A 57391-nucleotide genomic window follows, 5' to 3' on the forward strand; every position below is an offset into this window, starting at 1 on the left:
CGTCGGCGTCTACGGCGACCGGCACGGCGGCGACGCCCGCGCGGTGTTCCTGTTCCGCTCCGACCCGCTGGAGTACCACTACCGCGACACCGACCGCCAGAAGGCGCTGCTGCGGGCGGCCTTCGCGGGCATGGACCCCATGGTCGACGGCTGGCTCGGCGAACTCGACGCGGGCGGCGCCTTCTACTTCGACTCCATCACCCAACTGCGCATGGACACCTGGAGCCGCGGCCGCGTCACCCTCGTCGGCGACGCGGGCTACTGCCCCGGCCCCGCGGTCGGCGGCAGCACCAGCCTGGCCGTCCTCGGCGCCTACACCCTGGCGGGCGAGCTGGCCGCGGCGGGCGGCGACCCCGAGCGCGCCTTCCCCGCCTACGAGCGCGCCATGGCCGACCCGGTGCGGGCCAGCCGCGCCTTCGCCCGCGGCGCGGCCAGGAGCCTGGTGCCGACGTCCCGGTTCGGCGTGTGGGCGCTGGTCAACGGCTCCCGCCTGGTCGCCGCGCTGCCGACCCCGATCGCCAGGGCGCTGGCCAGGCTCAACACCAAGGGCGTGCGGCTGCACGACACGATGGAGGTCAAGGACTTCAGCGGCGTCTGAGCCTCAGAGCTCGGGCAGGTCCTGGGCCCGGCCGACGAGCGGGGCCAGCGGGTCCCCGGTCTCGCGCAGCCGGTCGACGACCGTGCGGATGGTCCAGCGGTCGGGGCGCAGGTCGGGGTCGTCGAGCTCGTCCCAGGTGATCGGGACCGAGACCGGCGCGTTCGGCCGCGGGCGGGCGCTGAACGGGGCGACGAGCGTCTTGTTGATCGCGTTCTGCGTGTAGTCGAGGCGGGCGAGGCCGCCGCGGCGGTCGCGGTACCACTGCCAGCTCACCAGCTCCGGGCGGACGCGCCCCACCACCCGGGACAGCTTGCCGACCCATTCGCGGGTGTCGTCGAAGGTGTAACCGGCGCGGATGGGGACCCAGATCTGGACGCCGCGCTGGCCGGTGACCTTCGGCATGCCGTCGACGCCCAGGTGCGCCAGCCCGGCCCGGTAGAGGCGGGCGAGGTCGAGGATGTCGGCGAAGGTGGTGCTCTCGCCCGGATCGATGTCGATCAGCGCCCAGGTCGGCTGGTGGACGTCGGGCAGCCGGGAGGTCCACGGGTGCAGCTCGATCGCGCCGAAGTTGGCCATCCAGACCAGGGCGGCGACGCTGTCGAGCACGGCGTAGCACTGGGTCTCGTCCGCGTCGGCCTCGGTGTTGTGCCAGCGGGTCAGCCAGTCCGGCGCGTGGTCGGGGACCTCCTTGTGCCAGAAGCCGGGCCGGTCGACGCCGTCGGGGTAGCGGTGGGTGTTGACCGGTCGGCCCTCCACATAGGGCAGCAGATAAGGGGCGACGACCGCGTGATAGCGGATGAAATCGCGCTTGGTGACCGGTGGATCGCCGGGGAACAACTGCTTGTCCAGGTTGGTCAGGCGCAGCCGCCGCCCGCCGACGGCCCACGTCCCGGTCGCGCCGAGCCGGTCGAGCGCGGCGAGTTCGTCCGCGTCGGCTTCCGACCAGGCCCTGACGCCGGTTCCCACGCAGGCGGGCTACCCGCCCGGGACCCCTCCGACACGCGGAACGGGGGGAAGGGCGGCTCGCCCTTCCCCCCGTTCACCGGCCGCTTAGGCCTGGCCGCGCCGCATGCGGGCCAGCCAGATGCCGCCGCCCGCGATGCCCGCGAGCAGGGCGAGCACGCCCAGCCACGGGAGCGCCGACGAGGACGGCGTCACGCCGCCGCCGGTCTCCGGCGCGCCGAGCGGGACGATGGACCCGTTGCCGTGGCCGTTCCCGCCGTTGCCGTTGCCCGGCGGGGTGGTGTCAGTGGTCGACGTGCCCGGGGTGGTGGTCCCCGGCGTGGTCGTGCCCGGCGTGGTCGTCCCGGGGGTGGTGGTGCCCGGGGTCGTGGTGCCGGGGGTGGTCGTGCCCGGCGTGGTGGTGCCGGGAGTGGTGGTTCCCGGGGTCGTGGTCCCCGGAGTCGTGGTCCCCGGCGTGGTGGTCGACGGCGTCGTCGTCGAGACCGTCGTGCTGGGGGTGGTGTGCGTCGTGCTGGGGGTGGTGTGGGTGGTGCTCGGGGTGGTGTGGGTGGTGCTGGGAGTGGTGTGCGTGGTCGTGCTGGGCGTCGTGGTGCCCGGCGTCGTGTGGGTCGTGCTGGGGGTGGTGTGCGTGGTGGTGCCCGGCGTGGTGTGGGTGGTGGTGCCGGGCGTCGTGTGCGTGGTGGTGCCCGGAGTCGTCGTTCCCGGCGTGGTGGTCCCCGGCGTGGTGTGCGTGGTGGGGGTGGTCGTCGTCGTGCACTGGCACGGCTGCGACGGGTTGGGCGGGTTCGACGGGGTCGGCTGGCACTCCCGGTCGCACGGGGAGGGGTTCTCGCACTGTCCCTCGCACGGCTCCGACGGCCCGTGCGGCCCGCACGGTCCCGAGCACTGTCCCGGCGGGTCGCCGGGCTCGCACGGCCCGGAGCACTGCCCCGGCGGGTCGCCGGGCTCGCACGGGCCCGAGCACTGCTGCGGCGGATCGCCCGCCTCGCACGGTCCGGAGCACTGCGATGGCGGGTCACACGGCCCCACGCCGCAGCCGGGCTCGGTGGCGGACGCGGGCAGTGTGCTGACCATGGCGAGCGCGGCCAGAACGCCGAGAGCGGCGAAAAGTCGGCGAGTTCTCACGTATCGCCTTTCGTGGATAGCGGATTCGGTCGGTCGCGTTCTGGACTTTGTCATCGTCAAGCGCAACGCGGACGTTCTACACCGGACAGTCGCCGCATGACACCTCGAAACGTTCGCCAGCGTGTCGGATTTCCCCGGTGGTCCGGCCGAGCAAGCCAACTGGCCGCCACGATTGGTTGATTTTCGATCTCGACACGGTGTTCAACGCCCGTTGTTGATCGCTCTGCGCAGGGATCGGCTCGGGGATCAACTCGACCGGGTGACGTTCTCACTCGATCGGCGATTGTGGACGGAGAAGCGCGGTCGGATTCGAGTAGGTTTCCCCATGCGGACCCCTCATGCGTCAACCGGTTCGCTGATGATCATCCATAGGCTAAGGAGCTGGAGCAGTGCTGAAGAAAGCTGGAATCGTCACGTCCGCTGTCGCGGGACTCATGATGATCGGCGGGACCGCGTTCGCCTGCCCGGGCATGTGCGACGACGACTGGGACGGCCCGAGCACCATCGACCGCGACGACAACATCGAGCAGGTCGGCCTGGTGAACGTCGACGACGTCGACATCCTGGAGAACGTCAACATCCCGATCTGCGCGACCAACAACAACATCGCGGTGGGCCTGGTCGCCGTCGCGGCGAACCTGCTGAACCCGACCGAGTTCGACCGCTGTGTCGAGGGCACGATCTGGACCGGTGACGAGGTCTCCGACTGACCGCCCGCCCGCTGCGGAAGCGGGTGAGCGCCCCCCGGGCTCGTGGCCACGCCGAGCCCGGGGGGCTTTTCCCTTTTCAGGGGACCAGAACCGCGTAGACGATCACATTGGACAGATAGCGGCCGTTCGCCGGGTCGAATGCCCCGCCGCAGGTGACCAGCCGCAGTTCCGGCCGTTTCGTCGGCCCGTACACGCGGGTGGACGGGAACCGGTCCTTCGCCACCGTCTCCACCTCGCGGACGACGAACCGCAGCGATTCGCGCTCCTCGGTCGTCACCACGATCTCGTCGCCGGGCCGCGCCTCGGCGAGCCGCAGGAACACCCCCGCCCGCCGGTAGGCGTTCACGTGCCCGAGGATCACCGCAGCGCCGACCTCGCCGGGCCGCGCGCCGAGGGCGTACCAGCCCGCCTGGCCCGGGGTCCGCAGCGGCGGCACCTCGACGTGGCCGTCCGGCTGCAGTCCAAGGTGGACGAGGGAGGAGCTGATCCCCAGGCGCGGGAAGCGGACCTCGGCGGGCACGGCGACCTCGGGGCGCGCCTTCACCGCGATGGCGGGCGCGGGCTCGGTCCACGGGACCGGCGCAGCCACCACCGGCTCCGGCCTCGGGGCGACGCCCGATGCCGTCGCGGCCACCAGCACGGCGATGACCGACGCTCCACAGCAGACTCGACGCGGCAGCACGGGAGCCAGGGTAAGGATCCGCTGGTCGACCGGCAAATCACCGCTACCATGGGCGCCCCGACCGAGTAGGCAGGAGGACCGAGGATGACCGGGCCGCGCCGGGTGGTCGACCACGAGCGCGTCGTCGTCGGCGCCTGCCGGTTCTTCCTGCGGAACGCGACCGTGGAGATGGACCGGCTGGCGGCGAGCCTGGCGATCAGCAGGGCCACCCTCTACCGGGTCGTGCACACCCGCGACGGCCTGCTCGGGGACGTGCTCTGGCGCCTCGGCGACCGGCTGCTGACCACGGCCCGCCGCTCCCGCCTGCGCGGCGGGGTCGACGGGGTCCTGGAGGTGACCCGGCTGTTCACCGCGCAGCTGCGCGCCGCGGGCCCCTTCCGGGCGTTCCTGCTGGCCGAGCCGGAGACCGCGGCGCGCGTGCTGTTCAACGCGGCGGGCGGGGTGCACGCGCGCGCCGTGGCCGCGCAGCGGGAGATCCTCGCCGAGGCGGGCGCGTGGCCCGCCGACCAGCTCGACCAGCTGGCCTTCCTCTACGTCCGGATCGTCGAGTCCGCGCTGTACGCGGAGCTGTTCGGCAGCCGCGGCGTGGACCCCGCGCTGGCCGAGCGCGCCGCGCGGGCCCTGCTGACACCCTGAGACGGCCGTCGCACGCTCGCGCCGGGTTCTGGTCCCCGCCCCGCGTCCGTCGCTACGTTCGGCGCACGTCGAACCAGGGAGACCCCATGACGCTGTGTCGACGGGCGGCCGCCGCGGTGTGCGCCCTTGTCCTGCTCCCGATCACCGCGACCGCCGCGGCGGCCGACCCGCCCGGGCTGAGCGGCCCCCTGCCCGGCGCGGTGCCCGGCGACCGGCTCGCCGACGACATCGCCGAGACGTATCCGTTCTTCTCCACGCCGTTCGACCTGCGGGCGGCGGGATACGTCGAGGAGGAGTTCCACCTCTCCGGGCTCGCCGACGGGTGGTCGACCGACGGCGCGCCGGTGGCCACCGACGTGCCCTTCACGACCCGGGTCATCGTGCGCAGGCCTGCGGACCCGCGCCGCTTCACCGGCACCGCGCTGGTCGAGTGGCAGAACGTCACCGCGGGGTACGACCTGGACGCGCTGTGGAACGCCGAGGCCGTCACCCGCGCCGGGCACGCCTGGGTCGGCGTGTCCGCCCAGCGCGTGGGCGTGGACCACCTGCGCGGCTGGAGCCCGGCCCGCTACGGCGGCCTCGACGTGACCGGCGGCGGCCGGTTCACCGGGGACGAGCTGTCCTACGACGTCTTCGCCCAGGCGGGCCGCGCGGTGGGCGACGCGCTGGGCGCGCGGACGCTGCTGGCCGTGGGCGCCTCCCAGTCCGCGTCCCGCATGACGGTCCTCTACGACAAGGTCCTCCCGCAGGTGGAGCCGGTCTTCGACGGGTACGCGTTCGTGGTCGGGCCCGCGCCGACGCGGCGGGGCGCCGAGCCGGTGTTCCAGGTGCTGTCGGAGACCGACGTCCGCTCGGCGCGCCGCCCGGCCGACACCGACCGGTTCCGCCGCTGGGAGGTGGCGGGCGCGGCGCACTCCGGCCACGAGGGGCAGGTCTACCGGGCGCCGATCTCCGAGCGCGACCTCGGCGGGGCGCCGACGTACGACTGCGACCGGCCGCCGTTCAGCCGCGTGCCCATGCACCACGTCACCGCCGCCGCGTACGACCACCTGCGGCGCTGGGTCGAGCGCGGCGTCCGGCCGCCGGTCGCCGCGCCGCTGGCGTTCGAGGCCGACGGGGTGACCAAGCGGCGCGACGCGCTCGGGCTGGCCGTGGGCGGCATCCGGCTGTCCCAGGTGGCGGCGCCGACGGCCTTGAACACCGGGGACAACAGCGGCGAGTCGTTCTGCTTCCTCTTCGGCTCGCACGAGCCCTTCGACGACGAGCTGCTGGCCCGCCTCTACCCGAGCCCCGGCCGCTACGCGGCGGCCGTCGTCGCCGCCGACCGGGCGAACATCCGGGCCGGGTACCTGCTGCCCGAGGACGCCTGGGCGAACCGGGAGGCTCCGGTGGTGTTCGTGCACGGGCAGCAGGGGTCGGCGCAGCAGTGGCAGTCCCAGGCCAAGCGGTTCGCCGTCAACGGCCACGACCCCGACCTGCTGTCCGCGTTCGAGTACGACACGACCGTCCCGACGAACGACCACGCCGTGTCCGGCCTGCGGGCGCACATCGCCGCCGTGCTCGCCCGGACCGGGGCGGAGAAGGTGGACGTCGTCGCCCACTCCCGGGGCACGACGGTCATGCACGCCTACCTCGCCGACCCTGCCCGCGCGGCGACCGTGCGCCGGTACGTCAACGTCGACGGCCGGTCGAGCGCGGCGCCGCCGGGCGGCGTCCCGACGCTGGCCCTGTGGGGCAACCTCCAGCCCGGCGGCTCGATCGGCGGTGCGGTCAACGTGCGCTTGACCCACCTCGGGCACACCGAGACAACGACGTCGGCGGAGAGCTTCGGGCACATCCACGCTTTCCTCGCCGGTCACGCGCCCGTCACCACCGCCGTGCTGCCCGAGCCGCCGGGACGGGTTGTGATCGCGGGCCGGGCGGTGTTGTTCCCGCAGAACAGCGGGGTCGCCGGGACGCTGGAGGTGTGGCGGGTCGACCCGCGCACCGGCGCGCGCGAGCACCGGCGCCACGCCGTCGCGCTGGCGGCGGACGGGTCGTTCGGGCCGCTGCGGGTCAACGGGCGCGAGCACTACGAGCTGGCGCTCGTGCGCCCGGGACTGCCGGTCCACCACTTCTACTTCGAGCCGTTCGAGCGCGACGACCGGTTCGTGCGGCTGCCGGTGTCCGGCCCCGGCGGGATCGGCGACCACGTGGACCGCTGCGCGGGCCACACCGCCGTCACCGTCACCCGCAACCGGGAGTGGTGGGCGGGCGCTGACCGGCTGCGGATCGGCGGGGTGGACGTGCTGACCCCTGCACATGCGCCGCCCGTGCGGCAGGTCATCGCGGCCTTCGCCTTCGACGACGGCTGCGACGGCGTCACCGACCTGGCGGCCCCGCCGCACCCGTTCGGCTCGCTGCCCTTCCTCACCGCCGCCGACCTGCACATCCCCGCGTCGCCGCAGGCCGACGGCACGGTCGCGGTCGCCCAGACCCCGCGCGGGGAGGCCCGGACGCGGACGGTGAACGTTCCCACCTGGCCGTCGGACGCCCACGGCGTCACCGTGCAGTTCAGCGACCACGCGAGGGTGGTTTCGCCCTGACGCCCAGCGGGCACGTCAATAACCGGATAGACCGGTGGGCGAAGGTGGTGTGCCGTGGACTTCCGAGGACTGAACAGGCACGAACAGCGCAGGCTGGACGACATCGAGCGGCACCTGCTCGAGGAGGCTCCCGAGGTCGTCGCCGCGTTCCAGACCGCCCCCGTGCCCTCACCCGACCACGGCAGCCGGATGGTGCTGGTGGTGCTCGCGGCCCTGATGGCCGTCGTCGGGCTGTTCGCCGACGCCCCGCTGCTGGTGGTGTGCTCGATGGCGGGCGCGACGACGGCCCTGCTCGCCCCGTCCCCGCGCCCGCGCTCGGGCGTGGCGAGCGCGGGCCAGTCGTGGGGCGCGGCCCCGCCCGTGGCCTGACCGTCCACTGTGCTCAGTCGACCCCGATCGTCCCGCCGCGCAAGTCGCCTGGCCGACGCGATCGGGTGATCCGCACGCGGTTCTGATTCCGCTCGGTTCGCCATAAAAGGCGCTATTGACTCGTACAGGTGACATTCTCACCCGATTGGCGATTGTGGACGGAAATGTCCGGCCGTCATCGAGTAGCTTTCCGCTGCGGACATCGTGATCTGTCAAGGTGCTCCGTTGGTGATCATCATAGAAGTGTAAGGAGCTAGTGCAGTGCTGAAGAAGGCTGGATTCGTCACATCGGCCGTGGCTGGCCTGATGATGATCGGCGGCATCGCGTCCGCCGGTGGCCACGACGACAACGGGGACGACGCCGAGCAGGTCGGTCTGATCAACGTCGACGACACCGAGGTCCTGGAGAACGTCAACGTCCCGATCTGCCTGACGAACAACAACATCGCGGTGGGCCTGGTCGCCGTGGCGGCGAACATCCTCAACCCGACTGAGTTCGACCGCTGCGTCGAGGGCACCATCTGGACCGGTGACGAGATCAGCGACTGATCTCATCCTCCGATCGGCGACCGAGCACCCCGTGGACCAGCAGGTCCGCGGGGTGCTCGGCGTGCTGGCGGAATTAACTCGGTGGCACTGCCGTCCGCGGTGTGCCTAGGGTCGGAGTCGATCACCCGCCGAAAGGGGACGACGAGTGCGCGGTTTCGATCCGAGGACGAGTTTCGGGGAGAAGGACGCCGTCGGGTACGACGCGAGCAGCGTGCGCGGCGACGAGGCGGAAACGGTGCGGTTCCTCGCCGGAATGGCGGCTGGGCGCGACGCGCTCGAATTCGCCGTCGGCACCGGGCGGATCGCTCTGCCGCTGCGGGCCGCGGGCGTGCGGGTCGACGGCATCGAGCAGTCCTCGGCGATGGTCGCGCGGATGCGCGCGAAGCCGGGCGGCGACGCCGTCGAGGTCACCATGGGCGACATGTCCGAGGTCGGCACCGGCAAGCGGTACGGCCTGGTGTACCTGGTGTTCAACACGATCGGGAACCTGCTCACCCAGGACGGGCAGGTCCGCTGCTTCGCCAACGCCGCGCGCCACCTGAACCCGGACGGCGTGTTCGTCCTGGAGTGCCGGGTGCCGACCGCGCCTGCCCGGCGCGAGCGGCAGTTCATCGACGTGGAGGACTTCGACGTCGACCACATCCAGTTCGGCGTCTGCCGCTACGACCCGGTCTCGCAGATCCTCGATGTCAACCACGTCCATCTGGACACCGACGGGCCCCGATTCAGCCCGATCCGGCTGCGCCTGGCCCACCCGCCGGAGTTCGACCTGATGGCCCGGATCGCGGGCCTGCGGCTGCGCCACCGCTGGGGCGGTTGGAACCGCGAGCCGTTCACCGCCGACAGCTGGCGGCACGTCAGCGTCTACGAGCTCGACGCCTGACCGTCGTCCAGGTAGCCGGAGGACGCGTCGCCGGTGCGGCCGCTGGCGTCGGGGTCCTCCTCGATCCGCATCGCCTGGTCCTCCGGGCCCGCGGACTCCTCGCGGCCCGCGTCCTCGGCGATCTCGGTGGCCTCGGTGTCCGACGGCGCGCCGCCGCCGTCCGGGTCGGTGAACTGCGGGGACGGGCCGGTGCGGTCCTCACGCCTCGGGCTCGGGGCGGGGTCGAGGGACTCCTGCTGCTCGGAGCGGATGCGGTCGGTCATCGGACCTCCTCGTCGGGACGGGTGGTGGTGGTTACCCGGGAGCGAGGGGTTATGCGCGTGTCGCGCGCCAGCGGTCGATGACGGCGGGCAGCTCGCGCATCAGGTGGGCGTAGAAGTCGCGCATGTCGGCCAGCCGCCTGCCCGCCGGGCTGTCCGCGCCCGCGGTGCGGATGCCCGTCTCGGCGGCCTCCCACATCTGCTGGACCACCGTGTTCTGCGCGGACATGAGCCGCGCCCAGCCCTCGTCCGGGAACCGGAAGTGCTCGCGGCGGCTGCCGGGCCGGGGCACGCGTTCGATGAGGCCCAAGGAGGCGAGCGCCTTGATCGCGGTCGACACCGAGCCGGGGCTGGCGGCGAGCGCGTCGGCGAGCTCGCCCGCCGTGGTCGTCTCGTTCTCGCTGAACAGCAGCATCGCCAGCGTGCGCGCCGTCATCCGCTGCAGCCCGCCGCGGGTCAGGGTGAGGGCCAGCCGCTCGGCGGCCTCGGTGTGCTCGCTCATCGTCCTCCTTGACGGAATCCTAACTCGCTCGAATCTTCGGAAGTTTCAGAAGATTGCGTAGGGTGGGCGACATGACGTCGGTGAAGAGGTGGGTGTTCGCCCGGCACTGCCATCCGCTGAGCGCGTGGTCCAGGTGGGCGACCACGCCGTTGACGCTGCTTCCGTTCTGGACCCGGCGGTGGCGCGACGCAGCGGTCGTGGGGGCCTGGTTCGCGCTGAACCCGGTCGTGTTCGGCAAGCCCCGCGACACCACGGCGTGGGCGTCGCGGGCGATGCTGGGCGAGGAGCACTGGATCGGCGAACGGCCCCGGGACGCGGCCATGGCGGTCAACGCGGCGGCGACCCTCGCGGGCGTGCTGGCCGCGGCGGGCGCGTGGCGCAGGCGTCCCGCGCTCGCGGCGGGGGCGATGGCGGTCCAGATGGGGTTGCTGATGGCGTACTGGGAGCTCATGGTCCGCCATCACGAGGCGGTGACCCGGTGAAGGCGCTGATCATGACCCTGGGCACGCGCGGCGACGTCCAGCCGTTCGTGGCGTTGGCGCGGGGGCTGGCCGAGGCGGGGCACGACGCGGTGGTCGCCGCGCCGCACCGTTTCGCCGATCTGGTGGGCGGGGCGGGCGTGGCGTTCGCGGGCATCGACGACGGGCCGCTGCGGCTGCTGGACGCCGGCGTGCTCGGCGAGGTCGCCTCGGGCGGCCTCCGGGCGCGGATCGCCCTCGCCCGGCGGCTGCCCGCGCTGTTCGGCCAGGTGCTGGACGACTGCTGGACGGTCGCGTCGCAGGGCGCGGACGTGGTGGTGCACAACGGGCAGGTGATCGCGGGCCAGCACGTGGCCGAACGGCTGGGCAGGCCCGCCGTGCTGGGCCTGCCGATCCCGATGTTCGTGCCGACGCGGGAGTTCCCGTGGCCGGGGCAGGCGCTGCCCGCCTGGTTGCCGGGCTCGCTCAACCGGGCGTCGTACCTGGGGATGAAGGGCCCGGCGCTGGCCTTCGCCCGCACGGTGGACCGGTGGCGGGAAGGCATCGGCCTGTCCCGCCGCCCAGGCAGGCACGACCCGCTGCGCGCCCCGGACGGTTCGCCCACCCCGGTGCTGCACGCCGTCAGCCGCCACATCCTGCCCCGCCCCGCCGACTGGCCGCCGAGTGCGGAGGTCACGGGGTACTGGTTCCTGGATTCGCCGTCGGGGAGGGATGGGTCGGTGGCGGAGGGGGTGCCGCCGGAGGTGGGGCTGCCGACAGACGGTGTGCCGCCGGTCGGGGCGGGGTTGCCGCCCGAGGCGGGGCGGTCATCCGGGGGTGTGCCGCTGGCCGGGGCCGGGTTGCCGTCGGAGGCGGGGCGGTTGTCCGGGGCGCAGGTCGGGGCCGGGTCGTCGTCGGAGGTGGAGCGGTTGTCCGAGGGTGGGTGGCCGGTTGGGGCGGGGTCGTTGTCGGAGGCGGGGCAGGGGCCGGGCGGGGCGTTGCCGTCGGGGGGTGCGTTGCCGCCTGGGGTGGCGTCGTCGGGGAGGGGGTTGTCGGCGGAGTTGGCGGCGTTCCTGGACGCGGGGGCGCCGCCGGTGTTCGTCGGGTTCGGGAGCATGTCCGGGCCGGATCCGGCGGCCACCACGGCGACGGTGGTGCGGGCGGCTCGGGCCGTCGGTGTCCGGGTGGTGTTGGGCACGGGGTGGGGCGGGCTCGCCGCCGAACAGGGGCCGGATGTGTTCGCGGTGGGCGAGGCGCCGTTCGACCGGTTGTTCCCCCGGGTCGCGGCGGTGGTGCACCACGGCGGGGCGGGCACGGTCGCCGCGGCGGCCGCGGCGGGGCGGCCGCAGGTGGTCTGCCCGTTCGTCGGCGACCAGCCGTTCTGGGGCAGGCGACTGCACCGGCTCGGCGTCGCGCCCGCCCCGATCGATCAGCGCGCGCTCGACGCCGATCGCCTCGCCGCCGCGATCGAGCACGCCCTGTCAGCGGAGGTGGCGGACCGGGCTGCCGAACTGGGCGCGCGGGTGCGCGCCGAGCGCGGCGTCGAGACGGCCGTGGCCCGGCTGGAGGCGATCGTCCGGCGGTGACGGGCGCCTGCGGTGCGGGCGGCGTGCGAGGTCGCCGGGGCCGCTTACGAGTAGCCAGCGATTCCGCCAGCGGCCCCAGGCGCCATCGCTGATCACGGGCGACCTGTGGCCTCGTCTGGAGGCCATCGTCCGCGGCCGCGCGATGTGGGGCCGCTTGTGTCGCGTCCGGCGTTCGTCCGGAACCACCGGGTCAGGTCAGGTCGGCGAAGGTCTCCACCTGGTGGGTGCGGCCCGCGACGATCAGCACGTCGCCGTGTTCGACGACGGTCTCGGCGGTGGCGTAGGTGAAGTCCTGGCCGGGGCGCTTGACCGCGACGACCGTGACGCCGTGGTGGGTGCGGAGGCGGCTGTGGCCCAGGGGGACGCCGACCGCCTGGGCCGGGGCGAGGGTCTTGACCATGGCGTAGTCGTCCTCGAACTCGATGTAGTCCAGCATGCGGCCGGTCACCAGGTGGGCGACGCGCTCGCCCATGTCGTGCTCGGGCAGCACGACGTGGTGGGCGCCGACGCGTTCGAGGATGCGGCCGTGCTGGCGGCTGGTGGCCTTCGCCCAGATGTGCGGGATGGCGAAGTCGGCCAGCAGCGCCGTGGTCAGGATGCTGGCCTCCATGTCGCTGCCGATGGCCACGACCGCCCGCCGGAAGTCCGGGACGCCGAGTTGGCGCAGGGCGGTCTCGTCGGTGGTGTCGGCGACGGCGCTGTGGGTGAGGTCGTCGGCGTAGCGCTGGACGGTGTCCCGGCGGGTGTCGATGCCCAGCACCTCGGCGCCGTGCGCGGTCAGCTCGCGGGCCAGCGAGCCGCCGAAGCGGCCGAGGCCGACGACGACGACCCGGGCGGCGGATTTCTTCTCAGCCAACGATCGGTCGCTCCTCGGGTAGTTCGTAGCGGCGGGCGCGCTCGCGCAGGGCCAGCGCGGCCGCCAGGGTGATCGGGCCGACCCGGCCCAGGAACATCAGCCCGACCAGCAGCAGCTGGCCCGCGGGCGGGATGGACGCGGTGATGCCGGTGGACAGGCCCACCGTGGCGAACGCCGACACCGCCTCGAACAGCACGGCGTCGAGGGTGAAGTCGGTCATCAGCAGCAGGGTCAGGGTCGCGGCCGCCACCGCGCCCACGGCGAGCAGGGCGATCGTGACGGCCTGGCGCTGCACGTCCGCGGCGATCCTGCGGCCCGCCACGTGCACGCTGGGCTCGCCGCGGACCTCGGTGTAGATGACGAACGCGAGCAGCGCGAACGTCGTGACCTTGATCCCGCCCGCCGTGCCCGCGCTGCCGCCGCCGATGAACATCAGGAAGTCGGTGAGCAGCAGCGAGCCGGAGTTCAGCTGTCCGATGTCGACGGTGTTGAACCCCGCGGTGCGCGGGGTGACCCCCTGGAACGCGCCGACCAGCAGCTTGCCGCCGACGCCCAGCGGGCCGAGGGTGTCCGGGTTGGACCATTCGATGACGGTGATCCCGACGACGCCGACGACCACGAGCGCGGCGTAGGTCGTCAGCGTGATGCGGGCGTGCAGGGACCAGCGGCGCGTCCGGCCGCGCAGCCTGCGGCCGATCTCGAACAGCACCGGGAAGCCGAGGCCGCCGGTGATCAGCGCGAGCATGACCGGGACGTTGACCCACGGATCGGTGGCGAAGGGCGTGAGGCTGGTGGCGTAGAGCGCGAAGCCCGCGTTGTTGAACGCGGAGATGGCGTGGAAGACCCCCTCGTAGACCGCGCGGCCCCAGGGCATGTCGTAGCCGGTGGCGAAGCGGGTGGTGAGCACGACCGCGGTCAGCAGCTCGACGACGGCGCTGATCGCCAGTACCCGCCGCACGACCGCGCGGACCTCGCCCAGCCCGATCGTCTTGGTCTCCGCCTGCGCCGTCAACTGCAACCGCAACCCCATCCGCCGCGCGACGAGCAGGCCGAGCAGCGAGGCGAGCGTCATGATGCCGAGCCCGCCCGCCTGGATGAGGCCGAGCACGACCACCTCGCCGAAAGCGGACCAGTGGCTCTCCGTGTCGACCACGACCAGCCCGGTGACGCAGACGGCGGAGGTGGCGGTGAACAGCGCGGTGACCAGGCCTGCGGACTCCCCGGACTCGGTGGCGACGGGCAGCGCCAACAGCGCCGCCCCGACCACCACGGCCACCCCGAACCCGACCACCACCAGCCGCGCCGGATGCCCGATCCCCGCCCGCCTGTTCATCGCCGAGCTCCCGACTGCCCGTACCCCACCCGTCCCACCCGATCCGTCCCGCAGGCGGGACCATTGCACCAGCACCCCCACCCCACCGCAGCACGACGGGACGCCACAGGGTCACACGAGTCCATGGAGGACGTCTCCCTGATGGGGGTGTGATTGACACGTCCTTAACGCGTGGTGGGGCGGTGTGCCGTGGGGATTGTGGCTGCGAGCACGGAGAAGGCCGGGACCGTGGCGGCGGATTCTTAACGCGGGACTGCGGCGTTGAAGGGGCGGCTGCGGAGAATCGCTGGCGACGTTCCGACGATGGCGGGACGCGGAGCGGTGGCTGGTGGGTCGCAGGGCCTGTGGGGATTACTGCGCTGTGCTTCGGCGGGTGGAGGTCGCGTGTGGCACGGGCGCGCCGGAGTGCGGAGGTGTGGGGGCTGTGGTGGGTGCCCCGCCGGGGAGGGGTGGGTGCGGGGGCGGGGATTAGGCGGGGATGGGCCCATTTGGGGGGGACGAGCGGGGGCATTGCCCCGGGGCGACGGCCGGAGTCGTGGCCGGGCAGGGGCCCGAGCCGGAGTTGGGGTGGGGATGGGGCGCGAGTCGGGAGCCGGAGCGAGAGCCCGGGTTAGGGCTGGGGCGGGGGGCAGGGCTGGGGCGGGAGCCGGAGTTGGGGCAGGAGTGGGCCCTGAGTCGGGGGCCGGAGCGAGAGCCGGTCCCGGCGCTGGAAGTTGGGTTGGGGATGGGGGCACGAGTCGGGAGCTGGCGACGGGGCGGGTTGGGGGCTCGGGTCGAGGGTCGGCGTCGGAGGTGGGGCCGGAGGCGGGCGGAGTTGGGTCCGGGTCGGGGGCGGAGGTGTGGGGACGGACGGTGGTGATCGGGGCGTCTGGACTCCAGCAGTGGCTGGTGTTCTGGTGGGTGCGGCGTGGGGCAGGGCGGTGGGCGGGGTGTGGTCGGGCGGCTGGTCCGCAGGTGGGTGGTTGGTCAGGGGCCTGGTCTGTCGGTGGGGTGGTTGGTCGGGCGGTTGGTCTGTCGGTGGGGTGGTTGGTCGGGCGGTTGGTCTGCGGGTGGGGTGCTGGTTAGCGGGGTTCTGTGTCGTTGGTGAGGGTGGTGGTCGGGGTGTGCCAGAGGGTTCGGGTTTCGTTGTCGGTGGTGAGTAGGTACAGGTGGTCGCCTGCTCGAGCCAGGGCTGTAGGGGTGCCCGGTAGGCCCGTTTCGTGGGTGGTCCAGGTTCCGGCGCGCCATGACAGCAGGCGGATGCCGGTCTCGTGGGGGACGGCTACGAGTAGGCGGTCGTCGAGCCACGCGGGGGCGGGGAGGGGGGTTTGGTCGGTGGTGGGAGTGGCGGGCATGTCCGGCAGGCGGGTCCATGTGGTCCCGTTGCGGAGCCAGACCGCGGCGGTGTGGTCTGTGCGGCCGGTGGTGGCGCAGGTGGGGTGGCAGGTGACGGCGTCGGCTATGGCGGTGGCGCCGGAGTCGGGGAGTGGGGTTTTCGTCCAGCCGGTCGCGCCTGTCTCGGAGTGCCAGATCACGGGGGTCTGGGCGCCGGAGGCGGTGTCGACCTGCCAGCCGGAGACGACGACGGATCGGTCGGTGGACGACACGCCGGTGGGGAAGACGATCTCCGCGGCGGTGCTCTCCAGGGCCGTGCCCGCCGACGGGAGGCGGGTGGCCGTGTGTGCCTCGTCGATCGTCCACGCCGCGACGTCCATGGCCGTGCGGGCGTTCTCCCAGGTGCCTATGACGACCTGGCCGCCGTCGGGCAGGGCGCCGCCGATCAGGTCGCCCGCGCCGTAGCTGCCGAAGGCGCCCGCCGCCTGCTTGCGTTCGGCCACCCCGGCGGCCGTCCCGGTCCACACGCTCCAGCGCACGTTGCCGTGCGCGCCGCCGCGTTTGCCGCCTATGGCGAGGATGCGGCCGTCATCGGCCGCCAGGGAGGTCCATTCCGCCAACCCGCCGTACGGGGTCGCCGGGGTCAACGGGACCTCGACAGGCCGCCGGTCCGCGCCCAACCGCAGCAGGCCCGGGACCACCGGGCGGTCGGCCCACTGCCCGCCCACCAGCAGGGAGTCGCCGTCGGCGGCCAGGACGACCGGGGTCAACCCCGGCGGCAGGTCGATCCGGCTGAACGGGGACGTGGGCGGGGTCCCGCACCCGCCGACGACCACCGCGGCGACCACCAGCGCACGCGCCATCCGCATGACGGCCAGTATCCACCGAACCCAGCCCCCCGGTGATCCGCCGGACGGACGCACGTCCACACAGGACGAAGGCGCCCTGCTCCCGGCAGTACCGGGACCAGGGCGCCTCCGCTCAACTCAGCCCGCCGTCTGCACCAGCTTCTTCCCCGACGCGGACCGCGCGTCGAAGGGGGCCAGTGCCTCGCGGAGGCCAGGCGGGACCCGGGCGGGGACCGTGGCGTTGTTGGGGCCGCGCATGCAGGCGATGCGCTGCGTGCCCCTGGCCACCAGGGTCTCCGCCCCGTCCCGGAGGTGGACGTAGTCGAAGGTGAACTGGATCTGCGTCTGGGTCAGCTCGTCCAGCCGCATCCGCACCGACAGCTCGTCGAACGCGGTGATCTCGGCGAAGAACTCGCAGTCGGCCTTCAGCGTGAACAGCTTCAGGTCGTCGTGCATGATCTCCGCCAGCACCTCCGGCGCCATCTCCCGGAGGAACTTCTCCCGGCAGTGGCCCTGCCACCGCAGGTAGTTCACGTAGTACACGTTGCCGACGAAGTTGGTCTCCTCGAAGCCCACCTTGTGGCGCAGCTCGTAGTAGTGGCTCATGCCGAACCTCCCGCGAGCACCGCGAAGACCACCGGCTCGGTTTGGTCGTTGAGCGTGGTCACCCAGGTGGCCACCTTCGCCGAACCGGCCGACAGCACCACCCAGCCGCCGGGGTGGACGTCGCCCACCGTCGGCTCGCCGGTCACGCCCGCCTTGGCCAGGCACTCCAGCGCGCTGGCCACCCGGGCGCCCGCCGTGACGGCGTCCTCGCCGGTGCGGGCGGCCACCAGGTCGCGCAGGGCGCCCGGCCCCTCGACCGGCTCGACCGTCGCGACCGCGCAGGCCAGCGCGCCCGACCCGGCCACGATCAGGCTGACCCCGGCGCCGTGCGCGGAGTCGACCGTCACGCCGTCGACCGGCAGGCTGACCGGAGCGCCCAGGGCGCGCCCGGCGGCCAGCTCGGCCTGCGCCCGCGGGTCGGCCTGCCCGTCCGCCGGGTCCGGCTCGACGACGACCGCGCGCTCGCCGCCGATGACCCGCTCCAGCGCGCGCTCCAGGTAGCCGCTGAGCATGGCGGGCACCCACGGGCCGGTGGCCTCCTTCTTGCGCACCGCCCGCAGGGTCAGGCCCTGCCAGCGCTCGACGAGCGCGCCGTCCGGGGCGAGGACGTCGACGTCGTAGGTGTAGCTGTCGCCGTCCTGGGACCGCTCGCGCGCGTCCATCAGCACGAACTCGGTGTCCTGGCGCTCGGCGAGCCACAGCTTCTCCACGCCCTGCGGCAGCAGGGTCGCGTCCGGCACGCAGCACTGGATCGCGTGCATCACCGCGTCCCGGGTGCCCGGGTCGGCCAGCACCTGCTCCTGCGGCAGGTACGGGGCGAACCACGGCGCGGGCGTGGTGGTGGACAGCTCCGCCACCGCGTGCCGGGCGCTCGCCCTGCGGTAGCCGAGCAGGCGCTGGAACCGCTTGCCCTGGAACAGGACGCCGCCGTACAGCTCGGTGATCGGGTCGCCGGGCACCGGCGCGAGCCGGACGGCCTCCCGGGACGGCCCGTCGCCGGGCAGCTCGGGCCGGGGCAGCCGCAGCGTGGCCCGGAAGTGGTCCGCGCTGAAGCCGGTGTCCTCGGCGCGGATGGCCACCGAGACCGTCTCCTCGTCGCGGACCAGCGCGGCCAGCCGCACGGCCGTCGAGCCGCCGGGGCGCACCACGATCGGCCGCAGGAACTCCATGTCCTCCAGCAGCGGCACGCCGGTCCGGCCGATCGCGGCCGTGGCGACCTGGGTCATCGCCTCCATGCCGACCACGGCGGGGAACAGCAGGTCGCCGTCCAGCTGGTGGTCGGACAGGTAGGGGTCGCTGCCGGTGGACAGCTCGACCTCGGTGATCAGCTCGACGTTCGGGTAGTGCACCAGCACCCGGTCGACGAACCGGGTCAGCGGCAGCTCATCGCCAGCGTCCAGCGGCAGCGTCGGCAGGCCGCCCATCCGGCCGCCCACGGTCAGCACCGGCCCGGCCGACGGGTCGGCCAGCACCTGGCGCAGCACGCCGAGGCCGTTCTCCAGCGAGATCGGGGTGATGCCGTCGCGCACCAGCGTCTGGACCACGCCCAGCTTCTCGCCCATGCCCGCGCCCGACCAGACCGACCACTCCAGGGCCAGCGCCCGCGCGTCCGGGTGGGCGCGCTGGAAGTCGACGGTCAGCTCGGTCATCCAGTCGTTGGCCGTGGAGTAGTGCGCCTCGCCCTTCAGCCCGGCCCTGCCGATGATGCTGCCGAAGGTGACCAGCAGCTTGACCTTGTCCTGGTCCACCGCGTCGAGCACCGTGCGCAGACCGGCGACCTTGGGGGCGAGGGTCTTGTGGAACTCCTCCTCGGTCAGGTTGGACAGCGCGCCGGGCACGTTGCGGCCCGCGCCGTGCATGACGGCGGTGACCGGGCCGAGGTTGGCCTCGAACGCGGCGACGGCGGCGGCGACCTGCTCGGGGTCGGTGACGTCGGCGCGCTCGTACTGGTAGGTCACGCCCGCGGCCGCCATGCGGGCCAGGTTCTCCACCAGCTCCTCGTCGCCGTCGGCCTGGTCGCGGCCGACGAGGGCGAGCTTGGCGCCGGAGTCCTTGGCCATGGCCAGCGCGCACTCGGCGGTGATGCCCTTGCCGCCGCCGGTGACCAGCAGGACGTCCGAGGCGTCCAGCGGGGTCGCCGTGCTCGCCACCGCGGGCTGCTGCAGCACGTTCAGCACGGGGGCCGTGCGCACGCCGTCGGCGTCGTAGCGGACCTCGCTGAACGTGGTGGTGGCGGCGGCCTCGGTGATCACCCTGCGGACGGCGTCGTCCACCTCGGCCGCGGTCGACGGCGCCAGGTCGGGCAGGCCGACCAGCGTGGTCGCCACGTCCGACGCCTCCAGGAACGCGGTCCTGGCCAGGCCGGACGCGCCGTACTTGTTCTGCACCACGACGAACCGGCTGCCGGGCGGCGCGGCCACGGCTGCCTTGCCCGCGGCCAGGAACAGCCCGACGTGGTCCTCGCCGTTGTCCGGCAGGCACAGCAGCACGCCGTCGCCGATGCCCGCCTCGGCGAGCGCGACCTGCAGCCGCTCGGCCAGCGGGTGACCTGCGGGGGCGAACACCTGCCAGGTGCCGACCGGGCCGGTGCCGACGGTGACGACCGGCGCGGGGGCGGGCCGGTACTCGACCGCGAACGGCCGCACCCACGGCGCCACGCCCGGCACCTCGACGCTCGCGCCGCGGTTGCCGTCGCCGTCCCCGGCGCTGGCGGCCAGCTCGTCGATCATCTCCGCCAGCTCGCCGAGCGACACCGTGGCGAAGCTGGTGGACAGCTCCAGCGTCGGCATGCCGAGCGTGCGGGTGACGTCGTTGACGATCTGCCCGACCGTGATCGAGCTCAGGTGCAGGTCGTCGAGCGGGTGCGTGGCCGCGGTGACGGTGTCCAGCGGCAGTTCGACGCGCTCGGCGGCGAGCTGGCGCAACAGGTCCAGGGTGGACGGACCGTCCTCGCCCTCGGCCCGCGCCGCCGCCTCGGGGGCGGCCGCGGCGACCTCGTCGCCGGGCTGGGGCAGCCCGACGGACAGGTCGGGGGCGGCCTCGCACGGGCTGGCCAGGAAGCTCAGCTCGGCGTCCAGCGGCAGCGGGCGCAGCACCCGGTCGGCGAACAGCGCGTCGGTGTCCACGGTGGACCCCAGCGCGAACGCGGCGCCGACGACGGACAGCAGCGCGGTCAGCGACTGGCTGTCGGTGTCGATGGCCAGCACCGGCGTCTGCGGCGCGATGTCGCGCAGCAGCCCGGAGAGCACGCGGCCGGGGCCGACCTCGACGGCGAGGTCCGCGCCCTCGACGGCCTTGGCCGCCGCCTCGTGGAAGCGGACCGGGAACACGATCTGGTCGCGCAGCAGCGCGGGCAGGTCGGTGTCGGCGTCCAGCCAGTCGCCGGTCACCGAGGACACGAACCGGCGGGCGGGCCTGCCGAAGGAGAACTCGGCCAGCCGCTCGGTCATCGCCTCGGCCGCGGGAGCGACCAGCGGCGAGTGGAACGCGTGCGAGACGTTGAGCCGCGTGGCGGTCACGCCCTCGGCCCTGGCCCGCTCGCACACCCGGTCCACCGCGGCCGCGTCACCGGCGATGACGGTCTGGGTGGGGCCGTTGTAGCCCGCGATCACCACCGGCTCGTCGCCGCACAGCCGCGTCACGCGGTCCGGCGTGGCCGCCAGACCCGCCATCGCGCCGCCGCCCTGGCTGGCCTTGGCCATGACCTGGCCGCGCGCCTTGGCAAGGCGCAGCACGTCCTTGGCGCCCATGGCGCCCGCCCAGGCCAGCGCGGTCAGCTCGCCGAGGCTGTGCCCGACGGCGACGTCGGCCTCGACGCCCAGGGTGTGCAGCACCCGCAGGGCCGCGACGGACCCGGCCACGATGCGCGGCTGGGCCACCTCGGTGGCCGTCTGGTCGCCGCCGGTGGGCAGCTCGGCCTCGGTGAACACGGCGTCCGCGGCGGCGAACCGGCGGCGGATCGCGCCGACCGCGCCGCGGCCGGAGCCCTGGCCCGGGAACAGGTAGGCGATGCGCGGCGTGGTCGCGCCGCGGTTGAGGTAGACCCCGTCCGCGCCGAACACGCTCTGCTCGCCCGCGTCGATCGCCGCGAGGAGCCGCTCGAGCTTGCGCACCGCGTCGTCGGGGCTGTTGGTCACGACCGACGCGCGCACGCGCCCGCCCGACAGCTCCTTGGCCAGCGTGCCTGCGAGGTCGGCGAGCTCGGCGAAGGACAGTTTGGGCACCAGCTCCAGCAGCCCGGTGATCCGCTCGCGCAGCGCGGCGTCGTCGGCGCCGTCGAGCAGCAGCAGCTCGGCGTCCTGCCTGCCGCCGACCAGCGTGGTGGCGCGCTTGGGCAGCTCGACCCTGCGGGTGGCGCCGGGCGCCTGCTCCAGGGCGATGTGGGTGTTGATGCCGCCGAAGCCCATCGCGGACACGCCCGCGCGGACCGGGACGTCGGCGGGCCACAGGCCCGGCTCGCTCGGCACGTACAGCGCAGGGGAGTCGCCGGTCAGCTTCGGGTGCGCCTCGTAGTGGCCGGTGGCGGGCGGGATCACCTGGTGGTGCACCGCCAGCGCGGCCTTGATCAGGCCGCCGACGCCCGCGGCCGCCTTGGTGTGGCCGAAGTTGCCCTTGATCGAGCTGATCGCGGCCGGACGCACGTCCGGGTCGACCGCGCGCCGGGCCTGGCCGATGGCCTCCAGCTCGGTGGCGTCGCCCAGCGCGGTGCCGGTGCCGTGGCCCTCGAAGTAGGACACCGTCTCCACGCCGTAGCCCGCGCGGTTGTAGGCGCGGCTGATCGCCAGCTGGTGGCCTGCGGCCTCGGGGCGGGTGATGCCGCCCTTGCCGTCGGAGGAGATGCCCCAGCCGGTGATCGATGCGTAGATCCGCAGGCCGCGCGCGATCGCGTCCTCCTCGCGCATCAGCACGACGACGCCGCAGCCCTCGCCGGGCCAGAAGCCGTTGGAGTCGCGGTCGTAGACCTTCATCTCGCCGCTGGCCAGCGCGCCGGTCTTGGCGAAGCCGATCACCTCGAACGGGTCGATCGAGAGGTCGACGCCGCCTGCGATGCAGACGTCGAGGTCGCCGTCGGCCAGCGCCTTGGCCGCCGTGGCGATGGAGAGCAGCGAGGACGAGCAGGCGCCGTCGACGGTGTAGCCGCCGCCGCCGAGGTCGAAGTAGTTGCAGATGCGGCCCGCGATGGTGTTGGCCAGCCCGCCCGCGAGGGTGTCCTCGTCGATCGGCGGGAACGGCGCCTTGTAGACCGGCTCGAGTTCGCGGAGGAAGGCGCTGGTCTCCTCGTCGTCCCATCCCTTGGCGCCCAGCGCCGCGGCCAGCGTGCGCCGGACGTAGGGCCAGCGCAGCCGCATGAGGTTGGCTCGGGAGAACTCACCGGTGAGGCTGTTGCCCACGACCACGCCGGTGGCCTCGCGGGGCAGGCCCTCCGCGTTGGGGAAGCCCGCGTCGGCCAGGGCCGTCGCGGCCGTGTCCAGGGCCAGCCAGTGCGTCAGGTCGGTCGACCGGTAGGTGCTGCCCGCGACCTTGTACGCGAGCCGGTCGAACTCGAAGTCGCGGAGCACGGCGGCCTTGCTCGCGTAGAAGCGGTCGGGCGCGTCCGGGTCCGGTGAGTAGTAGTCAGCCTGGTTCATCCGCTGGTCGGGCAGCCTGCGGAAAGCGCGGCGGCCGGCCAGGATGTTCTCCCAGAGATCCTCTGTGCTGGCGGCGTCGGGATAACGAAGTCCGATGCCGACGATCGCGATCCGCACGGTGTTCAATCTATACCGCCTATTCTCGGTGCCGCCCGACCGGAATCGGCGTTGCCTATACGCCTGCCGCATTACGCGGCGAACCAGCCGAGTCCGGCGCAGTCCTCGACACACGCTTTCAGCTACTCGGTCAAGGGTGCACCAGGGCAGGGCAAATGACGTCTCCTCATGTGCTGTGCACCGGCAGTTCTCCCGTATTGCCGCAATAGTGCCTTGCCAGGCCGCCGCACTGCCGGAGATGCGGCGCCATGGGCGCGGGCCGACTCTGGCAATGCGTCCATCGCTGGAGGAATCGATGCCATCGTTTCTCGGCTCGCTGCGCCAGTACGTGCTGGCGCCCAAGCTGTCGGCCGTCACATTCGCGGAGCGGGGTTTCCCCGGCGCGGCCTCACCCGCCGCCGAGCACCTGGAGGCCATCCCGCAGTCGGTCGTGTGCGGGTTCGAATGGGGCATCGCCGCCCGCGACCTGTGGGAGGTGCGGCGGCGGCTGGAGCTCGTCGTGCCGGAGCAGCGCGGGTTCGCCTACGAGGGCGCCGCGATGGCCTTCGCCGTCCGCGACGCCATGGCGGGCGGCAGCGGCAAGCTGACCCGCGAGCTGCTGCTCGGGCCGGGCGCGCCGCACGTGTTCCTCACCTACATCGGCATCGGGTTCGCCATGGCGCGGCTGCCCCGCCCGCTCTGGCGCAGCATCGTCCCCGACCTCGGCGGGTCGCCGTACTACCCGACGATGACCTGGCTCGCGGTCGACGGCTACGGCTTCGACCTGGCCTATTTCCACACCCGCCGCTACGTCGACGAGCAGCGGGTGCCCGCGCCCTACCCGTGGGAGGGCGCGCCCGAGTACTTTCCCCGCGCGGTCGACCAGGGCATCGGCCGGGCGCTGTGGTTCATCCACGGCGCCGACCCCGAGGCCGTGGTCGCCGCGGTCGGCCGGTTCCCCGCTGAGCGCAGGCCGGACCTGTGGGCGGGCGTGGGGCTGGCCGCGACGTTCGCGGGCGGCTGCCCGGCCGACGGCCTGGCGCGGGTGCGCGAGGCCGCGGGCGAGCACCGCGACCAACTGGGCGTCGGCGTGGTCTTCGCGGTCAAGGCGCGCACGTTCGCCGGGCACGTCCCCGACCACTCCGCGCTCGGCGCGCAAATGCTCGCCGGGCTGTCGGTCGCCGATGCGGTGGCCATCTCCGATAGCACGGAGGCGAGTTCTGACGACGCGGGCGAGGACTCGGTCCCGCTGTACGAGAAGTGGCGCAGTCGAATTCGTGCGCATTTCACGGATAACGCGTCACAGTCGCCAGGCACGCGGGAAGACGCGGCCTGACCGACCGCGTGTGACGATTGTTCATGAATGAGGGAAGCCATTTTGTGGTCGACGATTAGGGGGCTGACTTGAGCAGTTCATGGCGCGCGCTGCGTCGTCGCGTTCTGACACCGGGCGTCGCCGAGACGAGCGTCGAGAAGCGCGGCTTCCACCAGAAGTCGCCCGCCGCCACCGAACGCCTGGAAACCGTCGGGAAGACCTTTCTCGACGGTTACGCCCACGCGGTGGAGGCGCGCACGGCCGCCGACGCCGAGCAGGCGATCGAGCGGCTGCCCGACTGGCTGCGCGGGTTCGCCTACGAGGGCGCGGGCATGGGCCTTGCGATCCTCGACGGCCTCCCGTTCGGCCGCTCGGACAACGTCGCCAGGCTGCTGGCGCGCCCCGTGGGCGCGGCCTACCAGACCCTGATCTACGTCGGGATCGGCTGGGCCATGGCCCGGCTGCCCCGGTTCCGCTGGCCCAGGGCCCGGGCGCTCGACCCGGTGCTGGCGCCGCTCGTGCTCGACGGGTACGGCTTCCACCAGGCCTACTTCCACACCGCCCGCTACGTCGACGGCCAGTACCGCGACCCGGCCTTCCCCTGGCCGGGCGGCGCGCACGGCTCCTACGCCAACCGGGCCATCGACCAGGGCATCGGCCGCGCGCTGTGGTTCGTCTGCGGCACCGACCCCGAGCGGGTCGCCGACCGGATCGAGGCGTTCCCCGCCGAGCGCCGAGGCGACCTCTACGCCGGAACCGGCCTCGCCGCGACCTACGCGGGCGGCGTCACCGAGGACGAGCTGCGCACGCTCGCCCGCCGCGCTGGCGCGCACCGGGCCGACGTGGCGCAGGGGAGCGCCTTCGCCGCCTTCGCCAGGGTCAGCGCGGGCATCGTGCCCGCGCACTCCGCCATGGCCACCCAGGTCTTCTGCGGCACGACGCCGGAGGAGGCGGCGCGGCTCACCACCGAACTGCGCCCGGTCCGCCAGGACGAGCACGAACTGCCCGCCTACGAGGTGTGGCGGCAGCGACTCGCCAACGAGTTCATTTCCCTTGGAGGTGTCAACACATGACCGCGATACTAGGCATGCTGCGCAGGCAGCTGACCGGTGTCATCGCGCTCGTGGTCGTCGTCGGCTTCTTTTTCGCGGTCGCCCTGCCGCAAAGCTCGGCCGAGGAGAGGAACCACCTGGCGAGCCGGTACGCGTTCGCTGGCCACAGCATCGCGCTGCCCGCGTCCGACAAGCAGCAGTCCATCCGCGAGGTCAACCAGGCCTACAAGCACATCGGCGCCTGGATCTCCTCGGTCGGCGCGGCCGTGGCGATGAACGACCTCGACGGCGACAGCCTGCCCAACGACCTGTGCCTGGTGGACCCGCGCACCGACCAGGTGATCGTCACGCCGACGCCGGGCGCGGGCGGGGAGCGCTACGCCCCGTTCGAGCTGGACCCGTCCCCGCTGCCCGTCACCGACGTGATGGCGCCGATGGGCTGCGTCCCCGCCGACCTCAACGAGGACGGCAGGCTCGACCTGCTGGTCTACATGTGGGGCCGCACGCCGATCCTGTACCTGACCAGGGCCGACCACCACGGCATGACGGCGGAGACCTACGAGCCCGTCGAGGTGCTGCCCGGCGTGACCACCGGCGGCGTCTACACCGGTCCGCAGTGGAACACCAACGCGGCCACCATCGGCGACTTCGACGGTGACGGCCACGACGACATCTTCATCGGCAACTACTTCCCCGACAGCCCCGTCCTGGACCCCACCAAGGACGGCGGGGTCGAGATGAACCACTCGATGTCGCACGCGCAGAACGGCGGCGAGAAGGTCATCCTGTGCTGGAAGGGCGCCACGGCGGGCAACGACCCGACGGCGACCTTCATGCGCGCCCCGGCCGACGCGCTGCCCGAGGAGGCCAGGAACGGCTGGACGCTGGGCGTCAGCGCCAACGACCTCGACGGCGACCTGCTGCCGGAGATCTACATCGCCAACGACTTCGGCCCCGACCGCCTGCTGCACAACCGGTCGACGCCGGGCAACCCGAAGTTCGCCGCGGTCGAGACCAGCCGCACGCCGGGCACCCCGAAGTCCAAGCGGATCGGCGACGACTCGTTCAAGGGCATGGGCGTCGACTTCGGCGACTTCGACCACGACGGGCTCTACGACGCCTTCGTCTCCAACCTGACCGTGTCGTGGGGCATCGTGGAGAGCAACTTCCACTACATGAACACCGCGGCCGACGTGGCCGACCTGCGCGCGCAGTTCCTCGACGGCGAGGCGCCGTTCGCCGACGTCAGCGGCGAGCAGGGCACCGCGTGGTCGGGCTGGGCGTGGGACGTCAAGATCGCCGACTTCGCCAACTCGGGCGAGCTGCAGATCGCCCAGGCCAACGGCTTCGTCCGCGGCGACACCAACCGCTGGCCGCAGCTGCAGGAGCTGGCCATGGCCCACGACTCGCTGGTCTCCAGCCCGGCGACGTGGCCCAACGCCAACGAGGGCGACGACCTCGCGGGCGGCGACACGATGAAGTTCTTCGTCAAGGGCGAGGACGGCCGCTACGTCGACCTGGCCCCCGAGCTGGGCCTGGCCGTGCCGGTCCCGACCCGGGGCATCGCCACCGGCGACGCCGACGGCGACGGCCTGCTCGACTTCGCGGTGGCCCGCCAGTTCGCCGAGCCGGTGTTCTACCACAACCAGGCGCCCGCGCCCGGCGGCTACCTCAACCTGTCGCTGACGCACGAGCAGGAGTCCACCGTGGGCACCGCGCCCGTGACGGGCTCCCCGGTCATCGGCGCGCAGGTGGTCGTGACCACCGCGGACGGCAAGAAGTACATCCAGCGCGTCGACGGCAGCAGCGGCCACGCGGGCAGGCGCAGCAGCGAGGTCCACATCGGACTCGGTGACGCGCAGGGCCCGGTGGCCGTGCAGCTGAGGTGGCGGGACCGCCAGGGGCAGGTGCACGAGCAGGAGCTCCAGCTCAGCCAGGGCAAGCACGCCCTTGAGCTCGGCGACAGCGTCGAGGAGAGGTGAGCAGGGAAATGGTCGTCCAGGAAGTGAAGCCCGGCGGCAAGCCGCCTGCTGGCGGTCCGCCGAAGAACCCCAAGGTCATCAAGGCCCTGCGCCGGTTCGCCATCTCGATCACGATCTTCAACATCGCAGGCTTCGTCGTGCTCGGCTTCGAGCAGCCGTGGATCTGGCCGTTCGTGGCCGTGGCCACCGGCTACACCGTGGAGCTGGTGTTCGAGAAGATCGGCGCCCGGGTCGAGGGCCGCGCGCCCCGCTACGCGGGCAACGGCCTGCGCGGCCTGGTCGAGTTCCTGTTCCCGGCGCACATCACCAGCCTCGCGCTGAACATGCTGATCTACGTCAACGACCGCATCTGGGTCATGATGTTCGCGGTCACCCTCGCGGTGGCCACGAAGTGGATCCTGCGCGCCCCGGTGCGCGGCAACCTGCGGCACTACATGAACCCCTCGAACTTCGGCATCCTCATGGTGCTGATCCTGTTCCCGTGGGGCAGCATCGCGCCGCCGTACCACTTCACCGAGAACGTCAACGACGTCGTCGGCTGGATCATCGTCGGCGCGATCCTGGTCACCGGCACGATGCTCAACGCCAAGCTGACCGGCCGCATGTGGCTGATCCTCGGCTGGCTGAGCTTCTTCGCGCTGCAGGCGGTCCTCCGCGGCCTGCTGTTCGGCACCTCGATCCCCGGCGCGCTGTCGGTGATGACCGGTGTGGCGTTCGTGCTCTACACCAACTACATGGTGACCGACCCCGGCACGACGCCGTCCAAGCCGGGGGCGCAGTTCGCCTTCGGCGCAGGCGTGGCGACGTTCTACGGGCTGTTCATGGTGGCCAACATCGCCTACGGCCTGTTCTTCGCCACGGCGATCGTCTGCCTGATCCGCGGGATGTTCCTGTGGGGTCTGCACTTCGTCAACAAGGCCCGCGTGCAGTTCGAGGCCGAGCAGCGCGCCAAGGCCGAGGCGGCGAAGCAGGCCCCGCCGATCGCGGTCGTCCCCGACGAGGGCGGGCCCGCTGCCCGTCCGGCGGCGGCATGACCGCCTCGCACGGTCGAGTGCCCCCAGGGCCGCCCCGCCGGGCGGCCCTGGGGGTCCTGCGGAAGCTGCGCGCCGACCGCCTCGGCCTGATGAGCGAGGCGGTCGGCACGTACGGCGACGCGGTGCGGGTGGCGATCGGCCCGAAGAAGCTCTACATCTTCAACCACCCCGACCACGCCAAGCACGTGCTCGCGGACAACGCCGCCAACTACCACAAGGGCATCGGCTACACCGAGGCCAAGCGCGCGCTCGGCGACGGTCTGCTGACCAGCGAGGGCGCGCTGTGGAAGGAGCAGCGGCGCACCATCCAGCCGGTGTTCCAGCACAAGCGGATCGCCGCGCGCGCCGACGTGATCGTGGAGGAGGCGCTGGACCTGGTCCGGCGGCTGCGCGCGCACGCGGGCGCGGACCGGCCCGCGGACGTGCTGTCCGAGGTCACCGCGCTCACCCTCGGCGTGCTCGGGCGGACCCTGCTGGAGGCCGACCTCGGCGCGTTCGACTCCGTCGGGCACTCCTTCGACGCGGTGCAGGACCAGGCCATGTTCGAGATGGAGACCCTGGGCCTGGTGCCGCAGTGGCTGCCGCTGCGCGGCCAGCGCGAGTTCCGCGCCGCCCGCGCCGACCTGCAGCGGATGGTGGGGACCCTGGTCGCCCAGCGCACGGCGAACCCCATCGAGTCCGGCGACGACGTGCTCACCCGGCTCATCGCCTCCACCGCCAAGGAGGCCGACCGGCGCGTCGGCGACCGGCGCATGCGCGACGAGCTCGTCACGCTGCTGCTGGCCGGGCACGAGACGACGGCGAGCACCGTCGGCTGGACGCTGCACCTGGTCAGCCAGCACCCCGAGGTGCGGCAGCGGCTGCACGACGAGGCCGTGGCCGTCTACGGCGACCGCCGCCCGGAGTACGCCGACCTGGCCAGACTGCGCTACACGCACATGGTGCTGGAGGAGGCCATGCGCCTGTTCCCGCCGGTGTGGATCCTGCCCCGGCGGGCGCTGGAGGACGACGAGGTCGGCGGCTACCACGTGCCCGCGGGCGCGGAGGTGCTGATCTGCCCGTACACCCTGCACCGGCACCCGGCCTACTGGCCGGAGCCGACCCGGTTCGACCCCGAGCGGTTCGACCCGGACAAGCCGTCGGGCAGGCCGCGCTACGCGCACATCCCGTTCGGCGCGGGCCCGCGGTTCTGCGTCGGCAACCACCTCGGGCTGATGGAGGCCACCTTCATCATCTCCACGCTGATGCGCGAGCTGCGGCTGGACGAAGTGCCCGGCTTCCGGGTCACCCCGGAGCCGATGATGTCGCTGCGCCTCGGCGGCGGGCTGAAGCTGTTCGTGCGCGACTGGACGCGCGCCGCCCGCCGGTCCGCGGCCTGACCCGCTCACCACCACGGAAAGCCGGAGAACACCATGAGCAGCAACCTCGCGGAAGACCTGTACGGCCACCCCGAGCGGCACCCGAGGACGGTCGAGTTCGCCAAGCTGCGCGCCGCCATCGCCGACCCGGGGGTCCGCGAACTCTTCCCGTTCCGGTTCCTGGCGGCGAACGAGACCTTCGCCCGCCTCGTCGACGCGACCGCGTACCGCATCCTGGACTCGATCGGCGCGCTGCCGCCCGCGACGGGCATCACGGTCCCGATGGCCAAGAAGACCCTGTCGATGCCGTGGAAGCGCACGATCCCGCTGAAGTTCCTCTACGAGAAGCTGTCCGACAGCGGCATCCTGGCCCGCAACGACGGCCGCTACTTCCCGGGCCTGGCCCCGGTGGAGGACTTCGACACCGTCGCCGCCGAGCTGGCCGAGCGGGAGCCGGGCGCGGCGGTGGCCGCGGAGATCCTGCGGACGCTGGTCGACGAGGCGGGCACGTTCTTCAGCGGCCGCGCCACGGGCGACGAGATCCTGTTCTCCCCGCAGAAGCTGCCGCTCTGGCTGAAGTACTTCTCCAACGACAACCCGCTCTACGCGATCAACAACACCGTCGGCGCCGAGGCGCTGTCGCGGCTCGTGCCCGCCGACGGCCCGTTCGAGGTCCTGGAGATCGGCGGCGGCTGCGGCAGCGCGGCGGACCAGGCGCTGCGCAGGCTCGGGTCCAGCGTGACGCGCTACCGGTTCACCGAGGTGGCCGAGACCTTCGCCCGCCACGGCGAGCGCGCGGCGCGGGCGGCGGCGTCGCCGTCGACGGTCGTGGAGTCGGCGCGGTTGGACATGACGACCTCGTGGGAGGCGCAGGGCGTCGAGCCGGGCACCTTCGACGCGGTGTACTCGGTGAACTGCTTCCACGTGGCGCCGGACCTCGACTTCGTCATCGCCGAGGCGGCGAAGGCGCTCAAGCCGGGCGGGGCGGTCGTGGTGTCGGAGTGCGTGCGGCCGACGAAGTTGGCCCGGCCCATCCACGCCGAGATCATCTTCGACTTCCTGGACAGCTTCACCGACGTCATGACCGACCCGGTGAAGCGCCCGACGCACGGCTTCCTCACCCCCGCGGCGTGGCGGGCCACCTTCGAGGCCGCCGGGCTGGGCGACGTCACGGTCCTGCCCGACGTCGACGCCATTGCCGAGAAGTACCCGGACTTCGTGGTCGGCGCGGTCATCGCCCGCGCCGAGGGATAGGAGCCGTCGGATGGTAGCCAGGTTGGTCCGCATGGCGGTCCGCCGGTCGCTGCGCGACACCCGGCACGTCCGGGTCGTCCCGCGCCGCCGCGCGGAGGGTCTGGTCGCGGACGTGTACCGCCAGGTGGAGCGCGAGTTCGGCATGCTGGCCCCGCCGGTCGCGCTGCACTCGGCCGCGCCGGACGTCCTCGCCGCGTCCTGGGCGATCCTGCGCGAGACCCTGATCGCCGACGGCGCCGCCGACCGCGCCGCCAAGGAGGCCGTGGCGACGGGCGTCTCGGAGGCGAACAGCTGCCCGTACTGCGCCGACGTCCACGGCATGACGCTGGCCGCGCTGCCGGTGGAGGGCGACCGCTCGGCGCTGACGGAGTGGGCCCGCGCCACCGCGACCGCGCCCGGGGCGGGCGCCCCGCCGTCGGACCCGGCGTGGTTGCCGGAGCTGATCGGGGTGGCGGTGGCGTTCCACTACTACAACCGCATGGTCAACGTGTTCCTGCGGGACTCCCCGTTCCCGGCGCACGTCCCGGAGTCGGCGAAGCCCCGGGCCCGCCAGGTCCTCGGCGGGGTGCTGCGCGCGTCCGCGGCCGACGTGGCCCGGCCGGGTGATTCCGTCGAGTTGTTGCCTTCTACGCCCTTGCCGGACGACTTGGGGTGGGCTGGGGGGAACCCCGTGGTGGCCGACGCTTTCGCTCGCGCGTACGCGGCGGTGGAGGCGGCGGGGGTGCGGTCGGTGGCGCCGGAGGTGCGGGCGCTGGTGCTGGGTCGACTGTCGTCATGGGACGGACAGGCGCCAGGGCTCAGCCGGGCGTGGGTGAACTCGGCGGTGGCGTCACTGCGTCCTGAGAACCAGGCGGCGGGGAAGCTGGCGTTGTTGACGGCTATGGCGTCGTATCAGGTCGATGAGGAGCTGGTGGAGGCTTATCGGGCTTCTCAGCCGGGGGATGGGGCGCTGATCGAGCTGACGGCGTGGGCGAGTATGGCTGCGGCTCGGCGGATCAGCTCGTGGATGTCGGATGCTCGTCCGGCGGCCGCTTGAGTGGTCGTGGGGCGTTGAAAGGGGCCGTCCCTCCTGTCCCGGGGACGGCCCCTTTCTGCTTGGCTGGTGTGTGGGGTCGGCTCGCCGGTTCCCGGCGTTGCTCGTGGTTTAAGAGCGTCCTCGCCGGACGGGCTGGTCTCCGGGATGGCAGGCAAGCCCTGCTTTGGGGGGTAGGCGGCGGAGAGTGCCAGCTGGTTCACCAAGCGGCTGCCGACTACTGTTCGCCCTCGCCCTCGCCCTCGCCCTCGCCCTCGCCCTCGCCCTCGCCCTCGCCCTCGCCCTCGCCCTCGCCCTCGCCCTCACCCTCACCCCCGCTCGGCGCCCCCGCCCCCGCTCGGCGACCTCGTCCGGCGCCCTCGTCCGGCACCCGGGCTCGCGCCTTCGGCCCCTGCCTCCTGCCCTCGGCCTCTGCCCCTTGCGTTCTCGGCCCCTGTCTTCGGCCCTGCCTCCTGCCTGGCCTTGCGTTCTCGGTCCCCTGTCTTCGGCCTGGCCCCTGCCTTCGGCCTGGCCCTCTGCCTGGCCCTCGGGTCCTCGGCCTCCGGCCCCGGCCTGCCTCCGTGCTCTGCGCCCTCGATCCCTGCTCCTGCCTCTGTCTTCTGCCCTCGTGCTCCGGCCTTGCGCCCCCGCCCCTCGCCCTCTGCTCCTGCCCGGGTCTCCCTGCTCCGGCTCCCCGGCTCCGGCCCCTCCTGCGCCGCCTCCGGGCCTTGCGCTCTCGGCCCTGCCTTCGGCCTCCGGGCCTTGCGCCCTCGGCCCCTGCCCCCCACAAAGCGAAACCCGCCCGGGGCATCGTGGGATGGTCCGGGCGGGTTCGGCTGGAGCGGTCAGGCGGCCTGGCTGGCCTTGCTCTCGACGGCGGTCAGGCGGACCGGGAGGCCGCGGTGGCCGTTCATGATGAACGTGGGCAGGGGCTGCAGTTCCTCCACCGGCACCGCCAGGGTCAGGTCGGGGTAGCGCTCGAAGAGGGCCGAGAGGCCCACCTTCGCGACCATCCTGGCGATGCCCGCGCCGAGGCAGTAGTGGGGGCCGTAGCCGAAGGAGAGGTGCTCCTTGTCGGTTCGGGTGAGGTCGAAGGTGCAGCGGGTGTCGCCGTGGAGGGCGGGGTCGCGGCCGATGGCGGCGTAGTTGACCAGGATCGGGTCGCCCTTGGGGATGACCACGTCGCCGAGGTCGATGTCCTCCACCGCGTACCTCAGGGGGAGGTTGGCGATCGGGGACTCCAGGCGCAGGACCTCGTCGATCACGTCGTCCCAGCTGGCCTGGCCCGTCTTGACCAGCTCCAGCTGCTCGGGGTTGCTGAGCAGGGCCGTGATCGCCTTGTCGAAGAAGTTGATCGTGGTCTCCGAACCGGCGCCGAGGATGGCGAAGATGGTGTCGGCCAGTTCCTGCTCCGACAGCCGGGAGCCGTCCTCGTCGCGGGCGGCGATCAGGTCGCTGGTGATGTCGGCGCCGGGCTCGGCGCGCTTGAGGGCGACCAGGTCGGCGATGGCGGTCCGCCAGCCCAGCAGGACCTCCTGGGCCTGCTCGGGGCTGATGGTGGTGTCCAGCATGACGTCGAGGACCTTCGCGGTCGCGACGCGGGCCTCCTCCGACATGCCGATCAGGTCGGCCACCAGCATGCCGGGCAGCGGGTAGGCGAAGCGCTCCTTGAGGTCCACCACCTCGCCTGCCGGGACGGCGGAGAGCGCGTCCAGCAGCATGTTCGTCAGCCCGACGACGTGCGGGCGGATCTCCTCGGTCCGCCGCGCGGTGAACGCCTTGCCGATCAGCCTGCGCAGCCGGTGGTGGTCGCGGCCGAAGGTGGTGGACACGTTGTCCATCGCCACCCAGCTGATCAGCTCCCAGTCCGGCCGGATCTCGCCGTTGATGAAGGCGGGCCAGTGGTTGCGGGCGCTCTTGGTGACGTTCGGGTTGGTCAGCAGCTGCTTGATGACGGCGTGGCTGTTGACCGACCAGACGAGGACGCCGCCGGGCAGCTCCACCTGCACGGCGGAACCCTTCGCGCGCAACTCGTCGGCCTGGGCGTGGATGTCCTGGCCGGTCGGGTCCAGGGCGGGGCAGCGCTTCTCCATCAGAGGTCTCCCACTGTTTCCTGCTTGTCGTTTTGCGAACCGGTCAGGCCGTGCGCTCGGCCGTGATGAACACGAAGGTGCCGACGTCCGCCTTCTCGTCGCGCACCGTCAGGCCCGCCGCGGCGAGCCACTGCCGCAGCTGCTCCAGCTCGAAGAGCAGGTGGCCCTCGGGACGGCTGGGGAAGAAGTGCGACGCCTGGAAGTAGCGGGCGATCGGGTCGTCGCTCCAGCGGAACGTCATCATCGTGAAGACGCCGCCGGGGCGCAGGATCCGGCCGATCTCGGCGATGCCCTGCTCGGCGTCGTCCGGGAACGCCTGCAGCGCGTTCCACAGGTTGACCGCGCCCACCGAGCCGTCGGCGATCGGCAGGTTGAGCGCGCTGCCCATGACCGCGGGCACCTCGGGCAGCTTGCCGCGCAACACGTTCAGCATGGGCAGCAGCAGATCGACCGCGGTCAGCCGCTCGGTTCCGACGGCCTCGGCCACGATCTCGGTCCACCGGCCCGCGCCCGCGGCCACGTCGACGACGGGGCCCTCGGTGCCGCGCAGGTGCTCGCGGATGTAGGCGTACTCGTCGTCGGGGGTGATCTCGTAGCCGATGTTGGTGCCCGCGAGCCGCAGGTAGTTGGGGCGCAGGAAGGTCTCGTAGTAGAGGCCCATCTTGGGCATCTCGGAGAGCTTCTGCAGCAGGTCCGCGGTCGCCTCGTGCGACCCCTGCCCGTCCCGCACGCCGTTGGACAGGTCGAGGATGCCGTTGGCGCTGAGGTAGCTCGTCGCGCAGGGCGTGCAGCGGGCGCCGGTCTCGTGCACCTCGATCGGGCCGTGGCAGGTGGGGCAGCGCAGCACAGCGGCGCGCTCGCCGAACAGGCGGTCGGTCGGGCCCGGGTCGCGCTGCTCGAACGTCCAGTCCGGGACGGCCGGGATCGGCAGCCGGGCGGGCGCGCCGTTGCTCAGCGCCCAGTAGGCGATGTGGCCGCTGAACGCCCACACCGTGCGGGTGTCGTTCTCCCAGTTCTTGCGGATCTGCTCCGGGGTGAGCGCGCGCACCGCGGCCTTGGCGTGCGCGGCGTTCTCCTCGTCCATGTCCCACGCCGACGGCGCGGGCCACACCTTGCCCAGGTCGGGGTCGGCCGGGTCGAGCTCGGCCAGGCCGCGCTCCAGCCGGGTCCGCTCCTCGTCGTCGAGGGCGAGCCCGCCGGTGACGGCGAGGACGCGGTCGCGGTCGGCGGGGAAGTGGGCGAGCAGGTAGAGCAGCGCCAGCGTCAGCGGCTGCCCACTCGCGCCGCCGCGCACCAGCTCCAGGTAGCGGTCGAGGCCCGCGCGCACGGCGGTGGCCACCGGGCCGTCCAGCCGCGGGTACTCGGCCTCGGCCAGCAGGCCGAGCAGGACGGCGATGTGCCCCTGGCGGTCCGGACCGGCCTCGTCGAGCGCGGCGATCACCGAGGGCACGGCGTCGAGCGCGAGGTCGGTCAGCTTCCCCTCGCTCCACAGCGCGGCGACGAGCCGCTGGTACTCGGCGTCCAGACCGTCGGGAGGCGCCGCGATGAACGAACGCACCAGTGCGGCGAACGGGGGGTAGGCGTCGGAGGCACTCATTCGGCGTTTCCTCCCAGGGAAGGCGAATAGGCAGACTGGGCCCGACGAGAACCGTGCCACCGCAAGGGATATCCGGACATCTCCCCCTGTGCTCGGGGGGACCGGGGGCATCTCGCGGCGTGCGCGCCCGCCGCCGTATCGCATTCCGCGAGATGTGGCCGCCCCGCGCGGGCGGCCACGATGGGGCGACCACGCTGTGGCGATCACACCACCGACCGGGGCGGGCACATGAGTGAGCCAGCGGAGATCGGCGAGCATTACGACAAGCGCTCGCCCATCGGCGACGAACTGCGCGACGGCCAACTGCACATGTGGTACTGGTACGACCGCGATGACGACGCGTCGCTCACCGAGGCCGTCCACCGGATGACCCGCAAGGTGACCGACACCCTCGGCCTGCGCGCGGGCGAGCACGTGCTCGACGCGGGCTGCGGCCCCGGCGAGACGGCGATCCACCTGGCCAACCGGTTCGGCGTTCGGGTCACCGGGATCACGGTGAGCCGCTTCGAGATCGACCGCGCGCGCAAGCGGGCCCGCGCGGCGGGCGTCGGCGACGTGGTGTCCTATGAGTACGGCGACTTCATGGGCCTGTCCTATCCGGACGGCACGTTCGACGCCGTGCTGGCGCTGGAGTCGCTGCAGAACGCGCCCGACATCGACCAGGTGTTCGCCGAGCTGTACCGGGTGCTGCGCCCGGGCGGCCGGATCACGTTCTCCGACTTCAGCCTGGCGGGCCAGGGCGACCCGAAGCGGGTGGCGACCTTCATGGACACCCTCAAGCTGCCGAGGCTGCCCACGCTGCCGCAGTGGCTCGACCTCGCCAGGGCCGCGGGCTTCGAGGTGGAGGAGCACACCGAGTGCGGGCCGCGCGTCTTCGGCCGCAAGGCCAAGTACCTGGAGGCGGCCATGCGGGTGCAGAACGACGTGACGGCGAAGTTCGGCACGGAGGCGGTGGCGGAGTTCGCCCGCCTGCACCACGGCTTCTTCGTGCCGCGCAAGGACCAGATCGGGTACGTGATCGTCGCCGCCCGCAAGCCCGGCCGGTGAGCGGCGGCGCGGGCAACTCGGGAGATGCGGGCGCCCGCGCGTTTCGACGAGACTGGACGCGCGTCACCTCGACGTCCTGAGTGGACGAAACGGTGGCGGTGCGCATCCGACGACTTGGAGGAGGTCCCGCGATGGGACACGACGTAGGCCGCCGCGCGATCGTGCTGGGCGGGAGCATGGCCGGGCTGCTCGCGGCCCGGGTCCTCGCCGAGTCCTTCGCCGAGGTGCTGGTCGTCGACCGCGACGAGCTGACCGACGTCACCACGGCCCGCCGCGGCGTCCCGCAGGGCAGGCACGTGCACGGCCTGCTCGCGCGCGGACAGCAGATCCTGGAGGAGCTGTTCCCCAGCTTCACCGCGGGCGTGATGGCCGCGGGCGTGCCGACCGGCGACCTCGGCGAGCTGCGCTGGTTCTTCAACGGCCTGCCGCTCAAGCCCAGCACCACCGGCCTGGTCTGCCTGTCGGCGACCCGCCCGGTGCTGGAGTCGCACGTGCGGGCCAGGGTCGCCGCCCTGCCCAACGTGACGCTCGTGGAGAAGACCGACATCGTCGGCCTGACCACCACCACCGACAACGCCCGGGTGACCGGCGCGCGCGTCCAGCCGCACGACGGCGGGCCGGAGGAGGTCCTGGAGGCCGACCTCGTGGTCGACGCGACCGGGCGCGGCTCGCGGACGCCCGCCTGGCTCGAGGAGCTGGGCTACGGGCGCCCGGACGAGGACCGGGTCAAGGTCAACATCTGCTACACCACGCGCACCTACCGGCTCAGCGACGAGTCCGTCCTGCGCGGCGACCTGTCGATCAACCCGGTCGCCTCGCCCGCGACCCGCCGGGGCGGGTTCTTCTCCCGCATCGAGGACGGCAAGTGCGTGCTCTCGCTCTACGGCGTGCTGGGCGACAGCGCGCCGACGGACAACGAGGGCTTCGTCGAGTTCGCCCGGTCCCTGCCCGTGCCGGACATCTACGACGTCATCAAGGACGCCGAGCCGCTGACCGACGCGGTGATCCACCGCTACCCGGCCAGCGTGCGGCGCCGCTACGAGCGCATGATCCGCTTCCCCGACGGCATGATCGTCATCGGCGACGCGGCGTGCAGCTTCAACCCCGTCTACGGCCAGGGCATGACGATCGCCGCGCTGGAGGCGCTGACCCTGCGCGACCACCTGCGCCGCGGCGTGCCGTCGGCGGCTGGCTTCCACCGCGACATCGCCAAGGTGATCGACGGGGCGTGGGACATGTCGGTCAGCGGCGACCTCGGCTACCCCGAGGTGGAGGGCGAGCGGACGCTGAAGGTCCGCATGGGCAACGCGTTCATGGCCAAGGTCCAGGCCGCCATGACCCGCGACAGCGCGGTGACCGGCGCGTTCATGCGGGTGGCAGGCATGGTCGAGTCCCCTGCCTCGCTGATGCGCCCCGGCATGCTGCTGCGCATCCTCCGCAACGGCAAGCCCGCCGCGGCCCCGGCCGACCAGCGCCCCACCGACGGCCCCGGCGACGTCCAGCTTCCGCGCGCGGCCTGACGGACAGCGGAGGACACCGATGAGCTTCGCCGCCTCCCCGCCCGGGGACCCGGCCTACGACGCCGCCGCCGCGGTGTTCAACCTGGCCGCGCCCGCCCGTCCCGCGGCCGCGGTGACGGCGCGGACGGTCGAGGAGGTCCGCGCGGCGGTCCGGCACGCCCGGGCCGCCGGGCTGCCGGTGCGGGTGCACACCACCGGCCACGCCGCGGGCGGCGCCGCGCCGATGGACGGCGCCCTGCTGATCCGCACGGCGCTCGACGGGCCGGTGGAGGTCGACGTCGCGGGCCGGGTGGCGCGGATCCCCGCAGGCGCCCGGTGGGGTGCGGTGGTCGAGGCGACGACCCCGCACGGGCTGGTGCCGCCGCACGGCTCCGCCGCGACCGTCGGCGTCGTCGGCTACCTGCTGCGCGGCGGCATCAGCTTCTACGGCCGCGCGGTGGGCGTGGCCGCCAACAGCGTGCGCGCGATCGAGCTGGTCACTGCGGACGGCGAGCTGCGCAGGGTGGACGCCGAGCACGACCCGGAGCTGTTCCGGGCGCTGCGCGGCGGCGGGGGCGGCTTCGGTGTGGTGACCGCCGTCGAGGTGGCGCTGTTCCCGGCCACGACCGTCGTCGCCGGGTCGACCTTCTGGCCAGCCGAGCACGCGGGCGCGCTGCTGCGGGCCTGGCAGAAGTGGACGCTCGACGCGCCGAGGGAGGCGGCGACGTCGTTCCGCGTGCTCAACCTCCCTCCGGTGCCCGAGGTCCCGGCCGAGCTGCGGAACGGGCCGATGATCGGCGTCGACGGCGTCGTCCTCGCCACCGACGGCGCCGAGCGGGCGCTGCGCCAGACCGACGACCTGCTCGACCCGCTGCGCGCGATCGCCCGGCCCGCGCTGGACGCCTGGCAGGTCGCCGCCCCCGGCGCGGTGCTGGACATCCACATGGATCCCGCCGACCCGCTGCCCTTCGTCGGCGACCACATGCTGCTGCGCAGGCTGGACGACAGCGGCATCGATGAGTTCGTCCGCGTGCTCGGCGCGGGCTCGGGGTCCCCGCTGGTGATGGCGGGCCTGCGCCAGCTCGGCGGCGCGCTGGCCGACCCCGGCCCGGGCGGCGGCGTGCTCGACCGCATCGACGCCCACTACGCCTACTCCGGCTCCGCCGCGCCGTTCCCGCCGCTGACCGAGGAGGAGATCACCCGGCACTGCGCGGTGGTGCGGGCGGCGCTCGCGCCGTGGGACACCGGCCGCACGGCGCCGACGTTCGTGGACAACCGCGCGCAGCCGCAGGGCCACCTGTCGGCCGAGGACGTGGCGGCGGTGGACCGGGTTCGCGCCAGGGTCGACCCCACCGGCCTGTTCGGCTCCGACATCACCCCCGGCGCGACCGCGCGGTGACGGCCGGGCCCTCGGGCACGGGGCACTGAGGAAGATGCCGGGGCCGGTGACGCGGTGTGAGGATCGCGGATGTCGCCCGGGCGCCGAGAGGAGGACCATGAACGGCCGCAGTCTGCTCGACGTCCTGGCGTCCGCTCGACGGACCCGTCAGCCCGCGGTGCTGGCCGACGTGAAGTTCCGCTCACCCCGCGACGGCGCCCTCATCGACCTCGACCGGCTCGACGCGTTCCTCGACGCCCTGGTGGAGGGCGGCGTCGAGGCGCTGACCATGCCGACGGACCCGGTGTACTTCGCAGGCGGGGTCGACCTCGCCGCGAAGCTGCGCGTGCGGACCGAGCTGCCGTTGATGCGCAAGGAGTTCTTCTGCACCACCAGCCAGCTCGACGAGTCCGTCGACGTCGGGTTCGACGCGGTGCAGCTGTCGATCAACACCACCCCGCCCGACCAGCTGGAGCGGCTGCGCGAGCACGCCGAGCGGCTGGGCCTCGAGGTCCTGCTCGGCGTGCACACCAGGGGCCAGCTGCGCACGGCGCTGGCGCTCGACCCCGTGGCCGTGGCGGTGAACAACCGCAACATCGTGGCGCTGGAACTGGACCCGGGCACGGTCCGCGTCACCGAGATGCTGGCCCCGGAGGTGCCCTCGGACGTGCTCATCCTCTCCGAGAGCGCCTTCTTCACCGCCGACGACGTCGCCCGCGCGGCGGCCGCGGGCGCCGAGGGCGTGCTCATCGGGACCGCGCTGGCCAAGAGCGACGACCCCGCCCGGTTCGTGCGCACGCTGCGGGAGGGGGCGTGGCTGTGTCCCCGGTAGACCGCATCGGCGCGGGCCTGCGCGCCGCCGACCTGCGCGGCGACCGGCTGCTGGCCGTCTACCTGACGCTCGGCGACCCGCTGGCCGACCCCGTCGACCTCGCCGTCACCGTGGCCGAGGCGGGCGCGGACGTCATCGAGATCGGCATCCCGACGCCGACCACCCGGCCCAGGGGCGCCGACATCGCCGCGTCGTTCGACCGCGCCCGGTCGTGCCCGCCCGAGCGGGCCTGGGACCAGGCGCGGGCGCTGCGCACGCGGCTGCCGGACGTGCCGGTCCTGGCGCTGGTGTACCCGAGCACGGTGGCCGACCTCGGCGCGGACGCGCTGCTCGCGACCGCGCAGGAGTCCGGTGTGGACGGCCTGGTCCTCACCGACCCGCATGGCGGGTTATCCGCCGAGCGGGTGGCCGCGACCGGACTGAGCGCGATCCCGCTGCTGCTGCCCGGCGCCGACCCGGTCCGGCGGCGCGGGCTGGAGTCCGCCGCGCGGCACCTGACCTACCAGGCGCTCGCCGAGCGCACCGGGGAGCGGCTCGACCCGGACCGGGTCGGCGACTTCGCCGCGGCCGCCGCGGCGACGGCGACGACGCCGTTCCTCGCCGGGTTCGGCATCCGCGACGAGCACGACATCCGCGCGGTCGCGCCGCACGCCGCGGGCGTGGTGATCGGCAGCGCGCTGTGCCGCGGGGTCGCCGCGGCCGAACCCCCGGCCCGCGCCGCGTGGGCGGCCGCGGCCGTGCGCGGCTGGAAGGCCGCGACCGTCCTGTCTGGAACCGAACTGGCGAGGGGTGGGCATGCGCGTTGACATCATCGGTGGGGGCCCCGCGGGGCTGTTCCTGTCGACCCTGCTGCGCCGCGACGGCGTCGAGGACGTCCGGGTCTACGAGCGCAACGAGCCCAGCGCCAGCGCGGGCTGGGCGGTCGTGTTCCCGGAGGGCTCGCTGGACCAGCTGGCGGGGGTGGACGCGGAGTCCTTCGCCGCCATCGAGCGCGCGGGCATGAGCTGGACGAAGGTCGAGATCCGCTGCCGGGACTCGCGGTACCTGGTCGAGGGCAACCGCTTCCACGGCATCGGCCGCGACGCGCTGCTGACCATCCTGCGCGAGCGCGCCACCGTGCTCGGCGTCGGCCTCCACTACGGGCACCAGGTCACCGACCTCGCCGACCACGCCGACGCCGACCTCGTCGTGGGCGCCGACGGGCTGAACTCGGTCGTCCGGTCGCAGCAGGAGGCCGCGTTCGGCCCGAGGATCGAGCACGGGTCGTTCTACTACGGCTGGTTCGGCGTCGAGGCCGCCGCGCCCACGTTCGCCTACATCTTCGTCGACACCGAGTGGGGCCTGTTCCAGGGCTACGTCTACCCGTCCGGGCAGTCGTGGAGCTCGCTGATCATCTACGCCTCCGAGGAGACGTGGCAGCGCTCCGGCATGGCGGGGATGGACATCGACGAGTCGCTGCGGTTCTGCGAGCGGGTCTTCGCCGACCACCTCGACGGCAGGCCGATCCTGCGCCGCGGTCCGGCCTGGACGAAGTTCCGGCACCTGCGCTGCGACACCTGGCACACCGACGACACCGTGCTGATCGGCGACGCCGCGCACACCGCGCACTGGTCCATCGGCTCGGGCACCCGCCTGGCCATCGAGGACGCGATCGCCCTGGCCGCCCAGCTGCGCGCCGAGCCGAACATCCCGGACGCGCTGGCGATGTACGAGAAGGTGCGCCGCGGGCGGGTCGAGCAGTTCCAGGACGCCGCGCTGCTGTCCGAGCGGTACTTCGACACCGTCGGCCGCTACCTCGACTACGACCCCATCCAGTTCGCCTACCAGCTGACCGCCCGGTCGTGGCGGATCTCCTACGGCGACATCGCCCGCCGCGACCCGGACTTCATCCGCCGGTTCAACGCCTGGTTCCACAGCCGCGCGACCGGCACGCCCACGGCGATCGCGCCGCCGCCGGTCTTCGCCCCCGCCGTCGTCGGCGGGCTGCGGCTGGCCAACCGGGTCGCCGCGACCGTCCCGACCGAGGGAGCCGGGCTGCTGATCGGCACGCCGCCCGTGCCCGGCACGCCCGCCGCCGCGGTGCTGGCCGCCGACCGGCTCGACGCCGAGCTGGCCGCCGCCCGGGACGCGGGCTACCAGCTGGCCCTGCTCGACCTGTCCGCGCACGCCGTCGCCGACCTGCTCGCCGCACCGCCCGAGCTGCCCGCGCTGCGCGCGCAGTGGCCCGAGGACCAGCCGGTCGGCGCGGTGATCGCCCTGTCATCGGGCTGCGACACGGTGGCCGGGACCGAGGAGGCCGTCGCGCTCGCCCGCGCCGTCGAGGCCGCCGGGGCCGCCGTCGTGCTGCTGCGGCCGTCGGCGGACGAACCGCCGCGCGCGGGCCAGGTGCTGCAGGTCGCCGACGCCGTCCGCAACGAGACCGGCCTCGCCGTCGTGGTCGAAGACGGCATGCGCACCCTCGACGCGGCCGACACCGCGATCGCCGCGGGCCGGGCGGACCTGTGCGTGCTGCGTTTCGACGAATCCGAAGCCGGGGAGGCGTGATGACAGCGGACCAGCCGTTCTGGAACCCGCGCACGGAGACGATGCCGCGCGAGCAGCTCAGGGCGTGGCAGTGGACCAAGCTGCGCAGGGCGATGGCCCAGGCGCGCGGCTCCAAGTTCTGGGCCGACCGCATCCCCGAGGACATCACCTCCTTCGAGGACTACGTGCGCCGCGTGCCGCTGGTGACCAAGAAGGACCTGGTGGCCGCCGAGGAGATCGCCCCGCCGTTCGGCCTGCTGCCCTCGATCGACCCCTCGGCCGCCGTGCGGTTCCACCAGACCAGCGGCACCAGCGGCAACACCCCGCTGCGCACGTTCGACACCGCGCGCGACTGGGCGTGGGCGGTCGACCAGTGGTGCACGATCCTGCACGGCGTCGGCGTGCGGCCCGGTCAGCGCGCCATCCTCGCCTTCGGGTACGGCATGTTCATCGGGTTCTGGGGCATGCAGGACGCGCTGATGCGGATGGGCTGCGCGGTGCTGCCCAGCGGCTCGATGGACTCCGCGACCCGCGTGCGGCTGCTCGTCGACTACCAGATCGAGGTCATCGGCTGCACCCCGACCTACGCGCTGCGGCTGCTGGAGACCGCCGCGGACATGGGGATCGACCTGGCGGCCGACGGCAACCTCAAGACCGTGATCACCGGGGCTGAGCCGCGCCCGCCCGCCACCGTGCGGGCCATCGAGCGCGGCTTCGGCGCCAAGGTCTTCGACGTGGCCGGGATGACCGAGCTGGCCACCGTGTTCACCTTCGAGTGCCCCGGCGGGCCCGGCATCAGCCACATCATCGAGCCCGCCGCCATCGAGGAGGTGCTGCACCCGGAGACGCGCGAGCCGGTCGGTTACGGCGAGCGCGGCGTGCGGGTGATGACCGGCCTGGGCCGCGAGGGCTGGCAGATCTTCCGGTACTGGACCGAGGACATCGTGATCAAGCGGCCGTGGCACGAGTGCCCGTGCGGCCGCACGTGGGACTGGTACGAGGGCGGCATCATCGGCCGCGCCGACGACATGCGCAAGATCCGCGGCATCTCGGTGACGCCGGTGATGGTGGAGGACGTGGTCCGCGGCTTCACCGAGGTGCGCGAGTTCCAGACGGTGCTGCGCGCCGACCGGGGGCTGGACGTGATGGTGCTGCGGGTCGAGCCGACCGACCCGGCCTCGGCGCGGCCCGAGCTCGGCGAGCGGATCGCCGCCGAGATCAAGCGGACCATCGGCCTGCTGCCGATGGTCGAGCTGGTGGAGCCCGGGGTGCTGCCCCGATTCGAGGCGAAGGCGGTGCGATTCCATGACGAGCGGTGAGCTGACCCCGCGCGAGGAGCGGCAGCTGCGCGAGTGCTACGCGGCGCTGCACGAGCTCGCGGCGACGTGCTCGGTGCCCTCGGTGCGCACGGCGGCGCGGGCCGCCGTGGCCGAGGTGCACGTGGCGCTGGACGGGCAGGCGCTGGATTTCGAGATGTACACCCACCGCTGGCTCGCGGAGGGGTAACGAGAAGGGAAGTGCATGAGCATGTCGGGCACCACCGCCGCGGCGGCCCACTTAGTCGGGCAGGACCTCGACCACAACCTGGCGGTGCGGTTCCTCGACCACAACCCCGGTGAGCGCACGGCGCTGATCACCCCCGACGGCGCGACCTCGTACGCCGAGCTGCGGGCGCTGGTCAACCGTGCTGGCAACGCGCTGCGCGGCCTCGGCGTGCGCAAGGGCGACCGGGTGCTGATCGCCATGCGCGACGGGGTGGAGTACCTCGCCGCGTGGTACGGCGCGCAGCGGATCGGCGCGATCACGGTCGACGTCTACAACTTCCTCTCCCCGGAGGAGCACCGGTACAACGTCGACTACCTCGAGCCGTCCATTGTGGTCACCGATGGCGACGTGGTCGAGGCGATGCGGTACGCCGGGGCGCGGGGGTCGATCGTCCTCGGCCCGCACCCGCACGGGCTGCGCGAGGACGAGCACGACTTCGCCGAGCTGGTCGGGGCGCAGTCGGCCGAGCTGGAGCCGACGCCGGTCGCCGCGACCGACATCGCGATGTGGAAGCTCACCACCGGCAGCACCGGCAAGCCCAAGGCGTGCAGGCACTACGCGCGCAGCCCGTGGCTGAGCCACGAGTGGTTCGGCCGCGGCGTGCTCGACCTCGGGCCCGACGACGTCGTGCTCGCCGTGCCGAAGCTGTTCTCCGGCTGGGCCCGCGACCTGGTCGGCCTGTACGCGATGGGCGCGGGCGCGACCGGGGTGCTGTTCCCCGAGCGCACCACGGCCGAGCGGATCTTCGAGCTGGTCGCCCGGCACCGGCCGACCGTCATCGTCAACGTGCCGACGATGATCAAGGCGATGCTGGCCCACCCGGGCGCGGAGGCGGCCGACCTGAGCTCGGTGCGCATGTGCCTGTCGGCGGGCGAGCAGCTGCCCGCGGAGCTGCACCGGCGGTGGCTGGACACCTTCGGCGTCGACCTGCTCGACTGCGTCGGGTCGACCGAGTCGTTCAACGCCGTCATCTGCAACCGGCCCGGCCGGGCCCGCGTCGGCAGCCTCGGCCAGGTGATCCCGCACTACGAGGCGACGATCGTCGACGACAGCGGCGCCCCGCTGCCCGACGGCGAGGTCGGCGTCCTGCAGGTGCGGGGCGAGCCGGTCGGCGTCGACTACTGGAAGGCGCCGGAGAAGACCGCGCAGAGCTTCCCCGCGCCGAACACGCTGCGCACCGGCGATCTGTTCAGCCGGGACGCGGACGGCTTCTTCTACTACCGCGGCCGCGCGGACGACCTGTTGAAGGTCAGCGGCCTGTACGTGGCGCCGACGGAGATCGAGAACTGCATCGCCACCCACCCCGCGGTGGTGGCGTGCGCGGTCGTCGGCTACACGACGGCCGACGGGCTGACGGCGACGCGCGCGTTCGTCGTGCCGCGCACGCCCGTGGGCGCCGAGGAGATCCAGGAGCACGTGAAGGCGCACCTGGCCTCCCGCAAGTGTCCGAAGGAGATCCGGTTCGTGGCCGCGCTGCCGGAGACGCCGACGGGCAAGATCGACCGCAACACGCTGCGCGCCGTCGCCTGAGCGCAGGCAACGGGGGAGATGCGGCACACATCCCGCTGGGCCAAGGTGGTCTTGGACCAGAACCCTTCTACCGGGTGGTGAGCATGGCAATCGACTTCCTGTCGTACAACAAGCCGATCATCGAAGAGTTCCGTGCCAACAAGGGCGTGGTGGGCGGCGACTACGAGGGCTTCCCCCTCACGCTGATCACCACCAAGGGGGCCAAGACCGGCAAGGACCGGGTGAGCCCGGTGTCCTACATCATGGACGGCGACCGCGTGATCATCACGGCGACCAACGCCGGTCTGGACTACCACCCCCAGTGGTACCGCAACCTGCAGGCCGACCCGACCCTGACCGTCGAGGTGGGGGACGAGAAGTACGAGGCGGTCGCGGTGGAGATCGCCGAGGGCCCGGAGCGCGAGCGGCTGTGGGCCGAGCTGGTGGCCTCCAACCACCGCCTGGGCCGGTACCAGTCCAAGACGAGCAGGCAGATCCCGGTGCTCGCCCTGGAGCGCAAGGCCGCCTGATCGTCGGAGTCCGGCACAGTGGCCTCGATCCTGCGCAGGTGGGAATCGAGGCCGCTCCCGTGCGCGCCACCCGAGGGGAGTGACGATGACCGACCGGCAGCCCGTCCACGCCCGACCGCGCCGTCCCGGTCTGGTCATCGGCCTGTGCCTGCTCACGATCGTGTTCGACGGCTACGACCTCATCGTGTTCGGGTCGGTGGTGCCGCAGCTGCTCGCCTACCCGGACTGGGGGCTCACGCCTGCCGAGGTCGGGCTGATGGGCAGCTACGCCCTGCTGGGCATGCTGGTCGGCGGGATCGCGGTCGGCGCGATCACCGACCTGTTCGGGCGCAGGCGCACCGTCATCGGCTGCCTGACGCTGTTCTCCGCCGCGATGCTGGGCTGCGCCGTCGCCCCGGGCCCCGAGGTGTTCGGCGTGCTCCGGTTCGTGGCGGGGATCGGCCTCGGCGGGATCGCCCCCACGGTGATCGCGCTGACCGTGGAGTCCGCGCCGCCGCACCGGCGCAACCTGAACAACGCGCTGGTGTGCGCCGGTTTCCCGCTCGGCGGGATGCTGGCGGCGCTGCTCGCGCTGTTCTTCCTGGAACCGCTCGGCTTCCGGTTCATGTTCGCCGTCGGCGCGCTGCCGCTGGTCACGATCGTGCCGCTGGCGCTGTGGCTGCTGCCGGAGTCGCCCGCGTTCCAGCGCTCCGGCGGCGCGGGGGCGGCCCGGCGCAGGCTGGTGTCGCTGGGCCGGGCGCTGCGCAGCCGGATCGCGGTGGCCCTGGTGCTGTTCGCCGTGGCCAACTTCGCTGGCCTGCTCGTGTCCTACGGCCTGAACACCTGGCTGCCGCAGCTGATGCGGGCCGCCGGGTACTCGGTCGGGCCAGCGCTGGTCTTCCTGCTGGTGCTCAACGCGGGCGCGGCGCTCGGCGGGGTGCTCGGCGCGACGCTGTCGGACCGGCTGGGGCCCAAGTACGTGGTGCCCTCGGCGTTCCTGGTCGCCACCGCGTCGATCTTCCTGCTCAGCGTCGAGCTGCCCGCCGTGGTCCTGTACTGCCTCATCTTCGTCGCGGGCGCGAGCAGCGTCGGCACCCAGATCGTCCTGTTCGGACAGATCGCGAACCACTTCGCGCCCGGCATCAGGGCGACGTCGGTGGGCTTCACCTCCGCGTTCGGCCGCCTCGGGGCGATGATGGGCCCGCTGATCGGCGGGTACCTCGCCCAGCTCGGCGCCGGGTTCGCGGTGAACTTCCAGATCTTCGCGGCCGCGGCGCTGCTCGGCGCGATCGCGACCGTGCTGGTGCCCGCCCGCACCCGCCACCGCGCCGACGCGCCCGCGCCGGAGGTGGCATCGATCGTCCCCGCCGACCGCGGCTCCGCCGGGGACGCGGCGGCATGACCCGGCTCTGTGGAAGAGAGTGGAGCGTTCCCTCATGAACTCGTTCAGCGCCGTTGTGACCTGGTCGGAGACCGACGCGTCCGGGAGCTTCCACTTCACCGCGCCGCTGCGGTGGGCCGAGGACGCCGAGCACGCCCTGGTGCGCGCCGCGGGCTTCGACCCGGGGGCGTTCCCGCGCCGCGCCGTCAGCTCGTCCTACCGCAAGCCGCTGCGCGCGGGGGACGTCTACACCGTCGACATCGGCGTCGACCGGATCGGCTCCACGTCGATCACCTACTCGTGGCGGGTCGTCTCCGGCGGCGCCGTGCACGCCGAGGGCTCCCACACCGTCGTGCACCTCGACGGCTCGGGCGTGCCCACCCCGGTGCCCGACGCCCTGCGCGCCGCGCTCGCGTCGCACCTGCGGGAGCCGTCGGCGTAATCCGCCGGAACCGTTGTCCCGCACCGAAAGCGCCCCCACCTGCGCACGATCGAAGGTGAGGGGTGCTCGCTCTGTGCTGAATAGTCATCCCTTGGTCTCGAAATGAGGAGGTCCGGCATGTTCGGCGATCTGGACGGCAATGCCAAGAAGTTGTGGTCGATGGCCGGCTTGGGCACGCCGATGGCGATCCGGGTGGCGGCGACGCTGCGCGTGGCGGATCACATCGTCGCTGGCAAGCAGACGGCGGCTGAGCTGGCGGAGGCCTGCGGCGCCCACGCCGACACCCTCGAGCGCCTGCTGCGCTACCTCTCCGTGCGCGGCGTGTTCGCCCGCGACGACGAGGGCCGCTACTCGCTGACCCCGCTCGGCCAGCCGCTGCGCGAGGACCACCCGGCCAAGGCGCGCGCCTGGTTCGACATCGACGGCATGGGCTGGGGCGAGCTGTCCTTCGTCGAGCTGCTGCACAGCGTGCGCACCGGCGAGGCCGCCTTCCCCAAGCGCTACGGCCGCGAGTACTGGGACGACATGCGCGCCTCCAAGGTGCGCACCGAGTCCTTCCACGCCCTGCACGGCGCCGACGTCGCCGCCCGCGCCCCGGGCATCGTCGCGGGCTTCGACTGGGCCTCGCTGGGCAAGGTCACCGACGTCGGCGGCGGCGACGGCTCGCTGCTGACCGCGATCCTCAAGGCGAACCCCGGCCTGCGCGGCGCGGTGTTCGACATGCCCGACGCCACCCCCGCCGCCAAGCAGACCTTCGTCGAGGCCGGGATCGACGACCGCGCCGAGGCCATCAGCGGCAGCTTCTTCGAGACCATCCCCTCGGGCTCGGACGCCTACATGCTGTCCATCGTCCTGCACGACTGGCCGGACGAGGACGCGGTCAAGATCCTGCGCAACTGCGCCGCAGCTGCCGGTCCCGACGGCCGCGTGCTGATCATCGAGACGATCGGCGACGGCGAGGAGACCCACACCGGGATGGACCTGCGCATGCTGGCCCTGTACGCGGCCCGCGAGCGCGGCGTCGCCGACTTCAGCGAGCTGGCCCGGCAGGCGGGGCTGCGCACCGTCGACGTGCACCGCGCGGGCCCGTCGGCGATCATCGAGCTGCGGGCGGCCTGACCATGGAGCCGCTCGCCGCGTTCCGGGCGCTGGGCACCGAGGAGGGCAGGCAGGACCCCTACCCCCTCTACGAGGCGATCCGGGCGCACGGTGACCTGGTGCCCGTCAAGCCGGGCACCTTCGTGGCGGTCGGCTACCGGGAGTGCGCGCGGATCCTGCGCGACCCCCGGCTCCAGGTGCAGGACGGCACCGCGTTCGACCGGATCTACCCGGACTGGCGCGCGCACTCCTCGGTGCGCGCGTTCACCGACTCCATGCTCTACAGCAACCCGCCCGTGCACGGCCGTCAGCGCGGCACTGTCAACACCGAGTTCACGCCGCAGCAGGTGGCCCGGCTGCGCCCGGTGATCGTGGAGACGGTCGCCGGGCTGCTGGACCGGGTCGACGACCTGGGCGCGGGCGGGTCCGCCGTGGACCTCATGGACGAGTTCGCCACCCGGCTGCCCATCGCGGTGGTCAGCGCCATGCTCGGCTTCGACGAGGATCGGGTGACCTGGTTCCGCGACCTCGCCACGGCGATCGCGGTGGCCACCGACGGCTTCGGCGACGCCGACGCGCTGGCCACCGCGGACGCCGCCATGGACGAGCTGGCCGAGCACTTCGAGGGGCTCATCGCGCGCAAGCGCGGCTGCCCCGCGGGGGACATCGTCAGCTCGCTGGTCGGCCTGCACGACGCCGACTCGGCCCGGCTCAGCCACCAGGAGCTCATCGGCAACATGATGCTGCTGCTGACCGCCGGGTTCGAGACGACGGCGTTCCTCACCGGCGACGGCGCGCTCATGGCCATCGCCAACCCCGGGTACGCCGCCCGGCTGCGCACCGACGACGCCTTCACCGAGCGGTACGTGGAGGAGGTCCTCCGGGTCGAGCCGCCGGTGCACGTCACCAGCAGGTGGGCAACGGAGGACCTGGTCATGTTCGGCACCCGCATCCCGGCGGGCGCGCGGGTCGTCGTCGTGCTGGCCGCCGGCAACCGCGACCCCCGGCGCTACCCGGACCCGGGCCGCTTCGACCCGTCGCGGGTGCGCAGCCAGCCGCTGAGCTTCGGCGGCGGCATCCACTTCTGCCTCGGCGCAGCGCTGGCCAGGCTGGAGGCGCGCATCGCGCTGCCCATGCTGTTCCGCCGCTTCCCGGGGATCGCGCTCGCGGGCACGGCCACCTATCGTGACCGGTGGGTCATCCGCGGCCTGCGGACCCTGCCGGTGACGACCGGCGCGGAAGCGGCGGCCATCGCGTCCTGACCATGACAGCGCGCGACCGGGACACCGTGCTCCGTCACCGGAGCAACGGGGAAGATGCGGCCGCCGCGGCCTGCCGACCAAGATGGATCGCCGAGGGAAATCGATCCGACCCGAAATAGAGAGAAGGACACTTCTCATGAGCACAGTCACCTCGAAGGACGGCACCGCGATCGCGTACGAGAAGGTCGGCCAGGGCCCGCCGGTCGTCCTCGTCGACGGCGCCTTCGTCTACCGCTCCGACATCGACCCCTGGACGCCGCAGTTCGCGGCCAAGCTCGGGGAAACGCACACGGTGTACACCTTCGAGCGCCGCGGCCGGGGCAAGAGCGGTGACACCCAGCCCTACGCGATCCAGCGCGAGATCGAGGACATCGCCGCGGTCATCGAGGAGGCGGGCGGCTCGGCCTACGTCATCGGCTTCTCCTCCGGCGCCGTGCTGTCCCTGGACGCCGCCGCCGCGGGCCTGCCCATCAAGAAGCTGGCCGTCTACGAGCCCCCGTTCATCGTCGACGACACCCACCCGCCCCGCCCCGCCGACTACGTCACCGCGGCCCGCGCCCTGGTCGCCGAGGGCCGCAAGACCGACGCGGTCAAGTACGCCCTGACCAAGACCGTCTTCCTCCCGGAGGAGATGGTCGAGGGCATGGCCAGCCAGCCGTTCTGGCCCCTCATGGAGGCCGTCGGCCCCACCGTCCCCTACGACGGCGAGATCATGGACGGCCTCATGTCGGGCAACCCCCTGCCCACCGACCGCTGGGCCTCCTCCACCGTCCCCACCCTCATCCTCCACGGCGGCGCCAGCGAGCAGTGGATGCACAACGCGGCCAAGGAACTCCACAAGATCCTCCCGACCGCGGTGGACATCCAGGCCCTGCCGGACCAGACCCACGACGTGTCCCCGGACGTGATCGCGCCGGTGCTGTCGAAGTACTTCGCGGACTGAACGGTCCCCCGCCCTCGCCGGTCCGCTTCGGTGGACCGGCTTGGGGTGTTCGCCGGGTGGTGTCCCACTCGGGGTGGTTGTCTGCGATCCGGGGGCCTGTCGGTGTCCCTCTGATCTAGGGTTCTCGTCTCGGGGCTGGGCCAGCTCCCGCTTGCGGGGCATCTACCACTGCGATGATCCCCCGGACTGTCGCGCTTTAAGAGCGTCCTCGCCGGACGGGCAGGTCTCCGGGATGGGGTCGGGCTTGCCTGCCATCCCGTCGACCTCCCGGAGGGTTACCACACCCAGGGTGGGGGCGCGGAGCTTTCGTTTTCGCGGGTTAGGGCCCTGGGGGCCCTAACCTGGCAAGTCCTGTTTCGTCGAGGGCCGCACCCCCACCCTGGGTGTGGTAAGGCTTCGCCAGGTCGACGGGATGGCAGGCAAGCCCTGGTTGGGGGCGTAAAGGGGAAACGCCGCCGCGGGGTGGCGGCGGCGTTTCCCTTTTTTCTTATGTTGCCATTTCCGGTTCGCCGTCTGAGTCCAGTAGGTGGTAGGGGTCGTCCATTTCCACCCAGCCCAGGCCTGGTGGGCAGCGGTCGTAGCCGAGTAGGCGGCGGACCTCCTCCGGGTAGGCCATGACGGCCTCGCGGGGGACTGCCAGGTACTGGTTCTCCTCCTGGCGGAGGTTCCCCAGGTCCAAGGCGATCGTGAGGCCCGTGCGGGGCTTGTCGCTGTTGTTCTTGCCGCCGCTGTGGTAGACGCCGCCCAGCCAGATCAGGGCGGCGCCCTGGGGCATCTCGGTCGGGTGCGCCTCGCGGGTGGACGGGGCGCGCTCGTCGTCCCAGTGGTGGCTGCCCGGGATGACCAGGGTGCCGCCGTTGGCCGCGGTGAACTCGCTCATGGCCAGCATGAGCTGCACGCGGCTGGTCGGGCCGGGGTGGGGGCGCAGGTGCAGCGCGTCGTCGCGGTGCAGGGGCTGCTGGCCCTGGCCCGGGTGGATCTGGACCACCTGGGTGCCGCTGATCTGGATGCTGGGCGTCATCTCGACCCGGTTCTTCCCGATGTGCATCGTGACCGGCTTCTGCATGATCGCCCGCGCCGAGCCCAGGTACAGCGGGTGGGTCACCACCGGCGTCAGGTGGGTCGTCCTGGCGAACACCGAGGACACCCGGCGCGTCTTCGTGCCGTTGTACCAGTCGTCGCCGTAGGCCTGGGCGTCCAGCGCCGGGCCGAGGTCGGCCCAGAGCGCGTCCAGGGTCGCCGCGTCGACGAAGTCCTCGACGATGACGGCGCCGTCCCGCTCGAGGATCTCGACGACCTCGTCCAGGCTCGCCTCGGGAGCAACCCGCCGCAGACCGGCCATCCCTCGTTCACCTCCCTCCATCAGCCGCGGCTCAGGCCGCTGAGGCCTCGTCGGCCTTGGCGATCACGGTCCGGATGAGCTCGGCGAGGTCCGGGTCCTCGAACATGTCGCCCACGTCGATCCAGACCGCGAGCTCCTCCTCGATCCGCGAGACGAGCCGGACGGCGGAGACGGAGTTGCCGCCGAGCTCGAAGAACGTCGCGTCGTCCTGCCCGCTCGGCACGGTGAGCACGTCCCGCCAGATCGCCTCGACCTTCTGCGCGATGGTGTCGCTCAATGCACTGCCTCCCACTACTCGTGCGGATAGCGTCGACCGGGGTCGAAGAATTCGCCATTACCGATGGTGAATGCGCCCGGGAGCGGTTGCATCTCGTGCTGTGCTGCCTTGACCGGCGACCGTTCCGCATTCCCGCTGCCCGCCCATACCATCGAGGGCATGAGTGAAATCACGGACGCGACCCGGGATCTGTATATCGATCTGCTGAAGCGTGTGATCGCGAATACAATTTACGAGGACCCGGCGATACCGAATCCGGTGTTCGACCGGACCGAATTCAACGCCTGGGCGCGCAGCACCGGCAGCGACTGGCCGAGCGTCGCGCACACCATGGTCGGCATGGCGCGGCTGGAGAACGTGCGCGCCTGCCTGGAGCGGGTCATCGCCGACGGCGTGCCCGGCGACTTCATCGAGACCGGCGTGTGGCGCGGCGGGGTGTGCATCCTGGCCCGCGGCGTGCTCAAGGCGCACGGCGTCACCGACCGGACGGTGTGGGTGGCCGACTCCTTCGAGGGCGTGCCCACCGCGGGCGACCTCAGCCACCCGATCGACCAGCGGCTGAACATGCACGAGCACAACGAGGTCCTCGGCGTCGACGAGGCCGCCGTGCGCCGCAACTTCGAGCGGTACGACCTGCTCGACGACCAGGTCCGCTTCCTTCCCGGCTGGTTCAACAAGACGCTGCCCACCGCGCCCATCGAGCGCCTGGCCGTGCTGCGCCTCGACGGCGACCTCTACGAGTCCACCCTGGACGCGCTGAACCCGCTGTACCCCAAGCTGTCCGTCGGCGGGTACGTCATCATCGACGACTACCTCGTGCCCGGCTGCCGGGCCGCGGTGGACGAGTTCCGCGCCGAGCACGGCATCGACGACCCGATCGAGCGCATCGACCGCTGGAGCGTCTTCTGGCGGCGCAGCAGGTAGAACGCGACCGGGCCTGGCGGGACCGATGCGGTCCCGCCAGGCCCGGTTTCGCCTCAGAGCGCCGCCGTCGGGGCGCCCGACTTGACGATCCGCCCGCCGAGCCTGCCCGCGGGCCGCTCGACCAGGTAGTACGTCAGCGTGGCCAGGATGATCGTCCCGACCAGCACCTCGCCGATGAGCACCCACGTGTTCGCGGTGCCCGGCATCAGCATCGCGGGCGTGCCGAACAGGCTGCCCGCGCCGATGACGAAGTACAGCACCGGGAAGTGCCACAGGTAGACGCCGTAGGAGATCCGGCCGAGGAACCCGGCCATCTTGTTGCCCAGCACCGCGTCCATGAACCGCGAGCGGGCCCCGGGCGCGATCAGCGGGACGACGACCAGCACGCCCCAGATCACCGTGAGCACGTGGTCGAGCAGCGCCTGGCTCATGGGCGGGTAGTCGCCGCTGCCCGCCTTGTCGAACGGCCGCACGCAGTTGAGGATGTAGAGCCCGAACGCGACGACCCACCACGACATCGGCGACTTGGCGGCCAGCTGGTAGAGCCTGGGCACCCGGCCGGTGACGTCGTGGTAGGCGTTCATCGCGCCCAGCATCATGCCGATCGCCATGACGCCGAGGAACATCGGCGGCCAGAAGATCTCGATGGGGTACTTGCCCATCGACGGCAGGTGCGTGTAGACCTCCCACGCCGGGCCCAGCAGCACGAACGGGGCCAGCGACCAGATGATCCGGCGCAGCTGCCGGTCGGGGTCGCCCGCGGCGGACCGCGCGTACCGGTTGATCAGCGCGGCGGCCAGCGGCAGCAGCAGGTAGAAGATGACCTCGGTGACGACGCTCCAGGTGATCTCCAGACCGGGGACCAGGCCGGAGAAGTCGCCGCCCTTGAAGTAGTGCAGGCCCAGCAGCGGCGCCAGCACGTACCAGACGCTGTCGATCGCGGAGAGGTTGATCAGCAGCAGCGCCGCGACCACGACCACCCAGTAGGTGGGCACGATGCGCAGCATGCGGCGCACGAAGAACGGCTTCAGCGCGGGCGCGTCGCCGCCGGTGAACGTCGCCTTGGCGAAGGACTTGTAGAGCAGCATGCCGGAGAGCAGGAAGAACGGCGTCAGGATGATGGTCAGGCCGACGGTCAGCCAGTTGAGGACCGGGATGCCCTTCAGCGGACCGACGTCCATGATGCCCGCGAAGTACGCGGTGTGCGCGAACAGGACGCCGATCGCGATGTAACCGCGGATCCCGTCGAGCACCGGCAACCGCTTCCGGCGCGGCTCAGCCGCCGTGGCGGCGTTCTTGGGTGGTTCCGGCGCTCCTGTTGGCGGAGGGCCCACTAACTCGGCGACCATCGACGTGCTCCTTCACAACGAAACGGGGACCGGGATTGTCAGAATCCAAGACCATCGCGCTCGCCGAGGCATCTCGCTGAATGCTCCATCGGCGAATTGCTCAGCGGAGTCCGCGAACGAACTTCCGGATGTCCTCGACGAGCAGCTCCGGTTCCTCCATCGCGGCGAAGTGGCCGCCGCGCTCGAACTCGGTCCAGTGCGTGATGGTCGGGATGTCCCGGTCGGCGATGCGCCGGATCGGCAGGAACGCGTCGTGCGGGAACACGGCGACGCCGACCGGCCGGGTCTGCGGCGGCGGCACCGCGCCGGACACCGCGGCCCGGACGGCCTCGGCGCCCTCGTAGTAGAAGTGCGCCGAGGAGCCCGCGGTCGCGGTGAACCAGTACAGCGAGACCAGGGCGAGCAGGCGGTCGCGGGAGATGGCGTCCTCGGGCACCTTCGCCGACTCGTCGGTCCAGGCGTGGAACTTCTCGATGATCCAGGCCAGCTGGCCGACCGGGGAGTCGGTGAGGCCGTAGCCCAGCGTCTGCGGGCGGGTCTGCTGGATCTTCATGTAGCCGGACTGGTCGAGGTCGAACTGGCCCAGCTTCTGCAGCCGCTGCTGGTCGGTCTCCGACAGGTCCGCCAGCTCGGCCGGGTCGCCGGAGGGGAAGGTCATCAGCATGTTGACGTGGATGCCGATCAGCGGCTCGGGGTTGACCAGGCCGTGCACCAGCGAGATGACCGAGCCCGCGTCGCCGCCCTGCACGACGTAGCGGTCGTAGCCCAGCCTGCGCATCAGCTCCGCCCAGGCGAAGGCGATGCGCGGCACGTCCCAGCCGGTGTGGCGCAGCGTGGAGAAGCCGTAGCCGGGGATCGACGGGATGACCAGGTGGAAGGCGTCGGCGGGGTCGCCGCCGTGCGCGGCCGGGTCGGTCAGCGGGCCGATGACGTCGGCGAACTCGATGAACCCGCCCGGCCAGCCGTGCGAGAGCAGCATCGGCGTCGCGCCCGGCTCCGGCGAGGTGATGTGCAGGAAGTGGATGTCCTCGCCGTCGATCTCGGTGGTGAACTGCGGGTACCGGTTGAACTCCGCCTCGACGGCGCGCCAGTCGAACGAGGTCCGCCAGTAGGCCGCCAGTTCCTTGAGGTAGTCCTGGGGGACGCCCCGCTCCCAGCCGAACCCGGCCAGCTCCGGCTGCCAGCGGGTGGCGTCCAGCCTGCGGTGCAGGTCGTCGATCTGGGATTGGGGGATGTCAATGCGGAACGGCTCCATGGCGGGTTCCTTTTCTGCGCAACCGAAACAGAGCCGTCTCGGCGACGGCCCATTATCTTGACGATCATCTCCGCGGGCGCAAACGCGTTCAACTCCGCCGTTGCGCCCCTCGCTCCGCACGTGCAGAGAAGAAGAACCGGCCTGCTCGGTGCACTATTGGCTTCGACGCCTCTTTCGCAGCCAATAGTCCAAGACTTTTCACCGGACACGGTGACAAAAAGGTCGACGCCGAAATGGTTGCCTGAATGCCACTACGGACACCTTGACGGGGTGAAGACGTGACGCTGGTCGAGAACGAGGGATCGGTTGACCTCAACGGCGAGAAGCTGGACATCGAGGGCGTTCGGCGGGTTGCCGTTGACCGGACCCCGGTGACGCTGGACGAGTCCACTCTGGAGCGAGCGGCGATCAGCCGGAAGCAGTTCGAGGACACGGTCCGCGACGGTGTCCCCGTCTACGGTGTCACGACCGGCTACGGCGAGATGATCTACATGCTCGTCGGCACCTCCAAAGAGGTCGAGCTGCAGACCAACCTGGTGCGCAGCCACAGCGCAGGCGTCGGCCCGGTGTTCAACGAGCAGGAGGCCCGCGCCATCCTGGCCGCCCGGCTGAACGCGCTGGCCAAGGGCTACTCCGCGGTCCGCCCCGAGCTGCTGGAGCGCATGGCGCTCTACCTCAACCTGGGCATCACCCCGGCCATTCCGGAGATCGGCTCGCTGGGCGCGAGCGGCGACCTCGGCCCGCTGGCGCACATCGCCTCCTCGCTCATCGGCGAGGGCTACGTCCTCAAGGACGGCAAGAAGACCCCGACCGGGCCGGTCCTGCGCGAGCACGGCATCGAGCCGCTGCAGCTGCGGTTCAAGGAGGGCCTGGCGCTCATCAACGGCACCTCCGCGATGACCGGCCTCGGCTCCCTGGTGCTCGACCGCGCGCTCAACCAGGTCCGCCAGGCCGAGATCGTCACCGCGCTGGTGGTCGAGACGCTGCACGGCT

The 57391-nt window shown here is 72.5% G+C and carries 50 protein-coding genes (2 of these 50 cut by a window edge); 34 read left to right on the forward strand and 16 right to left on the reverse strand.

All coding sequences use genetic code 11. The features are described from left to right. Nucleotides 1–598 carry the 3' portion of an FAD-dependent monooxygenase gene (locus IEY98_RS29855; RefSeq protein ID WP_189214027.1) on the forward strand. It extends 602 nt beyond the left edge of the window, so 598 of the gene's 1200 nt are visible here — the last part of the coding sequence; the start codon falls outside the window, past its left edge; the stop codon is at nt 596–598. 3 nt (nt 599–601) lie between these two features. On the opposite strand, the gene IEY98_RS29860 is transcribed toward IEY98_RS29855, so the two are convergent. Beyond that, complete coding sequence (locus IEY98_RS29860; RefSeq protein WP_189214028.1) at nt 602–1564, reverse strand: DNA polymerase domain-containing protein; 963 nt, start codon at nt 1562–1564, stop codon at nt 602–604. 226 nt (nt 1565–1790) lie between these two features. On the opposite strand from IEY98_RS29860, the gene IEY98_RS29865 reads away from it, so the two are divergent. Beyond that, the gene (locus IEY98_RS29865; RefSeq protein ID WP_189214029.1) at nt 1791–2786 is read left to right on the forward strand and encodes a hypothetical protein; all 996 of its coding nucleotides are present in this window, start codon (nt 1791–1793) and stop codon (nt 2784–2786) included. Between the two features lie 289 nt (nt 2787–3075). After that, nucleotides 3076–3396 carry a hypothetical protein gene (locus tag IEY98_RS29870; protein WP_189214126.1) on the forward strand — a complete coding sequence of 107 codons (321 nt, stop codon included), beginning with the start codon at nt 3076–3078 and terminating at the stop codon, nt 3394–3396. A gap of 76 nt (nt 3397–3472) precedes the next feature. Here IEY98_RS29870 and IEY98_RS29875 read toward each other — a convergent pair whose 3' ends face one another. Further along, nucleotides 3473–4078, reverse strand: coding sequence for a class F sortase (locus tag IEY98_RS29875; protein WP_229787730.1), 606 nt, complete (start codon nt 4076–4078; stop codon nt 3473–3475). 84 nt (nt 4079–4162) lie between these two features. On the opposite strand from IEY98_RS29875, the gene IEY98_RS29880 reads away from it, so the two are divergent. The 5 genes from IEY98_RS29880 to IEY98_RS29900 all read left to right on the forward strand — a co-directional run bounded on the left by IEY98_RS29880 (nt 4163) and on the right by IEY98_RS29900 (nt 9100). Next, nucleotides 4163–4714 (forward strand): QsdR family transcriptional regulator, encoded by a 552-nt coding sequence (locus tag IEY98_RS29880; RefSeq protein WP_189214030.1) that lies wholly within the window; start codon nt 4163–4165, stop codon nt 4712–4714. An 86-nt stretch (nt 4715–4800) separates the two neighbouring features. Beyond that, on the forward strand, nt 4801–7299 hold the full coding sequence (locus IEY98_RS29885; RefSeq protein WP_189214031.1) for an alpha/beta hydrolase domain-containing protein: 2499 nt from the start codon (nt 4801–4803) through the stop codon (nt 7297–7299). A 54-nt stretch (nt 7300–7353) separates the two neighbouring features. Further along, entirely contained in the window at nt 7354–7668 is a 315-nt protein-coding gene (locus IEY98_RS29890; protein ID WP_189214032.1) for a DUF3040 domain-containing protein, read from the forward strand. 261 nt (nt 7669–7929) lie between these two features. Continuing rightward, nucleotides 7930–8217: a hypothetical protein gene (locus tag IEY98_RS29895; RefSeq protein ID WP_189214033.1), complete on the forward strand. Its 288-nt coding sequence runs from the start codon at nt 7930–7932 to the stop codon at nt 8215–8217. 145 nt (nt 8218–8362) lie between these two features. Continuing rightward, nucleotides 8363–9100 (forward strand): class I SAM-dependent DNA methyltransferase, encoded by a 738-nt coding sequence (locus tag IEY98_RS29900; protein WP_189214034.1) that lies wholly within the window; start codon nt 8363–8365, stop codon nt 9098–9100. Here IEY98_RS29900 and IEY98_RS29905 read toward each other — a convergent pair. Together IEY98_RS29905 and IEY98_RS29910 are read right to left on the reverse strand one after the other, a co-directional pair. Continuing rightward, nucleotides 9082–9363 (reverse strand): hypothetical protein, encoded by a 282-nt coding sequence (locus IEY98_RS29905; RefSeq protein ID WP_189214035.1) that lies wholly within the window; start codon nt 9361–9363, stop codon nt 9082–9084. The two genes, IEY98_RS29900 and IEY98_RS29905, sit on opposite strands and share 19 nt — an antisense overlap. Nucleotides 9364–9412: 49 nt before the next feature. Next, the gene (locus IEY98_RS29910) at nt 9413–9862 is read right to left on the reverse strand and encodes a GbsR/MarR family transcriptional regulator (RefSeq protein ID WP_189214036.1); all 450 of its coding nucleotides are present in this window, start codon (nt 9860–9862) and stop codon (nt 9413–9415) included. A gap of 71 nt (nt 9863–9933) precedes the next feature. Between IEY98_RS29910 and IEY98_RS29915 the strand changes: the two genes are divergently transcribed. Both IEY98_RS29915 and IEY98_RS32950 read left to right on the forward strand, forming a co-directional pair. Further along, entirely contained in the window at nt 9934–10344 is a 411-nt protein-coding gene (locus tag IEY98_RS29915) for a DUF6653 family protein (RefSeq protein WP_229787732.1), read from the forward strand. Next, the gene (locus tag IEY98_RS32950) at nt 10341–11906 is read left to right on the forward strand and encodes a glycosyltransferase (RefSeq protein ID WP_229787734.1); all 1566 of its coding nucleotides are present in this window, start codon (nt 10341–10343) and stop codon (nt 11904–11906) included. Before IEY98_RS29915 ends, IEY98_RS32950 begins: the two co-directional genes overlap by 4 nt. Before the next feature lie 190 nt (nt 11907–12096). Here IEY98_RS32950 and IEY98_RS29925 read toward each other — a convergent pair whose 3' ends face one another. The 5 genes from IEY98_RS29925 to IEY98_RS29945 all read right to left on the reverse strand — a co-directional run bounded on the left by IEY98_RS29925 (nt 12097) and on the right by IEY98_RS29945 (nt 22616). Next, nucleotides 12097–12762 (reverse strand): potassium channel family protein, encoded by a 666-nt coding sequence (locus tag IEY98_RS29925; RefSeq protein ID WP_189214037.1) that lies wholly within the window; start codon nt 12760–12762, stop codon nt 12097–12099. Beyond that, nucleotides 12755–14095 (reverse strand): TrkH family potassium uptake protein, encoded by a 1341-nt coding sequence (locus IEY98_RS29930; RefSeq protein ID WP_189214038.1) that lies wholly within the window; start codon nt 14093–14095, stop codon nt 12755–12757. The genes IEY98_RS29925 and IEY98_RS29930 overlap by 8 nt, the downstream gene beginning before the upstream one ends. 1061 nt (nt 14096–15156) lie before the next feature. Next, entirely contained in the window at nt 15157–16278 is a 1122-nt protein-coding gene (locus tag IEY98_RS29935) for a hypothetical protein (protein WP_189214039.1), read from the reverse strand. A gap of 117 nt (nt 16279–16395) precedes the next feature. Further along, nucleotides 16396–16863 (reverse strand): acyl-CoA thioesterase, encoded by a 468-nt coding sequence (locus IEY98_RS29940; RefSeq protein WP_189214040.1) that lies wholly within the window; start codon nt 16861–16863, stop codon nt 16396–16398. Further along, on the reverse strand, nt 16860–22616 hold the full coding sequence (locus IEY98_RS29945) for a type I polyketide synthase (RefSeq protein WP_189214041.1): 5757 nt from the start codon (nt 22614–22616) through the stop codon (nt 16860–16862). The genes IEY98_RS29940 and IEY98_RS29945 overlap by 4 nt, the downstream gene beginning before the upstream one ends. A gap of 286 nt (nt 22617–22902) precedes the next feature. On the opposite strand from IEY98_RS29945, the gene IEY98_RS29950 reads away from it, so the two are divergent. From IEY98_RS29950 to IEY98_RS29980, 7 genes are all read left to right on the forward strand, one after another. Next, entirely contained in the window at nt 22903–23922 is a 1020-nt protein-coding gene (locus IEY98_RS29950) for a DUF1702 family protein (protein WP_189214042.1), read from the forward strand. A 68-nt stretch (nt 23923–23990) separates the two neighbouring features. Further along, nucleotides 23991–24974 (forward strand): DUF1702 family protein, encoded by a 984-nt coding sequence (locus IEY98_RS29955; protein WP_189214043.1) that lies wholly within the window; start codon nt 23991–23993, stop codon nt 24972–24974. Continuing rightward, nucleotides 24971–26935 carry a CRTAC1 family protein gene (locus tag IEY98_RS29960; protein ID WP_189214044.1) on the forward strand — a complete coding sequence of 655 codons (1965 nt, stop codon included), beginning with the start codon at nt 24971–24973 and terminating at the stop codon, nt 26933–26935. The genes IEY98_RS29955 and IEY98_RS29960 overlap by 4 nt, the downstream gene beginning before the upstream one ends. An 8-nt stretch (nt 26936–26943) precedes the next feature. Further along, nucleotides 26944–27969, forward strand: a complete 1026-nt coding sequence (locus tag IEY98_RS29965) for an enediyne biosynthesis protein (RefSeq protein ID WP_229787747.1) — start codon at nt 26944–26946, stop codon at nt 27967–27969. Beyond that, entirely contained in the window at nt 27966–29348 is a 1383-nt protein-coding gene (locus IEY98_RS29970) for a cytochrome P450 (protein WP_189214045.1), read from the forward strand. Before IEY98_RS29965 ends, IEY98_RS29970 begins: the two co-directional genes overlap by 4 nt. A 33-nt stretch (nt 29349–29381) precedes the next feature. Further along, a complete protein-coding gene (locus IEY98_RS29975) occupies nt 29382–30581 on the forward strand; it encodes a class I SAM-dependent methyltransferase (RefSeq protein WP_189214046.1) in 1200 nt (399 codons plus the stop codon). Nucleotides 30582–30591: 10 nt separating this feature from the next. After that, a complete protein-coding gene (locus IEY98_RS29980) occupies nt 30592–31617 on the forward strand; it encodes a carboxymuconolactone decarboxylase family protein (protein WP_189214047.1) in 1026 nt (341 codons plus the stop codon). A 214-nt stretch (nt 31618–31831) separates the two neighbouring features. Here the strand turns inward: IEY98_RS29980 and IEY98_RS29985 are convergent, their stop codons facing one another. The 3 genes from IEY98_RS29985 to IEY98_RS29995 form a co-directional block, all read right to left on the reverse strand. After that, nucleotides 31832–31984 (reverse strand): hypothetical protein, encoded by a 153-nt coding sequence (locus IEY98_RS29985; RefSeq protein ID WP_189214048.1) that lies wholly within the window; start codon nt 31982–31984, stop codon nt 31832–31834. Between the two features lie 454 nt (nt 31985–32438). After that, entirely contained in the window at nt 32439–33686 is a 1248-nt protein-coding gene (locus tag IEY98_RS29990; protein ID WP_189214049.1) for a cytochrome P450 family protein, read from the reverse strand. Nucleotides 33687–33729: 43 nt separating this feature from the next. Then, nucleotides 33730–35283 (reverse strand): class I SAM-dependent methyltransferase, encoded by a 1554-nt coding sequence (locus IEY98_RS29995; RefSeq protein ID WP_189214050.1) that lies wholly within the window; start codon nt 35281–35283, stop codon nt 33730–33732. Nucleotides 35284–35511: 228 nt separating this feature from the next. Here IEY98_RS29995 and IEY98_RS30000 point away from each other — a divergent pair, with 228 nt between their 5' ends. From IEY98_RS30000 to IEY98_RS30070, 15 genes are all read left to right on the forward strand, one after another. Further along, nucleotides 35512–36330, forward strand: coding sequence for an SAM-dependent methyltransferase (locus IEY98_RS30000; RefSeq protein ID WP_189214051.1), 819 nt, complete (start codon nt 35512–35514; stop codon nt 36328–36330). A gap of 131 nt (nt 36331–36461) precedes the next feature. Continuing rightward, on the forward strand, nt 36462–37850 hold the full coding sequence (locus tag IEY98_RS30005; RefSeq protein ID WP_189214052.1) for an FAD-dependent oxidoreductase: 1389 nt from the start codon (nt 36462–36464) through the stop codon (nt 37848–37850). 19 nt (nt 37851–37869) lie between these two features. Next, a complete protein-coding gene (locus tag IEY98_RS30010) occupies nt 37870–39228 on the forward strand; it encodes an FAD-binding oxidoreductase (protein WP_189214053.1) in 1359 nt (452 codons plus the stop codon). Nucleotides 39229–39325: 97 nt separating this feature from the next. After that, nucleotides 39326–40039 (forward strand): alpha-hydroxy-acid oxidizing protein, encoded by a 714-nt coding sequence (locus IEY98_RS30015; protein ID WP_189214054.1) that lies wholly within the window; start codon nt 39326–39328, stop codon nt 40037–40039. After that, nucleotides 40021–40845 (forward strand): tryptophan synthase subunit alpha, encoded by an 825-nt coding sequence (locus IEY98_RS30020; RefSeq protein ID WP_189214055.1) that lies wholly within the window; start codon nt 40021–40023, stop codon nt 40843–40845. The genes IEY98_RS30015 and IEY98_RS30020 overlap by 19 nt, the downstream gene beginning before the upstream one ends. Next, nucleotides 40835–42583, forward strand: a complete 1749-nt coding sequence (locus IEY98_RS30025; protein ID WP_189214056.1) for an FAD-dependent monooxygenase — start codon at nt 40835–40837, stop codon at nt 42581–42583. The genes IEY98_RS30020 and IEY98_RS30025 overlap by 11 nt, the downstream gene beginning before the upstream one ends. Further along, a complete protein-coding gene (locus IEY98_RS30030) occupies nt 42583–43881 on the forward strand; it encodes a phenylacetate--CoA ligase family protein (RefSeq protein ID WP_189214057.1) in 1299 nt (432 codons plus the stop codon). Before IEY98_RS30025 ends, IEY98_RS30030 begins: the two co-directional genes overlap by 1 nt. After that, nucleotides 43868–44068, forward strand: a complete 201-nt coding sequence (locus IEY98_RS30035) for a DUF6052 family protein (protein ID WP_189214058.1) — start codon at nt 43868–43870, stop codon at nt 44066–44068. The genes IEY98_RS30030 and IEY98_RS30035 overlap by 14 nt, the downstream gene beginning before the upstream one ends. Before the next feature lie 15 nt (nt 44069–44083). Further along, nucleotides 44084–45637 (forward strand): benzoate-CoA ligase family protein, encoded by a 1554-nt coding sequence (locus IEY98_RS30040; RefSeq protein WP_229787735.1) that lies wholly within the window; start codon nt 44084–44086, stop codon nt 45635–45637. Nucleotides 45638–45720: 83 nt separating this feature from the next. Further along, a complete protein-coding gene (locus IEY98_RS30045; RefSeq protein WP_189214059.1) occupies nt 45721–46146 on the forward strand; it encodes a nitroreductase family deazaflavin-dependent oxidoreductase in 426 nt (141 codons plus the stop codon). A gap of 85 nt (nt 46147–46231) precedes the next feature. Continuing rightward, the gene (locus tag IEY98_RS30050) at nt 46232–47527 is read left to right on the forward strand and encodes an MFS transporter (protein WP_189214060.1); all 1296 of its coding nucleotides are present in this window, start codon (nt 46232–46234) and stop codon (nt 47525–47527) included. A 34-nt stretch (nt 47528–47561) separates the two neighbouring features. Further along, complete coding sequence (locus IEY98_RS30055; RefSeq protein WP_189214061.1) at nt 47562–47948, forward strand: acyl-CoA thioesterase; 387 nt, start codon at nt 47562–47564, stop codon at nt 47946–47948. Between the two features lie 117 nt (nt 47949–48065). After that, on the forward strand, nt 48066–49067 hold the full coding sequence (locus IEY98_RS30060; protein WP_189214062.1) for a methyltransferase: 1002 nt from the start codon (nt 48066–48068) through the stop codon (nt 49065–49067). 2 nt (nt 49068–49069) lie between these two features. Further along, nucleotides 49070–50308, forward strand: coding sequence for a cytochrome P450 (locus IEY98_RS30065; protein ID WP_189214063.1), 1239 nt, complete (start codon nt 49070–49072; stop codon nt 50306–50308). A gap of 136 nt (nt 50309–50444) precedes the next feature. After that, entirely contained in the window at nt 50445–51251 is an 807-nt protein-coding gene (locus tag IEY98_RS30070) for an alpha/beta fold hydrolase (RefSeq protein WP_189214064.1), read from the forward strand. A gap of 487 nt (nt 51252–51738) precedes the next feature. Here the strand turns inward: IEY98_RS30070 and IEY98_RS30075 are convergent, their stop codons facing one another. Together IEY98_RS30075 and IEY98_RS30080 are read right to left on the reverse strand one after the other, a co-directional pair. Continuing rightward, nucleotides 51739–52593 carry a phytanoyl-CoA dioxygenase family protein gene (locus IEY98_RS30075; protein ID WP_189214065.1) on the reverse strand — a complete coding sequence of 285 codons (855 nt, stop codon included), beginning with the start codon at nt 52591–52593 and terminating at the stop codon, nt 51739–51741. A 31-nt stretch (nt 52594–52624) separates the two neighbouring features. Next, entirely contained in the window at nt 52625–52870 is a 246-nt protein-coding gene (locus IEY98_RS30080) for a phosphopantetheine-binding protein (RefSeq protein ID WP_229787736.1), read from the reverse strand. 159 nt (nt 52871–53029) lie between these two features. Between IEY98_RS30080 and IEY98_RS30085 the strand changes: the two genes are divergently transcribed. Next, nucleotides 53030–53794, forward strand: coding sequence for a TylF/MycF family methyltransferase (locus IEY98_RS30085; protein ID WP_189214067.1), 765 nt, complete (start codon nt 53030–53032; stop codon nt 53792–53794). A 53-nt stretch (nt 53795–53847) separates the two neighbouring features. Here the strand turns inward: IEY98_RS30085 and IEY98_RS30090 are convergent, their stop codons facing one another. Then, nucleotides 53848–55047 carry an acyltransferase family protein gene (locus IEY98_RS30090; RefSeq protein WP_189214068.1) on the reverse strand — a complete coding sequence of 400 codons (1200 nt, stop codon included), beginning with the start codon at nt 55045–55047 and terminating at the stop codon, nt 53848–53850. Nucleotides 55048–55243: 196 nt separating this feature from the next. Then, nucleotides 55244–56398: an epoxide hydrolase family protein gene (locus IEY98_RS30095; RefSeq protein WP_189214069.1), complete on the reverse strand. Its 1155-nt coding sequence runs from the start codon at nt 56396–56398 to the stop codon at nt 55244–55246. A gap of 278 nt (nt 56399–56676) precedes the next feature. On the opposite strand from IEY98_RS30095, the gene cmdF reads away from it, so the two are divergent. After that, a protein-coding gene (gene cmdF, locus IEY98_RS30100) for a tyrosine 2,3-aminomutase (protein ID WP_189214070.1) crosses the window boundary here: on the forward strand, nt 56677–57391 show its start. It continues 887 nt past the right edge of the window; only the first 715 of its 1602 coding nucleotides appear in the window; its start codon is at nt 56677–56679; the stop codon falls past the right edge of the window.

Origin of the sequence: Actinokineospora fastidiosa (assembly GCF_014648415.1) — a bacterium.
GTDB lineage: Bacteria > Actinomycetota > Actinomycetes > Mycobacteriales > Pseudonocardiaceae > Actinokineospora > Actinokineospora fastidiosa.

Bases quoted from the DNA above. Each gene is read 5' to 3' on its own strand.
- IEY98_RS29865 (WP_189214029.1), top strand. From the start codon at position 1,791: ATGGACCCGTTGCCGTGGCCGTTCCCGCCGTTGCCGTTGCCCGGCGGG.
- IEY98_RS29880 (WP_189214030.1), top strand. From the start codon at position 4,163: ATGACCGGGCCGCGCCGGGTGGTCGACCACGAGCGCGTCGTCGTCGGC.
- IEY98_RS29885 (WP_189214031.1), top strand. From the start codon at position 4,801: ATGACGCTGTGTCGACGGGCGGCCGCCGCGGTGTGCGCCCTTGTCCTG.
- IEY98_RS29905 (WP_189214035.1), bottom strand. From the start codon at position 9,363: ATGACCGACCGCATCCGCTCCGAGCAGCAGGAGTCCCTCGACCCCGCC.
- IEY98_RS29910 (WP_189214036.1), bottom strand. From the start codon at position 9,862: ATGAGCGAGCACACCGAGGCCGCCGAGCGGCTGGCCCTCACCCTGACC.
- IEY98_RS29915 (WP_229787732.1), top strand. From the start codon at position 9,934: ATGACGTCGGTGAAGAGGTGGGTGTTCGCCCGGCACTGCCATCCGCTG.
- IEY98_RS29930 (WP_189214038.1), bottom strand. From the start codon at position 14,095: ATGAACAGGCGGGCGGGGATCGGGCATCCGGCGCGGCTGGTGGTGGTC.
- IEY98_RS29935 (WP_189214039.1), bottom strand. From the start codon at position 16,278: ATGCGGATGGCGCGTGCGCTGGTGGTCGCCGCGGTGGTCGTCGGCGGG.
- IEY98_RS29940 (WP_189214040.1), bottom strand. From the start codon at position 16,863: ATGAGCCACTACTACGAGCTGCGCCACAAGGTGGGCTTCGAGGAGACC.
- IEY98_RS29950 (WP_189214042.1), top strand. From the start codon at position 22,903: ATGCCATCGTTTCTCGGCTCGCTGCGCCAGTACGTGCTGGCGCCCAAG.
- IEY98_RS29960 (WP_189214044.1), top strand. From the start codon at position 24,971: ATGACCGCGATACTAGGCATGCTGCGCAGGCAGCTGACCGGTGTCATC.
- IEY98_RS29965 (WP_229787747.1), top strand. From the start codon at position 26,944: ATGGTCGTCCAGGAAGTGAAGCCCGGCGGCAAGCCGCCTGCTGGCGGT.
- IEY98_RS29970 (WP_189214045.1), top strand. From the start codon at position 27,966: ATGACCGCCTCGCACGGTCGAGTGCCCCCAGGGCCGCCCCGCCGGGCG.
- IEY98_RS29975 (WP_189214046.1), top strand. From the start codon at position 29,382: ATGAGCAGCAACCTCGCGGAAGACCTGTACGGCCACCCCGAGCGGCAC.
- IEY98_RS29980 (WP_189214047.1), top strand. From the start codon at position 30,592: ATGGTAGCCAGGTTGGTCCGCATGGCGGTCCGCCGGTCGCTGCGCGAC.
- IEY98_RS29990 (WP_189214049.1), bottom strand. From the start codon at position 33,686: ATGGAGAAGCGCTGCCCCGCCCTGGACCCGACCGGCCAGGACATCCAC.
- IEY98_RS29995 (WP_189214050.1), bottom strand. From the start codon at position 35,283: ATGAGTGCCTCCGACGCCTACCCCCCGTTCGCCGCACTGGTGCGTTCG.
- IEY98_RS30000 (WP_189214051.1), top strand. From the start codon at position 35,512: ATGAGTGAGCCAGCGGAGATCGGCGAGCATTACGACAAGCGCTCGCCC.
- IEY98_RS30005 (WP_189214052.1), top strand. From the start codon at position 36,462: ATGGGACACGACGTAGGCCGCCGCGCGATCGTGCTGGGCGGGAGCATG.
- IEY98_RS30010 (WP_189214053.1), top strand. From the start codon at position 37,870: ATGAGCTTCGCCGCCTCCCCGCCCGGGGACCCGGCCTACGACGCCGCC.
- IEY98_RS30015 (WP_189214054.1), top strand. From the start codon at position 39,326: ATGAACGGCCGCAGTCTGCTCGACGTCCTGGCGTCCGCTCGACGGACC.
- IEY98_RS30025 (WP_189214056.1), top strand. From the start codon at position 40,835: ATGCGCGTTGACATCATCGGTGGGGGCCCCGCGGGGCTGTTCCTGTCG.
- IEY98_RS30030 (WP_189214057.1), top strand. From the start codon at position 42,583: ATGACAGCGGACCAGCCGTTCTGGAACCCGCGCACGGAGACGATGCCG.
- IEY98_RS30035 (WP_189214058.1), top strand. From the start codon at position 43,868: ATGACGAGCGGTGAGCTGACCCCGCGCGAGGAGCGGCAGCTGCGCGAG.
- IEY98_RS30040 (WP_229787735.1), top strand. From the start codon at position 44,084: ATGAGCATGTCGGGCACCACCGCCGCGGCGGCCCACTTAGTCGGGCAG.
- IEY98_RS30045 (WP_189214059.1), top strand. From the start codon at position 45,721: ATGGCAATCGACTTCCTGTCGTACAACAAGCCGATCATCGAAGAGTTC.
- IEY98_RS30050 (WP_189214060.1), top strand. From the start codon at position 46,232: ATGACCGACCGGCAGCCCGTCCACGCCCGACCGCGCCGTCCCGGTCTG.
- IEY98_RS30055 (WP_189214061.1), top strand. From the start codon at position 47,562: ATGAACTCGTTCAGCGCCGTTGTGACCTGGTCGGAGACCGACGCGTCC.
- IEY98_RS30060 (WP_189214062.1), top strand. From the start codon at position 48,066: ATGTTCGGCGATCTGGACGGCAATGCCAAGAAGTTGTGGTCGATGGCC.
- IEY98_RS30065 (WP_189214063.1), top strand. From the start codon at position 49,070: ATGGAGCCGCTCGCCGCGTTCCGGGCGCTGGGCACCGAGGAGGGCAGG.
- IEY98_RS30070 (WP_189214064.1), top strand. From the start codon at position 50,445: ATGAGCACAGTCACCTCGAAGGACGGCACCGCGATCGCGTACGAGAAG.
- IEY98_RS30075 (WP_189214065.1), bottom strand. From the start codon at position 52,593: ATGGCCGGTCTGCGGCGGGTTGCTCCCGAGGCGAGCCTGGACGAGGTC.
- IEY98_RS30085 (WP_189214067.1), top strand. From the start codon at position 53,030: ATGAGTGAAATCACGGACGCGACCCGGGATCTGTATATCGATCTGCTG.
- IEY98_RS30095 (WP_189214069.1), bottom strand. From the start codon at position 56,398: ATGGAGCCGTTCCGCATTGACATCCCCCAATCCCAGATCGACGACCTG.